Raw genomic sequence first — 56,278 nt, 5'->3', positions numbered from 1 at the left:
GAACGCTGTGGTTGCTTTGGCGGTTGCGACGGCTCCGCTTGCCGCGCAAGAAACCTGCACCCGCGATGCAATGGTGGTGTTTGACGGCTCTGGGTCGATGGCCGAGATGGGCTTTAACCTGATGGATGAGCCGCGCATCTTTGATGCCCGCCGCGCGGTGCGCACAGTCATGCCGCAGGTCGCGCCTTCGCGCCGGATCGGGTTGGTTACCTACGGGTTTGGCAGCTCGGAAAGCTGTGCCTCTGTGGTCGTGCGGTTTGCGCCTGTGCCGGATGCGGCGGACCGGATTATTTCCGAGATCGACCGCCTGACCCCGGCGGGAGAGACGCCATTGACCGACGCAATTGCCGAGGCTGCTAGGGTTTTGGACTATGAGAACTCCCCCGGCGAGATCGTTCTGGTCACCGATGGGAAAGAGACCTGTGGTGGTGCACCGTGCCAGTTGGCAGCCGATCTGGCAGCGGGGGCGGATATGGTGGTCCATGTGATCGGGTTCCGGGTGCGGGGCGACCATTTCGCATGGCCGGACCAGCCACAGGACGACATGGCATCGCCGGTGGCTCGGTGCCTCGCGGATCGGACGGGGGGCATGTATTTGCAGGCTGAAACGCTTGATGATCTCATCGGCGCGCTTCGGCAGACATTGGGGTGTCAGGTGATCGGGGACGCTACTTTCGGGCGTCCTGCCACGCGCGCGGTGCTTTGAGAAACGCCTCGACCGCGGTCAGGATCGCGTCGTCAAACGCGCCTTGTGCGCGGGCTTCGGCCAGAACATCCCACCACGTGCACAGGTGGTGCAACTGCACGCCGTGATCGCCCAGTGTCTTGGTCGTTTCGGGGAAGATGTCGTAGTAAAAGATCACCGCCGTGTGACCGCAGGTGGCCCCGGTTTCACGGATCGCGTCCACAAAGCTAAGCTTTGATCCGCCATCGGTTGTCAGGTCTTCGACCAAGAGAACGCGCTGGCCTTCGGTCATGGCGCCTTCAATGCGGGCATTGCGGCCATAGCCTTTGGGCTTTTTGCGCACATAGGTCATGGGCAGCGCCATGCGTTCGGCCACCAGCGCGGCAAAGGGGATGCCCGCGGTTTCACCGCCGGCTATGTTGTCGAACGCCTCGAACCCGGCGTTGCGCATCACCGTGATCGTCAAAAAGTCCATCAGGGTGGACCGGATGCGCGGGAACGAGATCAGCTTGCGACAGTCGATATAGGTGGCAGAAGGCAGGCCGGACGCGAGGATGAACGGGTCTTCGGGCCGAAAGTTCACCGCGCCGATTTCCAGCAGCATCCGCGCCGTGAGGCGGGCGATCTCTTCGGATGTCGGATACGAGGTGGGGATCATGGCGCGGCTCCTCTGCGAGCGGTTTGCGCCGCTCTAGCGGGTTTTTTCGCAGAGGAAAAGGGCGGGCAGGGTGTCTGCCAGCCCGTCAAAGCATTGGCGGAGCCTGTGTCGCGCCTAACGCCTTTTGATCGTGGGAAGGCCCAGCATCTTGGAAAACGACCATCCGTCGCCACCATCCTCTGCGCGGCGGATCACCAGTGGCAGGATCATGTTGGCCATTCTTGCATGGCGCGGAATGAGCGATGCGGTGGAGGGTGTGCGGCGGCTGATCAGCCCTATGGGAAAGCTGGCCATACGGGCATGTTTGGGAAAGATCGACGCGTCATAGGGTTTGCGACGGCTGAGCAACCCAATCGGGAAATTCGCCATGCGCGGCCCGCCGGGGATCAGCGCGTTGGTCCCGGTCTTGCCCGTGATCAGGTGTGGAAACGGCCAATTGGCCATGCGCATATGACGTGGGAAGGCGAACCCGTCCCACGGTTTGCGCCGACTGATCAGGGGGATTGGCCAGTTGGCCATCCGTGCATGCCGTGCAAAGGCAAAGCCGTCATAGGGTTTGCGGCGGCTGATCAGACCAATGGGGAAAGACGCCATGCGCGCGTGGCGTGGAAAGATCGAACCGGTGAAGGGCGTGCGCCGACTGATAAGCGGGATCGGCCAATTGGCCATGCGTCCATGACGTGGGATTGCCATGTCATCATAGGGCTTGCGGCGGCTGATCAGCGGGATTGGCCAGTCAGCCATGTGATGCGTGCTGTCCGATGGGTCTTTCTGGCGCATGAGCATATGCGGATGATCGGTCAGAACGCTCAGTCGGCGGGCGCGTTCGTCTTTGACAAACACGTCTTGGTTAAGGTCGCCCAGATCGACCGCGCCATTGGCGTGGGCCACCTGTCGTGTGATCTTGGTCACGCCCAGAGGCTTGTAAGTGCCGCGCACCATAAGCACCGCACCACCAGAGCCCATCCGCGCGGCATAGGCCGCTGCGGTGCCCGGCAGGACATCAGCCTTTTGCAGCGTGTCTGCCAGGCCTTTGGCGGTTTCAAAGATGCGGATGATCGACGGCGACACCTTGTGTGTATACATCAAGTCGCGTTTTGCCGCGTGCGCCTGTTTGGCGGTTTCGAAGTATCGGGTGGTAATCGTCGTCATGGTGCCTCCACCGTGTTGGATTGCGAGGATGCCGAAGCGGGCGCTGCGCGTGACAGGTCACCCCGGCCCGCGCGTGGGACAATCAAAAGGACGGCCAGCACAAGCAACGCCATCTCGAACGAGAATACCACATTATAGGGGGTTTCCACGGAAATTCCGTTTGCCCCGCTGGGAAGTGCGCCAATCAGGTCGCGCGCCCATCCGGCCAGCGCCATGCCGATCCCGGCCGCCGTGGCCTGAACGCTGCCCCATGCGCCAAGCGCCAGTCCGACCTTGTCCTTGGGGGCGGCACGCATTGTGGCGGTCAGGGTGGAATGGCCAAACAGGCCAGCGCCAAGGCCAATCATCAGCGTGCCCACCAAGAAGGCGGGTGTGCCGCCGCCATAGGCCGAAAAGATGATTGCGGCAAAACCGGGAATGCCGATCAGGGCACCGCCCAACGATGTGACCGAAGTCTGGCCCCCGGCACCCAGAACCCGCGAGGCGATGGCAAAGCCCGCAAGGGTGCCACCAGCCAGAAGCGCCGTCAGCTTGGTGGTGCTGGCTACAGAAAGGCCAAGCGCCTCGCCGCCATAGGGTTCCAGCAACACGTCTGCCATGCCAAAGCCAAAGGTGCCAAGGGCAATGATCACAAGCAGCCGGGGCATGCCTGCGGTCTGCATCAGCTCTGCCCATGCATCGCGGAACGCAATGTCGGGGGCAGTTTCCATGGCCTTTGCCCGCGAGCGGTTGCGGGCTTCTTGTTTCCACATCGCAAGGAAATTCAGGGCCACGGTCACAACCGCTGTGCCTTGGATCACCTGTATCAGCCGACCGGGTGTGTAGCTGTCGAGCAGCGCCCCGTAGATCAGCGCGCTGACGACCATTCCGACCAAAAGCATCACATACATCAGGCCCACGACCTTGGGTTGGTCGGGCTCATCGACAAGGTCGGTCGCCAGAGCAAGGCCAACGGTCTGCACCATGTGCACGCCCGCGCCGACCAGCAGGAAGGACAGTCCGGCGGAACTGTAGCCGATCCAGCGCGGGGCATCGAAAGCCTCGCCATAGCCGGACAGAACCAGCAGGGCGAAGGGCATAATGGCAAAGCCTCCGAACTGGTAGAGCGTGCCTTTCCAGATATAGGGCAGGCGCCGCAGACCCAGTGCGGATTTGTGGACGTCAGATTTAAAACCGATCAGCGCGCGAAACGGGGCAAAGATGATGGGCAAGGCCAGCATGGTGCCCACAAGGCTCGCGGGGACGGACAGTTCGACGATCATCACGCGGTTCAGAGTTCCGACCATCAGAACAAGCGCCATGCCAACGGTCACCTGAAACAGGGAAAGACGCAGCAGGCGCGACAGCGGCACTGTGTCCGACGCCACGTCTGCAAATGGCAGGTAGCGCGGGCCGATGGTTGCCAGCTTGGTCAGAACAACGCGACGGTAGTCGAACATTCCCGAGCACCTTTCCACACCCCGTGCGCCAAAGATGGAGGGGCGAACGGCTGAAATCCGGGGGGATGCGGGCCCGGACGTTCTGCGCCCGGGTCCACATGGCGGGATGCGGTTACAACTCGGGTTGTACCGAAGGCGGCTGGATCAGCGCTTTTGTGGCTGTGCCATCGGGCAGGATGATCGTCACTTCGAAACTGCCATCCGCTTGTGGCACCACATAGCTGGCCTTGGCGGTGTTTGCGTCGGGGGCGATCATTGTTGCCGCCGCCATGTCGCCCGATCCCAGTTCTTGACCGGACAGGAAATCAGACACCCATGATGTGTTACTGAGCACGGCAACATGGACGGCAAAAGACCCGACCGCGACCGCGCCGAGGAACAAGGGAACACCGACCGCAGGGGGGACGACAAGCCACATTTTTGCATTGTTCATTCTGTCTCTCCCTTACCCGAGCCACGGAGTGGATACGGCGACGAGAAAATGCGCGAGCAGGGCAATCGCTCCGAAAACGCGTGTTCCGTCGATCAGGTAGCTGTGAACTTCCTCAGCTTCCTTCAAGGTCAAACCGGTCGGCCAGACCCTATCTTCATCATCTGCTGACATTTTGAACTCCTCCTTCGTGTTGGTTCAAGTTGGGTTCGGAGCGCGCGGGCAACGGGCTTTGCACCCGGAGCAATCGGCCTGCACCCCATAGAAAGCCGATCTGAAACACCGTCAGGTATCTTTCGATAAGTCTGTAATAAAAATCTTACACAAGCAATTGTAAATTTAAGTTTACACACTCGACCTGTCAAAATCTGGATGTGGATTTGGAAATACGCAATGGATTTCAGGTTCTTGAACGGGGCTACATATATGGGTGTTTTGCCAAAATTCCGTGCAGGCCGTGGGCTGTTGCAAGGATTTTAGGCGGATATGACTGATTCTCAGTCGGGACTAAGGGGCAGGCGCGTGCGTCTGCGTTCACAGTCGATGGCTGTGTTGTTTGGGTCGTCCAGAATGGGGTGGCTTAGTCCGCGACGCGCCAGTGCAGGGGCATCATTGGGTCAAACACGGTGACCGGGCCATCGCCGGTGTCGATCTGGCCGGGATACGTGATGGGATCGCCTTTGGTGAGGGTGATCGTGCTGTCATTCGCGGGCAGGCGGTAGAATTTCGGACCTCTTAGGCTGGTGAATGCCTCAAGCCGGTGCAGCGCGCCTTCTTGTTCGAACACTTCGGCAAGGATCGACAGCGTGTTGGTTGCGGTAAAGCATCCCGCGCAGCCACAGGGCATGAACTTGTTGGCGTCCGTATGCGGTGCACTGTCAGTACCCAGAAAGAACGTGGGATCGCCGCTGGTGGCGGCGCGGCGCAGGGCAAGGCGGTGTTCCTCGCGCTTTGCGACGGGCAGGCAGTAGTAATGCGGCTTGATCCCACCTGCGAGGATATGGTTGCGGTTGATCACAAGGTGATGCGTGGTGATCGTTGCCCCCAGATCGGGGCCGCCTTCGGACGCGTATTCGACGCCCTGCATCGTGGTGATATGTTCCATCACCACTCGCAAGCCGGGGGTCGCGCGGCGGATTGGATCAAGGATCTTCTCGATGAACACGGCCTCGCGGTCGAAAATATCGACGTCGCTTTCGGTGACTTCGCCATGCACACAGAGCGGGCAGCCGATGTCTGCCATCTTTTCCAGAACCGGGCGCACCTTGTCGAAATTGCGCACGCCGCTGGCGGAATTCGTCGTCGCCCCTGCGGGGTACAGCTTGACCGCCGTGATCAGCCCATCGGCATGCGCGCTGGCCAGATCCTCGGGGTCAGTGTCTTCGGTCAGGTACAGCGTCATCAACGGGGTGAAGGACGATCCTTCTGGCAGGGCGGCCAAGATACGATCCCTGTAGGCTGCGGCATCCGTGCCTGTGACCACCGGAGGCACAAGGTTGGGCATGATGATCGCGCGGGCAAAATGGCGCGCAGTTTCAGGGGCCACGGCGCGGAGCATCTCGCCATCGCGCAGATGCAAATGCCAGTCGTCGGGTGTGCGAAGGGTGATCGTGTTTGTCATGCCATGGCGCGTAGCACGCGCCGGGCTTTGATGCTAGATCGCAACGTTTGGATTTTTGGCCAAACGGATTGAGGCTGGGAACTGGGTCAAGCAGATACCCGCTTGTTGTGGCGATCCAAAGGTGAAAAAGTATCGTTTGGATACAGCGTGATGCCAAAGAGATACCTCAAGTGGGTGTGCGTGAAAATCGTTCACATAAATAGAACGATAATTTCTAAACAATATATTTTTCTTCTATTTTGGAATGACGCAAACGGTCGCTACACACTTGCACCGGAGCCTCTCGACCATGGAATTTATCACTGACATCGCGATGACCATCGTGGCGCAACTTCAAAAACCGACACTTGCCTTTCTGATCGGTGGTATGGTGTTGGCCGCGCTAGGAAGCCGCCTTGAGGTGCCGGAGCCTGTCTACAAGCTGATCGTTCTGCTGTTGCTCATGAAGGTTGGGCTGAGCGCGGGGATGGCGGTGCGAGAGGCGGATCTGATCTCGCTTGCGGTGCCCGCGCTTGGGGCTGTGGCTGCGGGTATCGTGATTGTGCTTCTTGGGCGGTTCGTTCTGCTGCGGCAGCGCGGAGTGACTGAAATGGACGGCATGGCAACCGCCGGTTTGTTCGGTGCGGTCTCGGCCTCGACCTTGGCTGCCGGGATGGCCATGCTCGACGCTGAGGGCATCGCCTATGAGGGTTTTATCGGCGCGCTTTATCCGTTCATGGATGTTGCGGCGCTTTTGACGGCGATTGTGCTGGCCCGGATGAGCGCGGAACGCAAGATGGTGGCCAGCGGTGGCGCAGATGGTACGGCGACCGTCACAATGTCTGGATCGGGTGGGGGACTGAACGGGGATTTGGTGCGCGATATTCTTGTCGACACCCTCAAAAGCCCGGCGATTTCGGCGCTGTTGTTGGGGCTGGGTCTGGGGCTCTTGGCGCGGCCGGATGCGGTTTACGAAAGCTTTTATGAACCGCTGTTCCGGGGGCTTTTGTCGCTGCTGATGCTGGTGATGGGCATGGAGGCATGGTCGCGGCTGTCTGACATGCGCAAGGTTGCCCATGTCTATGTGGTCTACGGCCTCACTGCGCCGATCATTCACGGTCTGATCGGGTTCGGGTTTGGCCTTTTGGCGCATCACCTGACCGGGTTTTCGGCTGGTGGTGTTGTGCTGCTCGCGGTGATGGCGTCGTCAAGCTCAGACATCTCGGGCCCACCAACTTTGCGGGCGGCGCTGCCCGAGGCCAATCCATCGTCCTATGTGGGAACTTCCACAGGGCTTGGGACACCGGTGGCGATCTTGTCGATCCCGCTGTGGATCGCTATGGCGGAGCGGTTCATCGGGTCGTGATCCGGCGTGGCGCAAGGACGGTGATTTGACAGAGTGTCAGACGCGGCAGACGGTGTGATGCCTTGGCATCGCACCGTTTGCACCGGGTGCTGGGGTCAGTCTTCGCTCGTGCCCGCCTCGGGATCGGTGGATTGCTGCATCGCCTTGAGCTTGCGCCGGTAGCGCGGCCCGCCAAAGGTTTCCACGATGTGTGAACAAACGGCAGCGGCCATCAAAGGGCGTTCATGCGCCTCGACAGTGGCGAAGAGTTTCTTGCAGTAGGTCACGTAATCGCGGCGCTTGCGATAGAGCCGGGCAAACAGCGCGTCGTCCAATTGGCCTTTTGCGGCGCCGGTGACGAGAGGTTCCAGAATACCCATATGATTCATATGGGCCTGCATGCCACCGCCCAGAAGCCGGGCGCGGAGGCGTTTGTTGCCCGCGCGCTCGAACAGGGCGGCGTGCATCGCGCCAAGCTGATCTTGTGGGTCGTAGACGATAAAGGCCGCTTTGGCCGCTTCCAGCATATCGGGGGCAAAGCCATAGCGGTCGGTAAAATCTGTCTTGCGCATGTGGGTGAACCGATCATCCCATTCGGTCACGCGTGGGTCCAGCGTCGCTTGGGGTTCAAGCGCAATCACCGTCGCACCGGGAGAGGCGACGGAATAGGCACAGGCCGCGTAGCCGCAGGGGCCAGCGCCGAAAAAGATCACCTGTTCAAAGTCTTCAAAGAACCCGTCATCGGTCATTTGATCGAAAAAGCCGTATACCTCGCCGTCGCGGAACCAAGTGTCACGGTTGCTGATCACGGTCAGGCAGGACCAATCATTGTCGCGGGCCAGATCAAACCCCACGGGGCGCGCATCGTCGGACAGGGCTTGGATGGCAGGCAGGGATTCAAAGCTCACCAACAGGGTGTCGCCTTTTTCGACAAAGACGGCGTTGTGGTGTTTGCCCAATGGCTCAAAGAACCCGGACACATCGCCAAGGTCGTTCATCTTCTGAAGCCACTCCGCCGGGCGGAGGTCTGTCAGAGAAATCGTATATGGCTCTTGTCCGTCCTGCATCATCGAAATGTCCTCATCACATCGGGCCCTTTTGAGGGTCTTTGTTTGGGGCAAGGGGTATCTCTGGATTCGGGCAGAATTGAGCCAAAATGCAGGGAAGTCTATGAAGTTTCGGCGTCAGTGCGGGTTTGTGCCTGTGCTATCTTTGTCAACCGTGCGACCGTTTCTGTGGTCAGCAGTTGCGATGGGGGCGTCATGAGAAGACGCCCGTAGAGATCGCGGTAAAGATCGTCCTCAAGCAGCGTTTCGAGCCGCGCTTTGCGCCACGCGACCGCCTTTTGGTGCAGGTTGGACAAAACCGCGTCGGCACCAAGGGCGGCCCGGATCGGTTTCACGCGGTCCCACAGCGGCAAAGCCGTGCGGTCTTGGTTGGTGTTGAGGTTGCGTTCTACCCAATAATCCACCCCCAGCCGGTCCGCGCTGTGCACCGCCCGGCCCCGGTCGGACTTGAGCACATAGCTGTCAACAGCGCCCAGCGGGTAGTGGTTGAGCTGCACAAGCGCATGTTGCTGCAGGCGGTAGTCGGAAAAGATGCGCCCCGATGCCATATCGGGCGGCAACGCGCGGCCCGAACCATCATACCAGCGTGCCTCGGCCAGACGGTCTTCAACCGGGTTGCGGGGGCGATGTACCCCGAGATTTCGGTAAGTCTTGTCGTTCAGATATAGCGTCTTGAACATCGACGCGCGCCATGGCCACGGCATGGGATGTGGCGATGCGCGGGTGAACTGCACCGGCACGGGTTTGTCCTCGTAGGCGACAACACCCGCGTTGCCAAAATTGCGCCATGTCAGCGTGATGGCGGTTGCATCTGGCAGCGCGCCAATCAGCGCGGGCAGGGTGCGGTCGCCCACATGCACGTTGATAAATTCGTCGATATCCAGCGTGATCACCCACGCGGCGCGCTTGAGCGCGTCACAGCGGCTGGCCAGTTTCAGCCCGCTGAACTGGATGCCGCCTTTGCCATAGGGCGGGGCATTGCGGATGTGGGTCAGCCAGCCCAACACGTCTAGCCGATCAAGCATCGTGTCGGTGCCGTCGTCGCATTCGTTGGAGACGACGACAAAATCGGTCACACCCACACTTCGATGCCAGGCCAGCCAATCCAGCAGGAACGCCGCCTCGTTGCGGACACACATAACGGCGGTGACGGTCACGGGCAATCGGCCTTGCACATTGGGGTCATTACTGCGTGAACCTTGTCAGGTCGGACCTTTGGCGTCAATTCAAGGGGCATCCTTTGCGACCTTGGCGCTATTGACCTTAGGGGGGGCACGGGGCAGCAAGGCCTATGACAAAGGAGCATCTCATGCAGACACCGCAAAGTATCGACGCTGTTCAATCCACGCTGGCCGACACGGGCTATGTCTGTGGACGGGCGCTTGCCACCGTGGTGTTCCTATCGCTGAAACTGGGCAGGCCGCTGTTCCTTGAGGGCGAGGCGGGTGTCGGCAAGACCGAGATCGCCAAGGCGTTGGCTGCCAGTCTGGGGCGCAAGCTGATCCGGTTGCAGTGCTATGAAGGCTTGGATATTTCCAGTGCGGTTTACGAATGGAACTTTCCGGCGCAGATGATTGCCATCCGCACCGCAGAGGCGTCGGGCAATGCAGACCGCGAGATGTTGCAGCGCGAGCTTTTCAGCCCGGACTTTCTGGTGGAACGTCCCTTGCTCGAAGCGATGCGCCCGGATGAGCACGGCGCGCCGGTGCTGTTGATCGACGAGCTGGACCGCACGGATGAACCGTTTGAGGCGTTCCTCTTGGAGGCGCTGTCGGACTTCCAGGTGACCATCCCTGAGCTTGGCACGATCAAGGCGCCCGAGCCGCCCATCGTGATCCTCACCTCGAACCGCACCCGCGAAGTGCATGACGCGCTCAAACGCCGGTGCCTGTATCACTGGGTCGACTACCCCGATTTCGACCGCGAGCTTGAGATCCTACAGGCCCGCGCGCCCAAAGCCGCTGCAACCCTGAGCCGCGAGATCGTGGCTTTTGTCCAACGTTTGCGGACCGAAGACATCTTCAAGAAACCGGGCGTGGCTGAAACCATCGACTGGGCGAAATGCCTGCTGGCGCTTGATGTGGTCGATCTGTCGCCCGAGGTGATCTCCGACACGCTGGGCGCTATCCTGAAATATCAGGACGACATCCAGAAGCTTCAGGGCTCGGAGGCCAAGCGGTTGCTGGACGAGGCCAAGGCGTCGCTCGAACCGGCATGAGGCTTCTTTGGGCTGAAAATACCTCGGGGGACGGGGGGCAGAGCCCCCGGTCGGCCATGTAATGGCCGAATACATTCCCATTGAACTGCCAGACAACCCGCGTCTGGCGCAGAACATCATCCATTTCGCCCGCGCGCTGCGGCGGGCAGGTCTGCCCATCGGGCCGGGCCGGGTGATCGACGCCATCCGCGCGGTGGAGGCGGCGGGCTTTACCGAACGGATGGATTTCTTCTGGACGCTGCACGCCTGCTTTGTGAACCGCCCCGAACACCGTGTGATCTATGCGCAGGTGTTCCGGCTCTACTGGCGTGACCCGCGATATCTCGAACACATGATGTCCTTCATGTTGCCCGCGATCCGCGGTGTGCAGGAAGAAAAATCCGCAGCCTCGGGCGAAAAACGCGCGGCACAGGCCTTGCTGGATGATCTAATCCCCGAGGTGCCCGAGAACGAACAGTCCCAAGAGGGCACCGAGATCGAGATCAAATCGACGCTCACCATGTCTGCCGAAGAAAAGCTGCGAACCTTGGATTTCGAACAGATGTCCACGGCCGAAGTGGCCGAGGCCAAGCGGATGTTGGCGCGTCTCAGTCTGCCGGTCAAACCGATCCCGTCGCGTCGCGGCAAAGCCTCGGTGCTGGGCAAGCAAGCGGATTACCGGCGCACGCTGATGAAATCCATGCGGCAGGGCGGTGAAATCCGGTCGATTGCGCGCAAGACGCCGCGTCCGCGTTGGCCAAATCTGGTGGTGCTCTGCGATATCTCGGGGTCGATGAGCCAATATTCCCGCATGGTGCTGCATTTCCTGCATGCGGTCGCCAACGAGAAAGGTGCAGGCTGGGCCAAGGTTCATGCCTTCACCTTTGGCACGCGGCTGACCAACATCACCCGACATCTGGCAACCCGCGATGTGGATGCGGCGCTAAAATCCGCCGGGGCCGAGGCGCAGGATTGGGAAGGCGGCACGCGGATCGGATCGTCGCTGCACGCGTTCAACCGTGACTGGTCACGGCGTGTGATGGGGCAGGGTGCGGTTGTTTTGCTGATCACTGACGGTCTGGACCGTGATGACGCGGGCGCGCTGGAGAAAGAGATGGAGCGCTTGCACCTGTCATCGCGCCGCCTGATCTGGATCAATCCGCTTTTGCGCTGGGACGGGTTTGCGCCCAAGGCCACGGGTATCCGGGCGATGTTGCCCCATGTGGACAGCTTTCGCGCCGGACATTCGATCCAGTCGCTTGAGGAATTGGCGATTGCCATCTCGCGCCCCGATGATCCGGGAGAAAAGCTCCGGTTGATGGGGATGCTTTGAAAGCTGCCCTGCGCGTCTTCCTAAGATGTCGTGCCCGCGAACGAAAAAGGGCCGCCCCAAAAGGACGGCCCAAATAGCAGCGGTGATCGGGGGGGATCAGCCGTTTGATGCTGCCGGGGCAGGCGCCGCTGCCGCAATCGGCTTGGCCTTGCCACCATTCAGCGGATCGTCCTGACGTTGAACCGAGCCTTCAAAATGTGCGCCGGATTCAATCGCGATGGTCTTATGGATGATGTCACCCTCAACGCGGGCCGTCGCCGTCAGGCGCACCTTGAGACCGCGCACGCGGCCCACGACACGGCCGTTCACGACCACATCATCCGCAACAACTTCGCCCTTTATGGTTGCGGTTTCGCCAACGGTCAAAAGATGCGCACGGATGTCGCCTTCAACAGTGCCTTCGACGTTGATGTCGCCGGTTGTCTTGAGATTTCCGGTGATGTGCAGATCGCTAGACAGGATCGACGCGGCAGGTTTCGCCTTGGGGGCGGATGCCTTGAATTCGGTTGCCGAACCGGGGCGCGACGTTTCAGGCATAACCGGCTTCTGTGCGCTTGTGTCGTCGACCTTGGGGCCGGGCTCATTAATCTTGCTCTTAGAAAACATCGTTTGCAGCCTTGATGTAGATCATGGGGTTGACAGGTTTGCCGCCGACGCGAACTTCGTAGTGCAGGTGCGTGCCGGTGGAACGTCCAGTGTTCCCCATAGCAGAGATGCGATCCCCGCGCGAGACCCTTTGGCCCTTTGTCACGTAGAGTTTTGAGTTATGCGCGTAGCGGGTTTCAATGCCAAATTCATGCTGTATTTTGACGAGCCTACCATATCCTGACTGCCAGCCCGCAAAAGTCACAACACCGTCCGCCGTTGCGTAGATCGGAGTGCCATGGGCAGCTGCAAAATCGGTGCCTGCATGCAGGCGGCCCCAGCGATAGCCAAAGCCGGACGTGAACCGGAACGAATCTTTCAGCGGCATCGCAAACGGCGCTTTTTCAGCCGCGATACGGTACAGGTTCAGGCGGTCCATCTGGTTCAGGATGCGATTGGCGCGCAGCACATCCTCAGACGGGTCTTCGCCGCGTGTTGAAAAGCTAAGTGGCATCAGCGGACCACCCTGACCGGAATAACCGCGACGCACCTGGTTCAGGATCGTGTCGGGGTTCATGCCAGCGGCTTCGAACATCTTGTCGAGCGGTTTGACCGAGACGGTCATCGCTTCTTCCAACTGGCGGAAGATGGTGTCGTTCTTTTCTTCCATCAGGCGAATTTCAGTCGCCATTTCGTCGGCCCGGATCAGTGCGTCCTGAGCGTCAGCCACAACTTGATCGCGTTCCTCGGCGGTGCGGGTCAGGGCGGCAGACAGGAAATCAAGCGTGGTCGTGTCAGCCGCGCTTGATGCGGCAAGCCCGGTGCCGCCATCTTGGATATCTGTGCGCAAGGCTGCCAGTTCGGTACGGACATCTTCACGCTCGCGGATGGCATCACGCAGCTTGAGCTGAACCGCCTCAAGGCCCGATTCAAGTTCGACACGGCTTGTTTCGGCATCAAGAAGGCTGGACTGCATCACGGACACTTGCTCCAGCGCCGTGTTGAAACGCTCTTGCGCAGCAATCGCTTCCGCGGCGCGGGCGTTGCGTTCTTCCGACAGGATGTTGAGGCGCATCTGATACGTCTCAAGATCCCGTCGTGCCTGTTCCCGGAAATTGCCCGACCCGATCGAGTCCATGAGCAACACGGCGGTGGCGATGATACTCCATGCGAGAACCAACGATGCCCCGCCAAACACCATGGCCTGTGTGCTGGATTTCAGGCGGATGAACCGTGTGTCGGAATCGGAGCGCAGAAAAAGACGGCGTTCCGGAAAAAAGCGTTCGAGTATGCCATGCAGTTTGATCGCAAGACGTGTGCGCACCTGTCTGTTCCTTTTTCCGTCCCAAGGTCGCGCCTCTCAAGCCCCAACTCCGGGCGCGTGTATGTTACGGCTCTACCGAGACATTCAGAAATTGGCAACGTTTTTGGGCAGGTGATTCCCGTTCGCACGCTCTCAATCACTGAATTGGCGAAATTTCGCCGATCTTCCCGTGGCTTACTTCGGGTTGTTGAAATGCCACATCCACCAAAAAAGCGTTCAGATCGCCTCGGAAAGGGGCCAGTAGAAGTCTGGAGGCAGCCCGGCTTCGGCGCGTTTTTCTTCGTTGAAAGGGGGTTTCAAGGCTCCTTTGAAGTATTTTCTCACAAGTTTATGAAATGTGTCTTTCGGGTCATGGTCGTGCCGACCACAGAGAAAGTGAAACCATTTCGATCCGTAGGCGACATGCCCAACCTCTTCACCGTAGATGGTTTCCAACGCGACCACGGCGCGTGTGGCCTCTGCTTTGCGGAAAATCTCGATCATGCCGGGGGTCACATCCAGCCCGCGTGCTTCAAGCACCATGGGCACGACGGCCAGCCGTCCCATAAAGTCGTCAGCTGTGTCCTCTGCCGCGCGCCACATACCGGCATGGGCCGGCAGGGCACCATAAAAGCTGTCTTGTTCCTCAAGACAATCACACATCAGGTTGAAATGCTTGGATTCCTCGTCCGCCGCTTTGACCCAATCGTCGTAGAACCCGGTCGGCATGGGGATATGTGCGAAGCGCGCGATGATGTCCCAATGCAGGTCCACCGCGTTCAGCTCAATATGGGCAACCGCGTGCAACAGCGCGATGCGCCCTTGAGGGCTGCCCGGCTTGCGCTTTGGCACATCCCGCGGGCTTAATAGCTCGGGCGCATCGGGTCTTGACGGTTGCACGGGCGGTGTGGCGGTGCCAATCGCCAAAGGTGCACCCGTTGCGCGTGCGGCAAACCATTGCTCTGCATAGCTGCGGGACTTGCCAGTTTTGGTGCGCCCGTCTGCCGTGGTCAGAACGTCCACGGCCATGTCACAAAGTGTCATCATGCCCTGACCTCGCGCGCAAAGCGTCGGATTGCAAGCATCGGTTCTGTCTTTTCTGGTTCAAAAATATCCTGGGTCTGGGGCCGCGCGCCCAGACGCGCGCCGCAATGCGCGCGGGTCGGATCGGGCAAAGCCCGATCCGAAACTTGTCTCAAAGCGCCTTTGCTGCCTCAAGCACCTCTTCGGCATGGCCCGGAACCTTGACCTTGCGCCAGGCACGCGCGATCCGGCCCTCGGCGTCGATCAGAAAAGTGGATCGTTCGATTCCCATGAACGTTTTGCCATACATGGACTTTTCCTGCCAAACGCCGAAATCCTCGGACGCCGTGCCATGTTCGTCGGATATCAGCGGCACGGTCAGCTTTTTCTTGGCGATGAACTTTTCGTGGCTCTCGAGGCTGTCTTTGGAAATGCCGAACACCTTGACGCCGATTTGGGCAAAGGCGTCGGTCAGTTCGGTGAAGGCTTCACTTTCCTTGGTGCAGCCGGGCGTGTCGTCGCGTGGGTAAAAGAACAGGACAAACGGTGTGCCGCGCAGGCCAGACAGGGACACGTCGCCGTGATCGCCGCCCTGAACGGGAAGGGTGAAGTCGGGAGCCATTTCCAGTGTATCGCTCATGGCGCTATCCTTTGATTGATATCAGGCGGTAGGGTGATAACCCTGCGACGTGAAGAATAACGCAAAAGGACGCCGCTTCCAGTGATGGACTCCGAGCAGCCGCAAGAAACCTCTGGAACCCCGCGCCGCAGGCGGCGGGGGCGGTGGGCGTTGGGGGTTGGGCTGGCGCTGATGCTGGTGGTTCTGGCAGCGGGGTGGGCCACGGTTGGGCGGAGCCTGTCAGCCCCGAATTGGGTGCGCGACACTGTCGAGACACGGCTGGCGGCTGCTTTGCCGGGGTTCATTGTGCGGTTTGGCGATGTGCAAGTGCGGCTGGAGCGTGATGGGCGCACCCGGATCATCCTGCTGGACGTGGATGTGCAAACCGCAACGGGCGGTCCGGTGGCGGTGTTGTCGGATGTGCAGATCGGCCTGACCGCCTATGATCTGATCCGCCGCAATCTGGTGTTGCGCGACCTGAGCGTCAGCGGCGCGTTTGTGACCCTGACACGCAACCGCGCCGGACAGCTGGGGCTGGCGCTGGGGGATACGTTTGCCCTGGGGGGCGCGGCCCCCGATGTGCCGACGCTGGTGGCCCAAGTGGACCGGCTGCTGATGGATGACCGGTTGTCGCGGCTGCAAAGCGTTGAGGCAAACGCGCTGACCTTGCGGTTTGAGGACGCCCGCGCGCGGCGCGGCTGGACAGTGGATGGCGGGCGGCTGCTGCTTGAGCGTGACGCCGATTTGCTGCGCCTGTCGGGGGATTTCGCGCTGTTGGGCGGCGGGGCCACGGCAACGCGGCTGCAACTGGATGCGTCCTCGACCATTGGGGACACCGATGTCGCGTTTGGTGTCTCGCTCGCTGATATGCCGTCGCAAGACATTGCGACCCAAGGCCCGGCGCTGGCATGGCTGGGGGCGCTGCGCGCGCCGATTTCGGGGGCGTTGCGCGCCACGCTGCGCGAAGACGGATCGCTGGGCGTTTTGAACGCCAGCTTGCAGATCGCCCAAGGTGTGGTGCAGCCCACGCCGGACACACCGCCGGTGCCGTTCAATTCCGCGCGCAGCTATTTCACGTTTGATCCTGACCGCGCCCAGATCACCTTTTCGGAATTGTCGGTGGACAGCGATCTGGTGCGGGCTGTGGCGGACGGGCGCGCGACCCTTGAGGGGCTGCGCAACGGCATCCCGTCTCAGATGCTGGGGCAGGTGCGGTTCAGCCTGCTTAAAGCCGCGCCCGACGATTTGTTCGACGCCCCTTTGGCGATTGACCGTGCCGAGCTGGATTTCCGGCTGCGGCTTGATCCGTTCGAGCTTGATCTGGGGCGCGTCTGGATCGACGATCCGCAAGTACCGTTGCGCATGACGGGCAAGCTGGCAACGACGGAAGATGCCTGGAATTATGCGCTGGATGGCACCATCGGTGCGCTGACACCCGAGACGCTGTTGCGGGTCTGGCCCGGGGCGCTGGCACCGCGGACCCGCGATTGGGTGGTCAACAATATCGAAGGCGGGGTCATCACGGCGGGGCAGTTTGCCTTGCGCTCGCAACCACAAGCGCGGCCGGTGGTGTTTCTGAATGCGGCTTTCGACAATGCGCAGGTGCGCTACACTCGGACCCTGCCGGTGGTTGAACGGGGCAAAGGCACGCTGACGCTCAATGCGAACCGTTTTGCGGTGCGGGTCACACAAGGCGAGATCACCCCGCCGCAAGGGGGCGTGATTGACGTCGCCGGTAGCACCTTTGTGATTCCCGACACGCGGCAAAGACCGGCTGAGGGGCAGGTCACGCTGGCGGGCGGTGGCCCGATCGAAGCGCTGTTGTCCTATCTGGATTCGCCGGGGCTTGAGATCCTGCAAAAGGCGAACCGGCCTGTTGATCTGCTTTCGGGTCGCGTGCGCGTTGACGGGTCGCTGGTGTTGCCACTTCGGCGGGGGGTCAAGCTGGCGGATATGGTGCTGGACATAAACGGTCGTGCGACCGGGGTCGAAAGCGACCAGATCGTGCCCAACCGTCGCCTTGCCGCCCGGTTGCTGGACGTGTCTGTGACCAATGACCGATTGCGTGTCTCCGGGCAGGCGTCCTTGTCCGGTGTGCCGTTTGACGGCTTTTGGACGTTGCCGTTCCCCGAACCGGGCCAACCCGCCACGGGCAGTGTTGTCGAGGGCACAGTAACCCTGTCCCAGGACGCCGCCCGCGCCTTTGGCGTGGCCTTGCCAGACGGCACGATCAGCGGGTCGGGTCCGGCCAGCCTGCGGGTGGATCTGCGCCGAGGCGCACCGCCCGCGTTTGAGCTGACATCGCGGTTGAGCGGGATTGGCGTGTCACTGCCTCCCATCGGTTGGAGCCTGCCGCGCGGCGCGGCGGGCAGTTTGCGGGTGGCCGGTGTTCTGGACCGGCCTGCCCGGATCGAGGCGCTGGTTCTGGAAGGTCCGGGGCTTGAGGCGCGCGGGGCGGTTCGGCTGAACAGCGACGGGTCGCTGGCATCGGTTGATCTGGAGCGGGTTCGCGCGGGCGGGTGGCTGGATGCCCCCGTCACGTTGACCGGGCGGGGGGCTGGCGTTGCCCCGGCGGTACGGATCAGCGGCGGCACCGTCGACCTGCGCACCGCGCCGTTTGGGCGCGGGCCGGGCGGGGCTGGTGCAGGTGGGCGCGTACCGCTGACGCTGGCGTTGGACCAATTGCAAATCTCGAACACCATTCGCCTGACCGATTTTCGGGCAGACCTGCAATCTGGGGGCGGGTTGACTGGGAATTTCACAGCCAATGTCAACGGAGCGGCGCCCATCACTGGCGAGGCGCTGGCGCAAGGTGGGTCCACGGCGTTGCGTATCCGGTCCAGTGATGCAGGCCAGGTGATCCGCGAGGCAGGTATCCTCAAGACGGTTGCGGGTGGCGACATGACCTTGGCGCTGGCCCCGGTCTCGGGGCAACCGGGCAGCTATGATGGAGCGTTGGACGTGGCGAACGCGCGTCTGCGCGATGCGCCTGCGATCGCCTCGATGCTGGACGCGATCAGCATTGTGGGTCTTCTGGACCAACTTGAAGGGCCGGGCATCCTGTTCACCGAGGTTGAGGCACGGTTTCGCCTGACACCGGATCGGCTCTACCTGACACGGTCGAGCGCCACCGGCCCGTCAATGGGAATTTCCATGGATGGCACCTATGCGTTGGGCACTGGCACGCTGGATTTGCAGGGGGTGTTGTCGCCGATCTTTTTCCTGAACGGCATCGGCAGCATCTTCACCCGTAAGGGCGAGGGGCTGATCGGGTTCAACTTCAACCTGACCGGTCCGGCCAGCCAGCCGAATGTCAGCGTGAACCCGTTATCGGCACTGACACCGGGAATGTTCCGCGAGATTTTTCGACGGCCTGCGCCGGTGCCGGGAGAGTGACCCCCGGTCCCCGCTTTTGTTGTACGTCAGACTTAGGTATGGGCTGTGACGACGCAACAGACCCGGACCCCTCCCATGAAGCTCAGTGATTTCGATTTTGACCTGCCCGAAGAGTTGATCGCCACGCGCCCTGCATCGCCGCGATCATCCGCGCGGATGCTCTTGGCCGAGGCGGGGACCATTGCGGACCGGATCGTCAACCAGTTGCCCGATATCCTGCGCCCTACCGACCGGCTGGTGCTGAATGACACAAAGGTGATTCCGGCACGGCTTTTCGGGGTGCGGCGGCGCAGCGGTGAGGCGGCACCATCTGAAGCGCGGATCGAGGTGACGCTGCTTGAGCCGCAAGCGGACGGGACTTGGACTGCGCTGGTCAAGCCATTGAAAAAGCTGAAAGATGGCGAAAGCGTGGTGTTCTCGGCTGATCTGACGGCGACTTTGGAGGGACGCAGCGACGGGCAGGCGCGGCTGCGCTTTAACCTGATCGGAGATGATTTCGACGCGGCATTGGCAGAGGCCGGCGCGATGCCGCTTCCGCCCTACATCGCGGCCAAGCGGCCGGCCGATGAACAGGACAAGGAAGATTACCAAACCGTCTGGGCGCGCAACCTTGGGGCGGTCGCGGCCCCGACTGCGTCACTGCATTTCGACGAAGCACTGGTCGCCGCCCTAAAGGCGCGCGGTGTTGGCATGAGTTTTGTCACCCTGCATGTCGGTGCGGGCACGTTCCTGCCGGTGAAGGTAGAGGATGTGACCACTCACCGGATGCACGCCGAATGGGGCCGCGTGTCCGAGGCTGCGGCACAAGAGATCGCCGCGACCAAGGCCGCAGGCGGGCGCGTGATCCCGGTGGGCACAACCGCGTTGCGCCTGATCGAAAGCGCGGCGCGCGGCGGCACCATCCAGCCATGGGACGGCGACACGGATATCTTTATCTATCCGGGCTTCGAGTTTCAGGTGACGGATGGGTTGATGACCAATTTCCACCTGCCAAAATCAACGCTGATGATGCTGGTGTCTGCGCTGATGGGGCAGCAGCGGGTCAAGGATATTTACGCCCACGCGATCACCGAGCGTTACAGGTTCTTTTCTTACGGCGACAGTTCTTTGCTTATTCCCTGATCGCAGTCAGGTCTGCGCCGTTGTGGATGCGCGATACGTCGCCCATGTGATTGCGATTTAGGACGACCTGTTTTAGCCGGGGGGAGGGCCACAGGCTGTGGTCCTCCCCCCGGCAACCCAAGGGATGTGATATGTTAACTGTGTTCCGAACATCCTGGCCTTTGCTTCTGGGCATGCTTTTGCTGATGCTGGGCAATGGTCTGCAAGGCTCTTTGTTGGGTGTGCGCGGATCGACCCTGGGGTTTTCATCGGTTGAGATGTCGCTGGTGATGTCGGCGTATTTCGCAGGTTTCCTGGTTGCGTCACGGGTGACGCCGGACATGATCCGGCGCGTCGGGCATGTGCGGGTCTTTGCGGCGCTGGGGTCGTTCATCTCGGCGGCGCTCTTGCTGTTTCCCACGATCCAGGATCCGATTGCGTGGATTCTCGGGCGCGTGGTGATCGGCTTTTGCTTTTGCGGCGTCTATGTCACGGCGGAAAGCTGGCTGAACAATGCCACCACGAACGAGACACGAGGCCAGACGCTGTCGGCCTACATGATCGTTCAGATGATCGGGATCATCACTGCGCAGGGTTTGCTGGTTGTGCCGGACCCGTCTGGATATCTGTTGTTCGTGATTCCGTCCGTTCTGGTGTCGATTGCCTTTGCGCCAATCCTTTTGTCCATCTCGCCGACCCCGGCATTCGAGAGCACAAAGCGGATGACGCTGAAACAGCTTTATACGACGTCGCCACTGGGCTGTGTGGGCATGTTCCTGCTGGGCAGTGTGTTTGCCGCGCAATTCGGCATGGCGGCTGTCTATGCAACCGAAGCGGGCCTGTCGATCAACCAGATCCCGATTTTTACCGCGTCTTTCTATGTGGGGGCGCTGTTGTTCCAATACCCGCTGGGATGGATTTCGGACCGGATGGACCGCCGCGTTCTGATCGCGGTGACGGCGGCGGTTGCCGGGTTGGCGTCATTGACGGGGATGATCTTTGGCGCGTCATTCTACGTTCTTATCTGTGCGGCATTCCTGATCGGAGGCCTGTCCAATCCGCTATATTCCCTGTTGATTGCCTACACGAATGACTTTCTGGAGCACGAGGATATGGCGGCGGCCTCGGCTGGGTTGCTATTTGTAAATGGCGTCGGCGCGGTTATGGGCCCGGTGATCATCGGCTACGCGATGCAGGTGTTTGGGCCTCCCGGCTATTTCATCCTGCTGGCCATCGTTTTGCTGCTCCTGACCGTCTACGCGTTCTACCGAATGACTCAGCGTCCGGCGCCGTCGTCGGATGACACCATGTCCTATCAGGGCATGATGCCGACCGCATCGATGGTGACGGTCGAAATCGCCTCGGAACTGGCCATCGAGACTGCTGAGGCCGAAGCCGATGAACAGGCCGCGCAGGACGCCAAGACCGAGAATACCTCTGTCTAGGCCAAATCCTTGTTCCCAAACGGGATCATATGTCGGAGGTGACATGAAAAGTGACTGTTTTGTGACATTTTTCCTGTCTAGGGTTTGACAAGTTTGGGACGGCTGCGCGAAAGATCGGGAGAGAGACATGGTCACGCCTGACGATGTATTGAGTTTTTGGCTGGACGATGTCGGGCCGAGTGGGTGGTATAAGGCGGAAGATGCGCTGGATCAGGACATCCGCGACAGGTTCGAGGATGCTTGGACAGGCGCGATGGAGGGACGGCACGCAATGTGGCTTACCTATCCAAGCGGGGCGTTGGCATATATCATTCTGATGGATCAGTTGCCGCGCAATATGTTCCGCAATACCGGCAAAGCCTTTGCGTCAGACAGATTTGGACTTTCGGCAGCCAAACAGGCCATTGGCAAAAATTGGGACATGAAGATCGACGAACCCGCGCGACAGTTCTTTTACCTGCCATTGATGCATTCGGAAAACCTGTGTGATCAGGATCGCTGTGTCCGGCTGATGCTGGACCGGATGCCGCAGGAAGGGGCCAACAACCTGTTCCACGCCCGCGCGCACCGCGAAGTCATCCGAAAGTTTGGCCGCTTCCCGTATCGAAATGACGCGCTTGGACGCCGCTCGACCGAATCCGAGTTGCGCTATCTTAGCAGCGGGGGCTACGGCTCTACGGTTGAGGACCTGAAGCAGGCGGGTTGAGCGCGCTGTCTGGCGGGACCTTGCCGTCCGAAGTCGGTTCAATGTGGGGGGCGCAATGACGGATTCCTCACGCGCGCTTATGCCGGATTATTTGCGATTGATCTCCTTGTTTGGGATTGTCGTCGTGAATGTTCAGTTCATCGGCTTTTCGCTGTTGAGCGGTTTGGACACGATCACTTGGTACTCAACAGCAGAGCTGATCACGCTGTGGCTGGTTGACGGGTTGGCTTTGTATAAAAGCTATTCCCTGTTTTCCTTCATGTTTGGTGTCGGGCTTGGCTTTCTGATGGTGTCTGCCGCGCGCACCAATGTGTCCATTGGCAAGCTGTATCGCAATCGGATGATTGGGCTGTTTCTTTTCGGGGTTGTGCATGGGTGCCTGTTCTTTCCCGGCGACGTCCTGTTGGTGTATGCGGTTATGGGCGCGATCCTGTTCCGCCTGCGCAACTGGGAGGCCGCACGCCTTGTCAAAGTGGGGACTGCGCTGGTCGCTGTTCAAGCGCTGACTTTTGCAAGCTTTGCGGCATCCCCCAGTGAGATGCCGGAGACCATTGTGGCCCTCGAACGTGACGTGATGACCGGTGACAGTTTTGTCGCAGTCATCTGGTTCAGAGCGGTCGCTTTTGCCGTTTTGTCGCCGTTTCTCGTTTTGTTTCAGGGAATTGCCGCGTTGGGTTGGTTCTGTCTGGGGCTCGCGGCGGTCAAGTCGGGCATGATCGACCAAGCAGATCACCCGCTTTGGGCCCGCGCACGGTGGTGGTGCCTTGGCCCCGGCATTGCCCTGAGCTTACTTGGGTCGTGGATGTTGCACGCCCAAGGCGTATTGGGTGCGTCGGCGCTGATTTTGATGGCGGCCCCGATTTCAACATTGGGTTATCTGGGGGCAATCGCGGCAATATCCCGTCCGCCGGGGCCTGTCATGCAGCACATATTGGCCGCCGGAGGGTCGAGCCTGAGTATTTATCTTGGCCAGTCGATCATCCTGTCCACGCTGTTTTCGGGCTATGGCTTTGGCCTTTGGGACGCGGTGTCGCGCCCGGTCGTTGTCTTGATCGGCGTGGGCGTGACCGTTGTTCTGATCGCGGCTTTGTCCATCTGGCGCGGGGCGTTCCGGCTTGGGCCGTTCGAATGGCTGTTGCGGCGGATCACTTATGCGGGACAGGTCAAATCACCGCCCGCATAAGGCTGTGCCAGTGGCGCCTTACTTGGAAGCTGCGAAAATCTTGTCGATGTTCGCAGCAAGTGCGGCGTTGAAATCGGCTTCCGACATGCGATGCATCAGCCCTTCGGCCAATGCCCGCGAGAAGCTGGCGATCATCTTGGGGTTCCGAGCCAAACGGGCGCAGGCATCATCAGTACCGTACCCTCCCGACAGCGCCACCATGCGCAGCACGTTGGGATGATCTGCAAGATCGGTGTAAAGCCCGTCTTCGGTCGGGATTGTCAGTTTCAGCATCACGTTCGTGCCACTGTCCAGCGCATTGAGATGCGTCAGGATTTCTTCGTGCAAGATATCTTCGGCCTCGGCTTTGGTGGCACTGTTGATGTCGACCTCGGGTTCAATGATCGGCACCAGACCGGCGGCGCAGACTGTGCGGGCAACGTCGAATTGCTGAGCGACCACAGCCTTGATCCCGTGGGCGTCGGCTTCGTGGACGACGGACCGTTCCTTTGTGCCGAAAACGCCCAATGCCTTGGCATCGGCCAACAGCGCCTCAAGACCCGGCATCGGTTTCATCACCTGTGCGCCGTTGGCGATGTCCTCAAGACCCTTGTCAATTTTCAAGAACGGCACCACGCCGCGCTGGTCCCAAAGATAGCTGGGTACCGGCATGCCCTTGACCGTGTCGCGCATCGTGCGTTCGAACAGGATGGCCCCAAGCACTTTGTCTGATGTGAAGTCCGGTGCGGTCATGATCCGGCAGCGCATGTCGTGGATCAGCGCGAACATTTCGGCTTCGGAGTCATAGGCGTCTTCTTCGACGCCATACAGGCGCAGTGCCTTGGGAGTGGACCCGCCGCTTTGGTCAAGCGCGGCGATAAAGCCTGCGCCTGTTGCGATGCGATCTGCCATTGCGGTGTTGGTCATGTGATATCCCCGATCTGAAACGGTGTGGTTGCGGCTGTCGTAGATCAGCCTTTGTGAAAAAGAAAGTGGCCTGCCAACAGGTTAGCGCTAACCATCCGTGGAGCCCGCTGTGGCTGTGTCTGCGTGGCCCCTTGGGTGGGCGCTTAACCAGATCCCGTCCCGCGCGCGCACCGTCAGATGCGCGACAGGTTGCGGCACCTTGCCCGGCATTGGCGTCAGCGTAACGGCGCGCAGCAAGAGCGACAAAAGCAACGGCCCCTCGGCCATGGCAAAGCCGGCACCGGGACAGACGCGGGGGCCTGCGCTGAACGGCATATAGGCATCGCGCGCCGATTGGCGTGCTGCCTCGGTCTGCCAGCGGGCAGGATCAAACGCATCGGGCGCATCCCAGAGCCGTGTGTGGCGGTGCAGGTGCCATGGGCTAAGCACCAATTGCGCGGCCTTGGGCACGGCGCGGTTGCGGAAGGTTTCGGACTTCGTGCTTTGCCGGACCATCATTGGCACCGGCGGATATAGCCGCAGGGTTTCGCGGAATACATCGCGGCTGGTGGTCAGGCGCTTGACCTCGGTTGCCTGCATGACGCTGTCGGCTTCGGTGGCGATGCGGCTTTGCCATTCAGGGGCCGCGGCGCACAGATAAAGCGCCCAAGCCAAGGCACTTGCACTGGTTTCGTGCCCGGCCAGAAAGAAGATCGCAACCTGATCAACCATTTCCTCGGCGGAAAAGCAGCCGCCTGTTTCGGGGTCCGGGGTCGTCATGATACGGGTTGCCAGATCGTCAGGGGCAGTGCCCGTCGCAATGGCGCGTCCGCGGTCTTCGACCAGCCGTGTGATCAAACTTCGGATTTTGAGCGCCGCGCGCTTGGTCTCGGCCCTGTGAAACCGCGGCATCCAGCGTGGCAAAGGGACAAAGGCCGCCAGGTTGAGGATCGGCTGACTGCGTTGATAGGCGCGGAATTCGTGAAACACCTGCGCTGCGGTCTCGTCCTCGATGGGGATGGAAAACAAAATTCGAAAGATAACGTCGGCGGCAGCGTGGCTGGCGATTTCCTCGACTTCGATTTCAGTTCCGTCGCCGATCTGGTCCAACACGCGGGCCACCATGGCTTGTCCGGCCTCCCACATGGCGGGTAGGGCGTGGGCCAGCCGCCCGCGTTCAAAGGCGGGGTCAATGATACGGCGCTGACGTTCCCATGCGGGACCGTTTGTCAGAAATACAGATTGCCCCAAAAGCGGTCGCAACCCTTCGCCGATGCGGCTTGATTTGGGAAAGTCGCGGGGCCGGTCGCGCAGAATAGTGTGCACAAGTGCCGGATCATTGGCGAGGTAGGAACGGAAAAACGGCGTGCGGAACTCGGCCATCCACGCCTTGTATAGCCGTTCAGGCTGCGCCGAGAGGATGTCGCGCCGGAAAAGCTGAAGATACCGCCAGGGCGACACGCGGTCCGGACGGGACATGGGCTTGGGCGCAATCATGGTGCGACCGAGGTGTATTTCGACACGGCCACGTCAATCCGGCTGGGCGATGGGGCACGGTTGGCATAGCGCGTGCCAAGGGTCAGCGGGCCTGCGGTGATCTGGAAATAATCGTAATCCAAAGGGCGATCAAAAGCGCACAAATACTGGAAATGCAGGCGGAAATACTTGCGCCGCAGTTCTTTCCAGCGCGCGTCCGACAAAGTGCGCGAAAACTGCGCCGAAAACACCAGCGGCCATTGTTTGTCGCGTGTCGCCACGCCGGACACGCCCACCGGATCGCACAGGGCAAAGGCGCAGCCATCGCCTTGGGCGGTGACGTCGACCCACACGATATCGTCGCGTTCAGACAGGAATTGCAGGTCCGCGCGCAACTGCCAGGCATCCGGCAGGAACGAGACCATCGGCACCACATGACCAAGGGTCAGAAACGATAGCGCAGGGCGTGCGGGTCGGTCTGGCGTCTCGCGCAGAATGTCAGCGAGGATCGACACGGCCAGATGCGCGCCCGATGAATGGCCCACCACGAGGATTTCGTCATAGTCGGCCCGCAGCGATGCCGCGATCTGGGCGCGGAACGCATCCATGCGCGTTTGCAGGGCAGGTGGGCTGGCACCGTTATGGCCTGCCGAAAACGCGAAATCATGCATCAGGTAATAGGCATAGATACGACGGTCCTGCGATTTGAACCAGCGCAGGACAAGAACGGCGATCACGAAAAACGGTGCCCAATAAAGCACTGATGCACCCCATCGCAGGAGCGCCCCGTCACCAAATGCCCACAGAACCACACCCGTGAAAAGGGTGCCGAACACCCAGCCCACCAGATGTGCGATCAGCAGCGCAGCAAACAATTGCAGGATCAGCACGCCAATCGGGTAAAGCGCCGCCGCAAGTGGGCCTTTGGGCAACACAGCCAATCGGCGCAGCGTGCCCGAGGCGATGTAAATCCAACTGGTGCGGATCAATTGCCAATAGGTTGCGGGGATGCTGTTCGACATGCTGCCGCGCACGATATCGGACCACAGCAGCACTTCGAAATCCGCTGTTACGCGGGTGTCGTCGATCAGCCCCGACGCGTGCCAGCCATATGGCCCGTCGCCTGCCGCCGCTTCGACATGCAGGCCGTAGCCCGAGATCTCGGCCTGTTTTGCGCCTTCCGTGCGGTACAGCTCGCGGTACCGGCGGGCCGGGAAGGGGTCGTATCCGGGGATGTAGAACACCTTGCGGCGACGGACTTGCATGGGCGCGGCGGACATGAGGGGCTGCTCTGGGTTTTGATCAACTGTATCAGTGTCACGCAAATGCGCCAATTTTTTGATGCATGTGCGCGGGGCCGGGCTAATTGATCTGGCAATACGCAGGATTTGGAGACCGACCATGATCGACATCGTGAACAGCATTGCCGCAGTTTTGACCATCGCGCTGGGCGCGTTCGGATTTCTTGCGCCGCGCTATACCGCCGAGGTGCTGGACCTGCGCACCGGCGCCACAACGATGGGCTTGTCCGAGATGCGGGCGTCGGTGGGCGGTTTGTTTGTTGTGGCGGGGGCAGCGTGTCTGTGGCTGAACATGCCGGTGGCCTATGTGATGCTGGGCTTCGTTTATCTGGGGGCAAGCGCGGGGCGCGCGTTGTCTCTGGTGCTCGACGCGCCGCCCTTGCCCAAGGCGCTTGTCTATTTTCTGGTTGAAGCGGTGTTGGCGGCGTGGCTTTTGATCGCCAATCTCGGGGGTGTTCACGGGGTGTCCCAATAGCGCCGTCCTGACGGTACGGATCAAGTTCAAGGTGCGGGGCCTGTGCTGTTTGGCAAACGGCACTGCGCGGTTCGTCGCGTTTCATCAAAAGGGCTGATGGCTCCGTCAGCTTATGCACCAAATCCCAATGTTGGTGCTTGAAATCCCGGCCCCAAAGCCCGATATAGAAGCTGTCTTCGCAAGGGGACTATAGACATAAACGCGCGTTCAATAAGCGGCTCGGACCCGGGGGCGGTACCCGGCGACTCCACCAAACATCCTGTCATTTGCAGGAACATGGGGTCGAAATAGGATCGACGAACGTCTAAACACGTTAGCTTTGTCTCGGTTAGATACCACCGTTATCGGTTCACATAGTATAGTTGCAAATGACAACAATGCTCCGGTTGCACTCGCAGCGTAAGCTGTGCGGAATACCGAAACTTAAGCCCTGACGCTTAGCAGCATCAGGCGGGGTTCGCAGGCACCTGGCAACAGAAGCCTGCACTTTCTCCCCTGAGCGATGAATGTCGGATAGGCCTATTGCGTGAAATCCGTGATGACAGCGGTGCCCGGTGCTGTGGGTCCGCGCATGGCTGCCAGTTCGGCGCTGGCACCCGAGAGCGTCACCTCGCGCGCGACCATCGGGCGGATGTCGACCTGTCCCCGCGCGATCATGTCCAAGAGCGTTGGATATTTCCAAGCAGGCATGCCGCGCGTTCCAAAAAATGCGAGCTGTTTGCTGTAGATGCCGCGCATGTTGATCTGCATAGTGCCAGATGCGCCTGCGGGCATGCCGACCTGCACATGACGCCCCAACACGCGCAAACAGTCGATTGAGGCGTTGGTGGTCGCCGCGATCCCAAGCGCCTCGATCGACACATGCGCGCCGCCGCCTGTGATGTCATGAATTGCAGCGGCCACATCCGTGTCGCGCGCGTTGATAGCCGCATCTGCGCCCAAGCCTTTGGCATGGGTCAGCTTTTCATCGACCACATCGACCACCACCACTTGCGCGCCCAACGCTTTGGCCAGCAGTAGGGTGGCAAGGCCAATACCGCCTGTGCCATGCACCGCGACCCACTCTCCTGCACGCACGTTCGCCCGGTCGGTCAACGCGTGCCACGCCGTCGTCACCCGGCAGCCAAGCCCGGCTGCAAGCGCTGGTGTCATGGTGTCGGGCAGGGGGACAAGGTTGTGGTCAAACGGCACAGCGACGAATTCCGCATAGGCCCCTTGTGTGCCAAAGCCCGGAACGATCTGATGCGCACAGGTGTTGGATACGCCGGTATGACAGGCGGGGCAGCTGCCGCAGGACAGAATGAACGGCGCAATCAACCTGTCACCGATCTTGTGTTTGGCCTGGGGGCCAGCCGCGACGACTGTGCCGCAATATTCGTGACCCAGAATATCGCCGGGATTCACCTTGGGGTGTTCGCCGGTCCAGCCGTGAAAATCCGACCTGCACACACCGCAGGCCGCAACCTCCAGCACGACGCCATTGTCCGGGCAGGCCGGGTCAGCGACCGTCTCAAGGACAAGGTCTTGGTTGAAGTCACGGAGTACGGCAGCGCGCATGGCAGGTCCTTTGATGACAGGGGCATCGTCTAAACATCAGTCAAATCAAAAAGCTGCGCCATGACCAAGGCCAAAATGCATCGGTGCGCTTTGGCAGGGTCGCAGGTGGGCCTGACGTTTTACTTGACGGCACCCTGTGCTGACGCATCATTGGACCCAATGTTGCTGCGCGCGCTGATCATATGTCTTTGCCTTTCCCAGCCCGCGCAGGCGTGCCGCACGGCACTTATCCTTGCGATGGATGTGTCCCAATCGGTTGATCCAGGTGAATACCGAATTCAGATCGATGGGCTGGCTGCGGCTTTACGCGACCCCGAAATTGCCGAGATTCTGGTGCGTGATCAGGTGGCCCTCAGCGTGATCCAATGGTCTGGGGTCGACGCCCAAGAGGTGAGCCTTGATTGGACGCAGATGTTCAGCCCCAGCCATGTGCAGATCTTTGCCGCGGCCGTGGAACGGCTGCCGCGGGCGTTCGTGATGTCTAACACCGCCCCCGCAGAGGCACTGGGCATGGCGCTGCGCCATTTTGACACCAGTCCCGATTGCGACCGCCGCATCATTGATATGTCAGGCGACGGAACGCCCAACGCGGGGGCAGAGGTAAGCAGGGTGCGCCGCGCCGCAGAACGTGCCGGTGTGACCGTCAATGGCTTGGCCATTGAAGGGTTGGGCCGGGCCATCACCAATTTCTACCAACGCCATGTCATCACAGCGGATGGGTTTGTGGAAACCGCGCGGGGCCACCGGGATTATGCCCGTGCGATCCGCCGGAAAATCCTCCGTGAAATCAGCAGCGTCTTTGGATAGCGGAAATCCTCGGCTTGGTGCAGTTTGCATGACAGCTGGCCTTTTGTTTTCGATTTTTTGCAATATGATCGATGCAGACTCGGGGGATGACAGCCATGACGACGGGCATCAATTATGGAAGCTTGATGCATCAGGCGATGCGCGGATTGATCCGCAACGTTCTTGATGACGTAAAGCAGAACGGCCTTCCGGGCGATCATCACTTTTTTATCACGTTTGACACCGGACATCCGGATGTCGAAATCGCGGATTGGTTGTCCGACCGCTATCCGGGTGAAATGACCGTGGTGATGCAGAATTGGTTCGACAATCTTGAGGTGACCGACGACGGTTTTGCCGTCACGCTCAATTTCGGCGATGCGCCGGAGCGGCTGTATATTCCGTTCGATGCGATTCTGACCTTTGTCGATCCGTCGGTCGAATTCGGTCTGCGCTTTGAAAGCACTGACAGCGAAGACGCCGAAGAGGGGGATGTCGTGCCATCGCCGCTTGCATCGAAGGACCGTAAGAAAACCGCCAAGGTGCCAAAGGCGGTAACCTCGTCGCCAGAGCGCAAAAATGCCGACGTTGTCAGCTTGGACACTTTCCGCAAGTAACCCTGCGCCAGTTTGACAATTGCTCAAAGCGCTGGATGCGGCTAAACGGCATGCAACTGCATACCGAGGAGGCCCAGATGGCTCAGACCCGCACCGAATCCGACAGTTTTGGCCCGCTTGAGGTTCCGACCGATAAGTATTGGGGCGCGCAGACGCAGCGTTCGATCATGAACTTCCCCATCGGCTGGGAAAAACAGCCCGTTGCGATTGTTCGCGCGCTTGGCGTCATCAAAAAGGCCTGCGCGCAGGCGAACAAGGCGTCCGGTGATCTGGATGCACGTCTGGCCGACGCGATTGTTCAAGCGGCAGGCGAGGTGATCGACGGCACATTTGACGACAACTTCCCGCTTGTTGTCTGGCAGACAGGCTCGGGCACTCAGTCGAACATGAACGCCAACGAGGTGATCGCGAACCGTGCGATTGAAATTCTGGGTGGTGTGATCGGATCGAAAGACCCGGTGCACCCGAACGACCATTGCAATATGGGTCAGTCGTCGAATGACACCTTCCCGACCGCGATGCACATTGCCGCTGCGATGATGGTGCGCGATGTGCTTTTGCCGGGGCTGGAAAAGCTGGCCTCCGGACTTGAGCAAAAATCCGAAGAATTCAAAGACATTATCAAAATTGGCCGAACACACACGCAAGACGCCACGCCACTGACATTGGGGCAGGAGTTTTCCGGCTACGCGCACCAAATCCGCATGGGCATCGCGCGGATCAATACCTGCCTGCCGGGAATTTACGAACTGGCACAGGGCGGCACAGCCGTTGGCACGGGCCTCAACACCAAGCAGGGCTGGGGCGAAACCGTTGCCGCGAACATGGCCGAGATCACCGGCCTGCCGTTTGTGACCGCCCCCAACAAGTTTGAGGCGCTGGCCGCGCATGATGCCATGGTGTTCATGTCGGGTGCTTTGGCGACCGTGGCGGGGTCGTGCTACAAAATTGCCAACGACATCCGCTTTCTGGGCTCTGGCCCGCGCTCGGGTCTGGGGGAATTGATCTTACCGGAAAACGAGCCAGGATCGTCGATCATGCCGGGCAAGGTGAACCCGACCCAGGCCGAGGCGCTGACGCAGGTCGCCGCCCATGTCATGGGCAATGACGCCGCGATCAAGTTCGCAGGCAGTCAGGGGCATTTTGAGCTGAACGTCTACAACCCGATGATGTCCTATAACCTGTTGCAAAGCATGCAGCTTTTGGGTGACGCTGCCGACAGCTTTACCGAACGGATGCTGCTTGGGATCGAAGCGAACGAGCCGCGCATCGAAAAGCTGATGACAGAATCTCTGATGCTGGTGACGGCGTTGGCCCCAACTATCGGCTATGACAACGCCACCAAGGTTGCCAAGACCGCGCACAAGAACGGCACAACGCTCAAGGACGAGGCGATTGCGCTGGGCTTTGTGGATGCGGAAACCTTTGACCGCGTTGTGCGGCCCGAGGATATGATTGGGCCGAAGGGCTAAGCCGTTTCGAAATCGCGTTCGCAAGGCCCTCCCAAGGGCCTTGCGTGTCTTGCGTCGGTTGGTATCCTTTTGCCCATGACCAAAGTCACCAACCTCAACCATTTTCGCAAAGCAAAGGCGCGTTCAGAAAAGCGTGCTGGGGCCGACGCGAATGCCGTAAAATTCGGACGGACCAAGGCGCAGAAAAATCTTGAGTCAGCACGCGCCGAAAAGGCGATACGCGATCTGGACGGTAAATCCATTTCATGAGCGGACGTCCGGTCAAACGGTCGCTGACCCTGCAAGGGCATCGTACGAGTGTGTCGCTGGAGGATGCGTTCTGGCGTGCGTTTCGTGACATTGCGGCGGAAAAGGATATGCCGATCAATGCCTTGGCCGCAGAAATTGATGAGGCGCGCGAGGTTGATGTCGGCTTGGCATCAGCCATTCGGCTGTTTGTCTTGGACTGGTATCGTAAGGGTGGGGGCACATAGCGCGTCATCCTCGGGTCACGCCCGAGGATGATGGTTTGAAGCGGCCTTAGCCGATGATGTTGTGCTCTGGGCCGTAGGGAAAGCCGGTGATATTGTCCGCGCCGTCCTCGGTTACCACAAGGATGTCATGTTCGCGGTAGCCACCAGCTCCGGCGGTGCCTTCGGGAATCCAAAGCATCGGTTCGATGGACACGACCATTCCCGGCTCCAGCACCGTGTCGATGTCTTCGCGCAGCTCAAGCCCAGCTTCGCGGCCATAATAATGGCTCAGGATGCCAAAAGAATGACCATAGCCAAAGGATCGATGGTGCAGCAGGTTTTCCTGTACGAACAAACGGTTGATTTCGTCGCATATTTGCGCGCAGGACATCCCCGGTTTGATGAGGCTGAGCCCAAGCTCATGTGCGGCGACATTGGCGGTCCAGATCCGCAAGGAATCGGCATCCGGTTCTCCGAGGAACAATGTGCGTTCCAGCGCGGTGTAATAGGCCGAGATCATCGGAAAGGTGTTCAGGCTGAGGATATCGCCCATTTCCAGCGCACGGGTGGTGACGGGGTTGTGCGCGCCGTCGGTGTTCAGGCCCGACTGGAACCACACCCACGTGTCGCGGATTTCGCTGTCGGGAAAGCTGTGGGCGATCTCAAGCTCCATCGCGTCGCGGCCTGCCATGGCGATGTCGATCTCGCGGGCACCTGCCGCGATCGCGTCACGGATGGCATATCCGCCCACATCGGCGATGCGTGCGCCTTCGCGGATCAGGGCGATTTCGGCGGGCGATTTGATCATGCGCGCGCGCATCGTGTCGGGCGCGATGTCGATGATGTCCGGTGTGTTCATGAACACGTCAAGCGTGGCGCGGGCTGCCAGCGTCAGGTGGTCGCCTTCAACGCCAATCCGGTGGCCAGTGCCGACCAAACCCGCAATGGCGCGCCAGTAATTGTTCCGTTCCCAATCGGTGTAGATGACATTGTCGCAATGCGCCCGACGCCACGGTTGTCCACCATCGATATTGGCCGACACGGTGGTGCAGGCGTCATGGGTTACAACAAGGCCATATGGGCGGCCAAAGCTGCAATAGAGAAACCCGGAATAGTAGGCGATGGTCTGCATCGAGCTGAGCAGCACCGCGTCCAGATCATGCGTGGCCATGATGGTGCGCAGGTTGGCGATGCGGGCGTCGTATTCCGAGGCGGCAAAGGGCAGGGGGGCTTTGTCGCCGTTGTGGCTGGTGAAGGTCTGGGGGCGGTTGATCGTGTCGAACATGGGTTCAGTCTCCGTCAATAAGCCGGGACAAAACGCAAAGCGCCCGGCATCACATCCGGGCGTTCAGGACTGTTAGCTTTGCTGTGAAAGCCTGATGCGGGTCTTGCTCCGGCGACGCCATCGACGGCACATCCCCATTTCGATGCCAAAGCGCTGCGGTTCTGTCAATGGGGATGAGGGGCAGGACGCCACACCGCTTGTCTCAGGCGCGGCGGTTGATGGCGACGGTGCCCAAAAGCATATCGGTGAGGCCTTGGCCGCGTTCGGTCAGGACCATCATTGCGATCGAGATCAGTTGCAGCGGGAACACGGACATCGACACCGTATAGCCCAGAGTGTGCATGAACGCCTGACTGAAATCAAAATGTTCGCCGCGGCTGTCGCGGAATTCAATGGACATTATCCGCATGCCCCATGTGGCTGACCGGCCAGTGATGGTGGCGACGCGGTAGATAAAGCCCACCACGAAGAACAGCAGTGGCAGAAACCAAAGCGCGATAAACAGGGTCATCACCACGATCGGGATCACCAGCGCAAGGATCAACGCGGCATCGATCACCCAGGCAACACCACGTTTGACAGTGACACTGTCGTAGAATTCGGGCTGCACCACCGGGTCAGGCAGATTGGGATAGGTGTTCGTGGTTATCATCGTCTAGAACCGTTGCTTTCTATAGGGGATAGGCGTGGCCCCGATATGGGGCCACAGTCGTGGGATTCAAAGATCAGGCGTCTTCGGATTCGCGGGTTTCTTTCGCGGTCTTTGCGCGGTCGTCCATGAACTGATCGAACTCGGCCTTGTCTTTGGCGTCGCGCAGACGCTTCATGAATGCTTCAAAGTTTTCCTGCTCGTCTTCGAGACGGCGCAGGGTTTCGGTCTTGTAGGCGTCGAAGGCCGAATTGCCGGATGACCGCATTGCGGTGAATTTGTGCGAGTTGCGGCTGCGGTTGCAGGATGAATTGAACATGCGTTTGCTCCAGATCATATATCCAAGAAGGGCAAGGCCGATGGGCCAGAAGAAGATAAAGCCAAGGACCATTGCGGCGATCCAGGCAGCTTTGCCTTTTGAATCAAGCCACGCCTCGGCGCGGGAAAACCAACCCATGCGGGTCGAAAGGGAAGCGGGGGCGGCGATCGTGCTCATTGTCAACTCCGTTGTTTGTGTGATGTGAATGTCTTTCACATTAGACAGATCGGGAGTGTTGGATCGGTTTGCAAGGGATAATGTGAATGTTTTTTACATTTACTTAATTTATAATTTAAATTCATATGCTTGGCATGGTGTGGTTTCAGTCAGGCAGGCCGGATCAAACGGCAAAACATGCCGTCGCGTGCCTGTTGTGGCCGAAATTAAGTCAAAATGCAGCAATCCTGGATCACGCAATGCTCGGCTGAGCCAAGGTGCTCATGGTGCGGATTTTGATGTGCTCGCGGGCGGCACGGAATGGGGCGCGAGCCCGCTTCAAGCCTTCGCCTTTTGAAGCGTTCAGCATACAATTTGATTGATTTTCCAATGGCAAGACATGTGTCACATGCAGAAAAGGTAAGATTGCCCATTGTGCATGTGACCTCTCTCGCCTTATTGTGATGATCAGCCCGGTCCGTTTGACGGAATGCGGGCGCAAGAGTTTCGCTGTTCTGAATATCGGCAGAGTGTCCTGAGTTCAGAGCAGGCTGATATGGCCCGCAAGGCCGTCTACACACACCTGAGGTTTTTATAGAACGTCAGGGTCGCAACGGATGCAGTCACTGTCGTGACAAGCATCGGAGAAGAAACGCGATGAAACGCGCGCAGGACATGAGGCTAGAGCAACGGGGCATTTCACCCCGGCCAGCCGCTGCGCCCGCCCTCGCCATGACAAGACACACCCGATCCCGCCCTCTTTTCGAAAGACGGGGGCTGCGACGGTTGTGCACACGGAATTTATGCCCAAGAAAATGCTTATCGATGCCACCCACGCCGAGGAAACTCGGGTTGTGGTGGTCGACGGACACAAGGTTGAGGAATTTGACTTTGAATCCGAAAACAAACGCCAGCTAGCTGGCAACATCTACCTCGCAAAAGTAACCCGGGTCGAACCGTCGCTTCAGGCTGCGTTCGTGGATTACGGCGGCAACCGCCACGGGTTCCTCGCGTTCTCGGAAATCCATCCCGATTACTACCAAATCCCGGTCGCAGACCGCGAAGCGCTCATGGAAGAAGAGCGCGCTTATGCGGAATCGCAGGCCAAGCGCGAAGACGAGGACGAAAAGCCGAAATCCCGCCGGGGCCGCGGGCGCAACCGCTCGCGCGCTGCCAAGGCTGACAATGACGACGCCGTCGCCGTCAAAGACCTGTCTGATGACATATCAGGCATGGAGACCATCGACCTGTCGGAAGACGACGAGGACGACGAGGGCCTGTCTCCGATGGAGACGGTTGCCGACACGCCGGTTGAAGAACCCGACGAGATAGACGCACCCGAGGATATCGGGGCCGACCACCATGACGACGAAGACGATCATGATGAAAAGTCCGAGCCCGCAGATCGTGATGAAAACATCGAATCTGTCGCCGATGACGACACTCATGACGACATCCGCCCGCGCCGCAAGCCGCGCGCAAAGCGGTACAAGATCCAAGAAGTCATCAAGGTGCGCCAGATCCTTTTGGTGCAGGTCGTCAAGGAAGAACGCGGCAACAAGGGCGCTGCCCTGACAACGTATCTGTCGCTGGCGGGTCGCTATTGTGTGCTTATGCCCAACACCGCGCGCGGTGGTGGCATCAGCCGCAAGATCACCAATGCTCCCGACCGCAAGAAGCTCAAGGAAATTGCCAACGAGATCGACGTGCCGCAGGGCGCGGGTCTGATCATTCGGACAGCGGGTGCCAAGCGCACCAAGACCGAGATCAAGCGTGACTATGAATACTTGCAGCGCTTGTGGGAACAGATCCGCGAATTGACGCTGAAATCCATCGCACCGGCCAAGATCTACGAAGAGGGCGACCTGATCAAACGGTCGATCCGCGATCTGTATAACCGCGACATCGACGAAGTTCTGGTGGAAGGCGAACGCGGCTATCGCATCGCCAAGGACTTCATGAAGATGATCATGCCGTCCCACGCCAAGAACGTGCAGCATTACGTCGAACCCATGCCGCTTTTTGCGCGCCATCAGGTGGAATCCTACCTGTCGGGCATGTTCAACCCCACTGTGCAGCTCAAGTCCGGGGGCTATATCGTAATTGGCGTGACCGAAGCGCTTGTGGCCATCGACGTCAACTCGGGTCGGGCGACCAAGGAAGGCTCGATCGAGGAAACCGCGCTCAAGACCAACATTGAGGCGGCCGAAGAAGTGGCGCGTCAGTTGCGCCTGCGCGATCTTGCCGGTCTGATCGTGATCGACTTCATCGACATGGACGAGCGCAAGAACAACGCTGCCGTCGAAAAGCGCATCAAAGACAAACTGAAAAATGATCGTGCGCGCATTCAGGTCGGTCGGATTTCCGGCTTTGGTCTGATGGAAATGTCGCGCCAGCGTCTGCGCCCCGGCATGATCGAGGCGACAACCCAACCCTGCCCAAGCTGTCATGGCACCGGTCTGATCCGGTCGGATGACAACATGGCGCTGCAAGTGCTTCGCCAGATCGAAGAAGAGGGCGTGCGCCGCCGGTCGCGTGAAGTGCTGGTCAAATGCCCGGTCTCTATCGCCAATTTCCTGATGAACCAGAAACGCGAACATGTGGCCCAGATCGAAGCGCGCTACGGCCTGTCCGTGCGGATCGAAGGCGATGTGCATCTGGTCAGCCCGGATTTCACGATGGAGAAGTTCAAGACCGCAACCCGTGTCGTGCCCGAAGCGGTGACCCACGTGGTCTCTGTTGATACGTCGCTGATGGATCAGGTCGACGAAGACGCGGCGGAAGAGGACGATGAAGACGAAGATCAGACGGATGTGTCTGACGACGCCGTCTCTGAAAACACCGATGACGAGGACGGCAAGCCCAAGAAGCGGCGTCGCCGGTCCCGTCGTGGTGGGCGTGGCCGCAACCGGAACCGGGATCGTCAGGAAGACGGCGAAAACGGATCGGATGCAGAAGACGACACGGACACGCCTGAAACTGACACGTCCGCAGACGTTGACGCTCCGGTTGCCGCAAAGGCAGTGTCAGCTGGCGCGTCTACAGATGCCGTGACCGAAGACGCCGCCGAAAAACCCAAGCGGACGCGGAGCCGGTCGCGCAAGAAGCCCGAGTCGGCTGAGGCTGATGCGGCAGATGTGGTAGTGTCAAAGCCCGCGCCGAAATCGACAAGCACGCGGACACCCAAGCCTAAGGTAGAGGATGCTCCCGTCGCTGACGCGGGTGCAGAGGACGCGGCAATTGCCGAAGACGCGCCCAAGAAAAAGCCACGCACCCGGACCCGCAAAAAGCCCGAGGCGGTTGAGGCGGCAGAGGCCGAAGCGACGGACACCCCAAAACCGGCTAAGAAAGCGCCTGCAAAACGGACCCGTGCAAAGAAGCCTGCCAAGGCGGATGAGCCAGTTGTTGCAGACGAAAAGCCCGCTGTTGTTGCCGTGGCTGAAGCCGCACCTGCGGTTGTTGCGCCGACACCTGCACCGGTTGCCACGCCTGAACCTGTTTCGGCCCCTGAGCCTGTGGCAGTGGTCAAGCCTGAGCCTGTTGCGGCAGAGCCTGAGACGGCACCGGAGGATACCGCCAAATCCAAGCGCAAGGGCTGGTGGTCCTTGGGCCGCTGATCCGATCCAAGTTGCGTGAAACATCAAACGCCCTCGTGTTCTGCACGGGGGCGTTTTGCGTCAGGCCTTGCGGATTACCCAGAGCATGCCATCCCCGTCCTCGGCACTGCTGACGAGCGTGTGTCCAGCCTCCGCACAGAAATGGGGAATGTCGATGATGGCGGCGGGGTCATCTGTCAGAACCCGCAATTCATCACCAGTGGTCAGCCCGATCAGACGCTTGCGCGCCTTGAGGACGGGAAGGGGGCATAGCAGCCCTTTTGCATCTAGGTCTTGGCTCATGGACAGGGATGTAGGCGGGGCGGTGCGCGCTGTCCACTGGCTTGGCACGATCATGTGACCCCGCGTCGCGTGACAGCGCCCGCGCCTTGGCCTATGTCGGGGATATGTTGGAATTTCAGATCATTGACGCAGCCTTGTTTCCGGCGATGAGCATTGCTCTTCTGGCGGGGGCATTGTCGTTCCTAAGCCCGTGTGTGCTGCCCATTGTGCCGCCTTACCTTGCCTATATGTCCGGGGTCAGCGTGACCGAGATGGAACAGGGCGGCAGCGGGCGCAGGCGTGCGGTGGTGGCGGCGCTGTTCTTTGTGTTGGGCTTGTCGACGATCTTTATCCTTTTGGGGTTTACGGCATCGGTTTTCGGGGCCTTTTTCCTGAACTACCAAACCCAGCTTGCCCAAGCGTCGGGCGTCGTGGTGATCATTTTTGGCCTGCATTTTCTGGGCGTGTTCCGCATTCCGTTTCTGGATCAGGAAAAGCGGCTTGAGGCTGGGGAACAGGGTGGATCGGCGTTTGGGGCCTATATTCTGGGCTTGGCCTTTGCCTTTGGCTGGACGCCCTGCATCGGTCCGCAACTGGGCGCGATCCTGTCCCTGGCCGCATCCGAAGCATCCGTGGCGCGGGGCACCGTGCTTTTGGCAGTATACGCGGCAGGCCTGGGCATTCCGTTCCTGCTGGCAGCGATGTTCATGACGCGGGCGATGGGGCTGATGAACCGGATCAAAAAGCACATGCGCAAGATCGAATTGGCGATGGGCGGATTGCTGGTTGTTGTCGGTATCGCGCTTGTCACCGGCGCGTTCACATCCTTTGCCTTCTGGCTGCTTGAGACCTTCCCGGGGCTGGCATTGTTGGGTTAAACCGGGGCGATCCTGAGCAGAGGTCAGCGGGTGGCGCGGGCTTTCAGAACCGATTGACCAAGCGTGATCGTATAGGCCTCAAGCGTGGCCAAGGCGCGGTCGACGGTGGCCACATCGCGTCGTTTCAACCCGTCCACAATGACCCTGTGCAGGTCGATGATCTCGGCCCGGCTGCGCGCGGTGAATGTGATCATGTTCATCAACGGCTGCATCGCCTCAACGCTGCCGGCCAGATGATAGCTCAGAACCTCGTTGCCCGCACAATCGACCAGCGCCCGGTGAAAGGCCACGTCCGAAGCGCAGAACGTCTCATCGCTCAGGGCAGGGTCGGATTGGGTGGCGATTTCGTGATCCATCCGCCCCACAAGCGCTTCGGTCCAGCGTTCGGCAGCAAGCGCTGTGCAACTGCGCTCCAGCGCATAGCGCGCCTCGCAGGCCACCTGAAAGCTGACGGCATTCATGCCCAGCAACAGCGTTGAGGTGGTCACCTGCTGCGCGCGGGCCTCTTCATAAGACAGGTGGTTCACAAACGCCCCGCCAAACGCGCCGCGTTCGGTGCGGATCAACGACTGCGCCGCCAACCGTTTGAGGGCCTCGCGCACGGTGGCCCGCGACACGCCGTGTTGGTCCGCCAGTTCCGCCTCGGAGGGCAATCGGTCGCCGACCAACAGATGCCCGTCGACAATCGCGTCGCGGATCGCATCGGCGATGGTGGCGGACAGGCTGGGGGCAGGCGTGTGATTTTTCATTTGTCAGACATTTAATTGTCTGACATTCAGGACGTCAAGCTGAGTCTGGGAGGTCATGGCATGCAGGGGACAGTGCGCACGGTTGGATGGCTGGCGTTTTTCGCCGCCATTCTGGTGTCGTGGACGTTTCTGTACATGATGGCCGTGGGCATGGACCTTGATCTTTTGGGCCGTCCCGGCCCGATGGGCGAGACCATGCGCAACATGGACCCGCGGATGGATATGGTCATGCCGATGGCCGAGTTTGGGCCGCTATTCGCAATGTGGGCCATCATGATGGCGGCGATGATGCTGCCAACCATGGTTCCGACGCTGCGCGCCTACGAAGACCTGATGCTCAGCGCCAATGGCACCCGCATCGGCTGGTGGGGCGTTCTGACAGGGTATTCGGTGGTCTGGAGCGCCTTCGCCGCCCTCATCACTGCGGTGCAGTTGGGGCTGCTGTTTGGCGGCATGGTCGACATGCTTGGCATTGCGCGCAGCACGGTTGTGCAGGGCGGGCTGTTGATCGTCGTGGGCGCGTTTCAGTTCTCCCGTGTCAAAGAGGTATGCCACGGTGTCTGTCACAGCCCGATGAGCTATTTCCTGACGCGCTGGAAGACTGGCTTTGACGGCGGTTTGCGCATGGGGCTCGGCCTTGGTGCGTTCTGTGTGGGCTGTTGCTGGGGTTTTATGGCGCTGGGATTTGTCGGCGGTGTGATGAACCTTGCGTGGATGGGTCTGGCGACATTGTTCATGGTAATCGAAAAACTGCCCCAGATTGGGCATTATACAACAAAACCGATGGGGGTTCTTTTGATCGCGGCAGGTGTAGCCGTGATTGGCTGGCCCCTGATGATGGGAGGATAAAATGGCCGTAAAGACACGCCCCGATGCAGACCGGTTGCCGGTCAGCCAACGGATCGACCAGCGGATGGACAATCCCAAGCGGCGGCGCATGACGCCCACCGACTGGGCCATCAAGGGCGAGCTGTTTCTGAATTGCTCCTGCGCTTTGTTTTGCCCCTGCGTGGTCAGCCTTGGCGCACATCCCCCAACCGAGGGGCATTGCTATGCGTGGATGGCGATTGCGATTGATGAGGGCCATTACGAGGGCGAAGACCTGTCGGGCCTGAATGTCGGTCTGATGGTCGAAATCCCCGGTCGCATGGCCGAAGGCGGTTGGAAAGTCGCTGCCTATGTGGACGAGCGCGCCAGCGGCAAGGCTTACAACGGCATTCTGCAAATTTTCAGCGGAGCAGCCGGTGGCACCACGGGCCTGTTCACCATGCTGGTGAGCGACATCGTGGGCGCCGAGCGCGAAAAGGTCGAGATCGTGCGCGACGGCAAAAAGCGGGGGCTTTATATCGGGCGCAAGATCCAGGGCGAGATCGAGATGATCGACGGCGGCGATCCCGATCATCCGGTGATGATCACCAATTCCAAGTATTGGATGGGGCCGGACATCATCGCGGCCCGCGGCGTGAAATCCAAGGTGCGCGATTACGGGCGCATCTGGGATTTCGGGGGTAAATCCGCCGAGATTTGCCCGATCGACTGGTCGGGGCCCAAGTAAGATGCGGGTCTTCCCGGAATATTGCGTGACGATGGCGCGGTACAATGCCTGGCAGAACAAGCAAGTGCGCGCAGCGTTTGAAAGCTTGCCGGAGGCCGAACTGCGCAAAAACCGTAAGGCGTTTTTCGGCTCGCTCATGAAGACCGCGAACCACCTGTTGTGGGGCGACACCCTTTGGATGTCGCGCTTTGACGGGGGGGCGGGTCCGGATGTGGACGCGTCGCAGCATGCAGAGTTTACCCCGACACCGGCTGTCTGGTCGGGAGAGCGGTTCAAGATGGACGCCCGTATCCTCAGGTGGACGGACGGGTTGCACGCGGTCGACATGAAGGGAAACTTGACGTGGTATTCGAACGCGTTGGGCCAAGAGGTGACCAAGCCGCTTGATCTGTGCATCACGCATTTCTTCAACCACCAGACCCACCATCGCGGACAAATCCACGCGATGCTGACGGCAGCAGGCGCGAAAGCCCCTGTCACTGACCTTTTCATCATGCCCGAAGAGGGCCCCTGGTTCTAACTCCGTCGGCTGTCGTTTGGCGCTCGCGCAGGTGCGTCGCCCCGCCCGCCATCCCATTTGTTGTGCATAAGGTAACACGCATGGCTCTGATCTCTCCGTCCCGCCGGTTGCGGCGAACCCCATTTTCTGATGGCGTCGAAGCCGCCGGGGTGAAGGCCTTTACGGTCTACAATCATATGCTTTTGCCGACGGTGTTCCGGTCGGTCGAAGAGGATTACCGGCATCTTAAGGATGCGGTGCAAGTCTGGGATGTGGCCTGCGAGCGTCAGGTCGAACTGCGTGGCCCCGATGCCAGCAGATTGATGCAGATGCTCACGCCGCGCGATTTGCGGTCGATGCTGCCGGGGCAGTGTTACTATGTCCCCATCGTCGATGAGACGGGCGGCATGCTGAATGATCCGGTGGCGGTCAAGCTGGCCGAGGACCGGTGGTGGATTTCCATTGCCGACAGCGATCTGCTGTATTGGGTCAAAGGGCTGGCCTATGGGTTCCGGCTTGATGTGTTGGTGGATGAACCTGACGTGTCGCCGCTGGCGGTGCAGGGCCCCAAGGCCGACGATCTGATGGCGCGCGTGTTCGGTGACGCGGTGCGCGACATTCGGTTCTTCCGTTACAAGATGCTCGATTTTCAGGGCCGGTCACTGGCCGTGGCGCGGTCAGGCTATTCGCGGCAAGGCGGGTTTGAGATTTACGTGGACGGCAGTGATCTTGGTATGCCGCTTTGGAATGCGTTGATGGAAGCCGGGAAGGATCTGGATGTGCACGCGGGCTGTCCCAACCTGATCGAGCGGATCGAGGGTGGATTGCTGAGCTTTGGCAATGACATGACCGACGACAACACGCCGCATGAATGTGGCTTGGGCAAGTTCTGCAACACCCAGACGGCGATTGGTTGTGTGGGTCGGGACGCGCTGCTGCGTGTGGCCCAGGAAGGGCCGATCCGGCAAATCCGGGCGATCGAAATCCACGGGGACCGTGTGCCGTCTTGTGACCGGCCTTGGCCGCTGATGTCAGGCGACACGCAAGTGGGGCAGGTGACAAGTGCAGCCTATTCGCCAGATTTCGGCACCAACGTCGCCATTGGCATGGTGCGCATGACTCATTGGGAAGAAGGCACCGACCTGGACGTCGTTTTGCCCGGGGAAGTGCGCGCTGCGCAGGTCTGGCAGACGTTCTGGGTGTGAGCGGTTTGAGAGTTCGGGAGCGAGGGGCCAGCCCCTCGTACTCCCCGAGATATTTTTGAACCAGAGAAGTTGTAAACCGACAGGAAAAGGAGACGATCGATGGGATTTCACGCATTGGTGGTCCGCAAGGACGAAGAGACCGGCAAGACATCCGCGGCCGTAGAAACGCTGGAACTGGCGGATCTGCCCGCAGGTGAAGTGACGGTTGCGGTTGAATATTCGACCGTAAATTACAAAGACGGTCTGTGCATCGGGCCGGGTGGCGGTTTGGTGCGAAACTATCCGCATGTGCCGGGCATCGATTTTGCCGGAACGGTCGAGGCATCCGACGATGCGCGCTACAAACCTGGCGACAAAGTGGTGCTGACCGGTTGGCGCGTTGGCGAGGCGCATTGGGGCGGGTACGGCCAGAAAGCGCGCGTCAAGGCGGATTGGCTTGTGCCGCTGCCCGCGGGTCTGGACACGCGTCAGGCGATGGCTGTGGGCACGGCGGGCTTTACCGCGATGCTTGCTGTGATGGCGCTTGAAGATCACGGAATCAAGGATGGTCCTGTTCTGGTGACCGGGGCTGCGGGCGGTGTTGGATCGGTTGCAACCGCGATCCTTGGCAATCTTGGCCATCAGGTGGCTGCTGTCACGGGGCGCCCCGAGCAGGCAGAGTATCTGACATCGCTGGGTGCGACCCAGATCGTGGCACGCGACGAGATCAACGAGACCGTCAAGCGCCCGTTGGAAGGCGAAACATGGGGCGGCTGTGTCGATGCGGTGGGCGGCGCGATGCTGGCCCGGCTTTTGGGGCAGATGCAATATGGCGCATCCGTTGCGGCGGTAGGTCTGGCCGGTGGAGCAAACCTGCCCGCGACGGTGATCCCGTTCCTGTTGCGCGGTGTGAACCTGCTCGGGATCGACAGCGTGATGCAACCTTATGACAACCGTGTCCGGGCCTGGCAGCGCATTGCCAAGGATCTGCCAATGGACAAGCTCGATGCGATGGTGACACCCGCAACCTTGGCGGATTTGCCGAGATTGGGGGCGGATATCCTCAAGGGTCAGGTCAAGGGACGCGTTGTCGTGGACGTGTCCGCGGGCTGATCACACGGTTTTTCCATACCAAAGGCTGAGGCGGATTGGCTGCCTCAGCCCTTTAATTTATTGATAAATAACTGAAAATAAAGGTAATTATTCTTTTCTTCGGTGCGACCTCGTGACCTTTATGACCAATTCGTGTTACGGTGCCTGTCTTGATAGTCAATAAATTGAGAGGGACACATAATGGCATTGAAACCACCCCTGATGGATTTGCCGATAAAAACGGCGGATGAAGGATTTTATAAAGGGTTTGCAAAACTCGTCACGATCACAGGCAAAATGCTGGTTGGCGCGTTGATCCTCTGGGCGGTTGCGTTCCCGTCGCAGGCCGGATCGGTTCTGTCGAACATCAACAGCGTGATCCTTGCGACCTTCAATTACTGGTACGTCTATGTGATGGCGTTTTTCGTGGGGGTGTGCCTGATCTTGGCGGTCCTTCCGGCATCCGGGCGGTTGAAGCTTGGGCATCATGACGATGTGCCGGAATTTTCAAATTTCTCTTGGTTTTCGATGATGTTCGGGGCTGGGATCGGCATTGGCATGTTGACCTTTGCCACGGCTGAACCGCTTTATCACTGGGCCACAAACCCGAGCACGATCCAGGGATTGACCGAAGGCAGCAGCGCGGACAACGTGCGGCAAGCCTATGTCTGGTCGTTTACCCATTGGGGCCTTGCCGCATGGGCGGCCTATGCGATTGTCGGGCTGTCGCTTGCGTATTTCTCGTATCGACGGGACCTTCCATTGACCATTCGGTCGGCATTGGTTCCGATCTTTGGCAAATCTCTGTCCGGCACAACCGGTCATGTCGTTGATGTGGTGGCGGTTGTGGCGACCGTTCTGGGGGTTGCGCAAACCCTCGGCTTTGGGGTTGAGCAGTTTGTCTCGGGCCTGTCACGGATTGGCTTTGGTGATTGGCTTTACGTGGCAACCGAGGACGGCGGACAGAAAATGTCCGGCATGGCGATCATCGTTGCCCTTGCCATCATCATGGGGGCGTCCACGCTGTCGGCGCTTTCGGGTGTCGGGAAGGGCATCAAATGGTTGTCCAACATCAATATGGGACTCAGCTTTTTCATACTCGCCTTCTTCCTGATCTTTGGCTCGACCTTCTTTGGTTTGCAGGCTTTGGTTCTGGGCATTTGGGATTACCTGCTCTCGATCCCCGGCAACATCCTGACGGTCTGGAACAGTGACGGTGTTGAAGGTTCTGTCGCGTCAAGCCTGTCTGGCTGGCAGGGCGGCTGGACCATTTTCTACTGGGCGTGGTGGATTGCGTTTGCGCCGTTCGTCGGCGTGTTTCTGGCGCGGATTTCCAAGGGCCGGACGGTCCGGGAATACGTGTTGGGGGCCATCGTCATCCCGGCGTTCATGTGCTTTGTCTGGTTTGCCATCGTGGGCGGTACAGCGATTGACCTTGAACTGAACGGCGGCGCAAACGGCGCAATCGTCGGCGCGGGCCAGTCGGATCAGCTTTTTGCGATGCTAGCGTTCATGCTGTCGGAAAACCTTGCCTGGATCATGTCGGTGATCGTCGTGATCTTGCTGCTCACCTATCTGGTGACCTCGGCGGATTCGGCTGTTTTGATCATCAACACGATCAATGCTGCTGGGGATGAAGGCCCGAAAGCGCGGCCTCACATCCTCTTTTGGGGTGCGGCGCTGGCGCTGGTTGTTGGGGGTCTGATCATGGCCGGTGGCCTGAGTGCGATTCAAACGGCAATGGTCATTGGCGCGCTGCCGTTTTCGGTGGTTATGGCGTTGATGGGTGTTTCCGTGCTCAAGGCGATCTGGCGCGACAGTCGCCGGGAAAAGCAGGGCATCGTGGCGACATCGGCGCAGGCCGAGGCACACGCGGCGAGCAACCCGGCAGAGTGATCTGAGGCACATAAGGCAAGACGCGCTCCGGCCAAGTGATTGGTCGGGGCGCTGTCGTTTTGGACATCCGCTTGACCGCCCTCATCCTGCGCGGTCATGTGGTGTTATACAGTCAGAGGATCACCATGCTTGATATCGATTTCGTTCGTGCGCAGTTTCCTGCGTTTTCGCAGCCGTCTTTGCAGGGGCAGGCGTTTTTCGAAAATGCGGGCGGGTCGTATACCTGCACCCAAGTGATCGACCGGCTGACGCGGTTTTACACCGAACGCAAGGTTCAGCCCTATGCGCCCTATGAGGCGTCCCGGTTGGGTGGTGCAGAGATGGACGAGGCGCGCACGCGGTTGGCGGCGCTGCTTGGGGTCGAGACGGATGAGCTGAGCTTTGGGCCATCGACGACACAGAACACATATGTGTTGGCGCAGGCATTTCGGCAATTCATGACGCCCGGTGACGCGATCATCGTTACCAATCAGGACCACGAGGCCAATACCGGCCCGTGGCGGCGGCTGGCGGATGCGGGGATCGAGGTGCGCGAATGGTGCGTTGACCCAGAGACCGGCCATCTTGATACCGACGATCTGGAAAACCTGCTGGACGAACATGTCCGGCTGGTCTGTTTTCCGCATTGTTCCAACGTGGTGGGCGACATCAACCCGGTTCTTGAGATCACTGCGCTGTGCCATGCCGCCGGTGCTTTTGTTTGCGTGGACGGGGTCAGCTATGCGCCGCACGGTTTTGCCAATGTGGGCGACATGGGGCCGGATATCTACTTGTTTTCCAGCTATAAAACCTATGGTCCGCATCAAGGCATCATGGTGATGCGCCGGACCTTGGGAAATCTGTTGCCGAACCAAGGGCATTATTTCAACGCGGGCACGCTTTACAAGCGGTTCACCCCGGCGGGGCCGGACCATGCGCAGGTTGCGGCCTGTGCGGGTATGGCCGATTACATGGACGCGCTCGGGGCGCAGCACGGGGTCGGGGCGCAGGGCGTGCACGACCTGATGCGTGATCACGAGGTGCGGCTGTTGCAGCCCTTGCTGGATGCGGTGAAGGACCGCAATTCGGTGCGCCTTATTGGGCCGTCAGATGCGACGGTGCGCGCGCCCACTGTGGCGCTTGCCCTGAACCGGTCCGGTGAGGCGGTCGCGGCAGAGCTGGCAGCGCGGGGTGTGATGTGCGGCGGTGGCGACTTTTACGCGGTGCGTGCGCTTGAGGCGATGGGGGTGGATATGGACAAGGGCGTGCTGCGCCTGAGTTTTGTACATTACACCTCAGAGGCCGAAGTGACCAAGGTGATCGAAGCGTTGGACGCGGTGCTTTAGGGCGGATTGGGGGCCAGCCCCCAAACCCCCGGGATATTTTGGAACCAGAGAAGACAGACCCGCTGTTTGACCTTTGACGCTTTGCGCTTAGGTCGCGGGTCAACACGCATGTAAAGGGGTGAGGGCATGGCAGATCCAACATTGGTCTGGATACGCAGGGATTTACGGCTCAGCGATCACGCTGCATTGGATGCGGCGGTGAAACGCGGTGGTCCTGTGATCCCGGTCTTTGTGCGGGACGGTTTGGTTGATGGTCTGGGCGCTGCGCCGAAATGGCGGTACGGTCTGGGGCTTGAGCAGTATGCGGATGCGCTGGCTGACAAGGGCAGCCGTTTGATCCTGCGCGCTGGTGATGCGCGCGAGGTGATCCCGGCGCTGGTGCGCGAAACGGGAGCTGGTGCTGTTTTCTGGCAGCGCGCCTATGACCCGGAGTCTGTCGCGCGGGACAAGGATGTGAAGGCCGCGTTGAAAGACGCGGGCGTGGTCGCGGACAGCTTTGCCGGCCATCTGATGTTTGAGCCGTGGAGTGTTGAAACCAAGCAAGGTGAGTTTTACAAGGTCTACACGCCGTTCTGGAAATCGGTGCGCGAACGCTTGGTCCAAGCGCCTTTGTCTGCGCCGTCGTCTCTGCCGGCACCGGACGTTTGGCCAAAGAGTGAAGCCCTGTCCGACTGGAAACTGGGGGCGGCGATGAACCGGGGTGCCGCTGTGGTGCGCCCGTTTGTGCAGTTGGGTGAACAGGCGGCTCAGTCGCGGCTGGGGGTCTTTCTGGCGTCCAAGGTGGCCGAGTATGACCGCACACGCGATCTGCCGGGTACGGATGGCACGTCGAACTTGTCAGAGAACCTTGCTCTGGGTGAGATCAGCCCGGCCCAATGCTGGCACGCGGGGCAACGCGCACTGCAAGACGGCAAGGCGGGGGCGGAGACGTTTCTCAAGGAATTGGTCTGGCGCGAATTTGCCTACCACCTCATGTGGCATACGCCCCGCATTCTGACTGACAATTGGCGCGAAGGCTGGTCGGCCTTTCCGTGGAACGAGGATGACCGCAGCACCGAGGTGATGGCATGGATGCAGGGACGCACGGGCATACGTTTTGTCGACGCGGCCATGCGCGAGATGTATGTCACAGGGCGCATGCACAATCGTGGGCGGATGATCGTGGCCAGCTATCTGACCAAGCATTTGATGTGCCACTGGAGGATTGGGCAAAAGTGGTTTGAGGACTGCTTGATCGACTGGGATCCGGCCTCGAACGCGATGGGGTGGCAATGGTCGGCGGGCTCTGGCCCGGATGCGACGCCCTATTTCCGCGTGTTCAACCCGGTGTCGCAGCTGGATAAGTTCGACAAGGGCCGCGGCTATGTCAGCCGTTGGCTCGCAGAGGAATATGGCAGCCCGCACAAAGACGCGCTTGCCTATTTCGATGCGATCCCGCGCAGCTGGTCGATGGACGCGAAAGACAGCTATCCTGACCCAATTGTGCAGCCCGATGAGGGCCGCAAACGCGCCTTGGACGCCTATCAGAACAGGACGTTCTAACGCGTTGGCCGTGTCCATTGTGGCACGGCGGCAAAATGAACGAATTCCGCACCTTAACGTCAATCTTGCCTTGCCTTTGGCGGGGTGGGACTACCTTGGGGTAACACTTGCCTGCCTGACACGGGTCTGGGTAGTGTCACCAAACTTAGACAGCGGAAAACCTGCATGATCCTGACATCGACCGAAAACCAACCTGATCTTCCGCGTTACTTTGCGCAGGTCTTTACGATGGCAGATAAGTTACGGAAAGGACGGGTTGATTTTGTTCTCCCTGACGGACGTCATTTCCGGGCTGAAGGAACAGAGCCGGGGGCGGTGGCCGAGGTGCATGTGCACAACACAGACCTATTTGCGCGGTTGATCCGCGACGGCGATCTTGGGTTCAGCGATGCCTATCTCGAAGGTTGGTGGAGCACGCCGGACCTTCAGGCGTTCATGGATTTCGTGCACGGCGAAAATAACGATGTCTACGACAGCTTTCCCGGCATGAAATTGGTGCGCTGGTACGAACAAATGCGGTTCTGGATGCAATCCAATTCCAAGCGTCAGGCGAAGAAGAACATCAGCTATCACTACGATCTCGGGAACGAGTTTTACGCGCTTTGGCTTGACGACACGATGACCTATTCCTCGGCCTTGTTCGAGTCAGGACAGGAAAGCACCGAAAACGCGCAGATTGCGAAATACAAAAGCATGGTGGACCAGATGGGCGCAGTTCCGGGTGACCATGTGCTTGAAATCGGCTGTGGCTGGGGTGGTTTTGCAGAATACGCTGCAAAGGAACGCGGGCTTCGGGTCACGGGGCTGACCATCAGCGAAGAGCAGTACAAATACGCCGTGGACCGGATTGCCAAGGCCGGATTGTCGGATCGTGTGACTTTCAAGTTGCAGGATTACCGCGACGAGACGGGCCAATATGACGGCATCGCGTCGATCGAGATGTTCGAAGCCGTGGGTCAAAAATACTGGCCAACCTATTTCAAATCAGTGAAAAACTGCCTCAAGCCGGGCAAACATGCGACTTTGCAGATCATCACCGTCGAAGAATCCCGCTGGGAGATTTACAACCGTGGTGTTGATTTTATTCAGAAATACATCTTTCCGGGTGGCATGCTGCCCAGTCCCGGCGTGTTGCGTCAAGAAATCGAAGCTGCTGGTCTCAAGGTCGCGCAATCCATCGAATTTGGCGAAAGCTACAGCCAGACGCTCCGGCGCTGGCACGAGACGTTCAATGACAAATGGGACAGCGTGGCTGGCCTTGGGTTTGATGACCGTTTCCGCAGAATGTGGAATTTCTATCTCACCTCTTGCGCGGCGACCTTCCATAGCGGAAACTGCGATGTGACCCAGATCACAATAACGAGACCAAGCTAGCATGCCCACCGCCGCCAAAGCTGTTGCTGCCCTGTGTTTGGCCGCTCTCGGATATTTGGCGTCGGAGCTTGTCAAAACGCTTTTGCCGGAGATCACGAATTTCGGGCGGTTCTCTGAATTCAACGCGATCGTTGGCGGGTTCGTGGGATGGATCATTGTTGGCACGCGGGCCGGACGTGGCACGCGGGACGCGATTGCAAATGGGTTGACCGGCGTGGCAGCATTGATCTTTTGGTCCGTGTTCTTGCATGCCTGCCTTGAGATGTTTCAACAGGCGATGAAGCGTCGCTTCGACGGTCCGGTCGAAGCATTTTCTGCGATCTTTGAAATCGGGATTCAGTATGGTGGAATTCTGATGAACCCGATGATGATCGCCACTTTCCTGATCGGTGCGCTGCTCACCGGGTATTTTTCGGAATACGCCGCGCGCCAATGGAAATAAGCCGGTTTGTCCGCGCTTTTCTTCTATGGAACGCTGTGTCACGCGCCGCTGTTGGAGGCGGTGCTTGGTTTGTCCTCAGGTGATTTGCACGCACGCCTGAAAATCGCATCCTTGCCGGATCACCGGGTGTCTTGGGTCAAGGATCAATCCTTCCCAATGATCGAGAAATCCAGCGGCTTTGACGCACAGGGCGTTTTGTTGCTGGATGTCACAGAGGACGAGGAGTCACGCCTAACCTATTACGAAGGCGCATTTTCCTATCACCTGAGCGAAGTGACCGTCAAGGCAGGCGGGCAGGCGACAAAAGCGGTGTGTTTCTATCCAATGTCTGCCGATCAGACGCGCGGGGCGGATTGGGTGCTGGCCGATTGGGTGCGGGTCTGGGGCGAAATGGCTGTGGGTGCAGCGCGCGATGTGATGGCCCGCCGCGCCCGCTATGACGCCGAGACGGCCGCGTCCTTGCGCCCATTTCTGATGGCGCGCCATTGGTCGCGCATAACAGCGCGCGGAACAGAAGGCCCTGCACAAAGGCGGCGGTCTCCGAACGAAGGGGACGTGACAGTCCACGCGCGCGGTGAGGGGTATCGCGGGTTTTTTGAGCTGGCGGATTTCCGGTTTGACCACCAGCGGTTTGATGGCACCCGCAGCCCAACTGTCCAGCGCGAAGCGTTTCTGGCTTTTGATGCGGCGCTGGTGCTGCCGTATGATCCAAGTACGGATCACGTCTTGCTGATCGAACAACTGCGCTTTGGGCCGTTGTGGCGGGATGATCCGAACCCGTGGGTGTTTGAACCCATTGCCGGGCTCGTCGATGCGGGTGAAGACCCTGCCGACACCGCGCGCCGCGAAGCCGAAGAGGAAGCAGGGATCACCCTTGGGCCGTTGGAGCCAATGGTGCAGGTCTACGCGTCTCCGGGGTATTCGACCGAATTCTTTCATTGTTTTCTTGGTGTTGCGGACCTTTCTGAATTCACCATGTCAACAAGCGGGCTTGCGTCTGAGCACGAAGATATTCGCAGTCATGTGATGCCGTTTGAGGACGCAATGGCGTTGGTGCAAAGCGGCGAAATCAATGCGGGTCCATTGATCATGATGCTCTATTGGCTGGCTGCAGAGCGCGGGCGATTGCGCAGCACCTCTGCTTGAGTTCCGGTGCCTGCGGGCCTACACCCAAGGGGAACATTTCTGACGGGGGCACCATGCGTTTTGCAGGCGAATTGGCCGATGCGGTCGGCAACACACCTTTGATCAAGCTGCGCAAAGCCAGCGAGCTGACGGGGTGCACCATTTTGGGCAAGGCGGAGTTCATGAACCCCGGCCAATCGGTCAAGGACCGGGCAGCGCTTTTCATCATCAAGGATGCGATGGCCAAGGGGTTGCTCAAGCCCGGCGGCACGATTGTCGAAGGCACGGCTGGCAACACCGGCATCGGTCTTGCGCTGGTTGGGGCGTCGATGGGATTCAAGACGGTGATCGTGATCCCCGAAACCCAAAGTCAGGAAAAGAAAGACATGCTGCGCCTTGCCGGGGCTGAACTGGTTGAGGTGCCCGCGGCGCCCTACAAGAACCCGAACAATTATGTGCGCTATTCCGGGCGTTTGGCCGAAGACATGGCGCGGCGCAGCAACGAGGGTGTGATCTGGGCCAACCAGTTCGACAACATCGCCAACCGTCAGGCGCATATCGAAACCACCGGGCCTGAGGTTTGGGAACAGACCGATGGCAAGGTTGATGGCTTTATCTGTGCTGTCGGCTCAGGCGGCACATTGGCCGGCGTGGCCGAAGTGTTGCAGCCCAAGGGCGTGAAGATCGGTCTGGCTGATCCAATGGGTGCTGCGCTGTATTCCTATTACACCAGCGGCGAATTCAAGTCCGAAGGCGGGTCGATCACCGAAGGCATCGGGCAGGGGCGGATAACGGCGAATCTTGAGGGGTTCACGCCTGATCACGCCTACCAGATCCCCGATGAAGAAGCGCTGCCCATCGTGTTTGATCTTTTGGCGGATGAAGGCCTGTGCCTGGGCGGATCGTCGGGCATCAACATCGCCGGTGCCATGCGCATGGCCAAGGATCTTGGGCCGGGCCACACCATCGTAACGATCCTGTGTGACTACGGCACGCGCTATCAGTCCAAATTGTTCAATCCGACCTTCCTGCGCGAAAAGGGGTTGCCCGTGCCGGATTGGATGGACAAGGCACCGCTGGATATTCCGACGGTTTTTGAGGGCGCATGAGACGGATTTTAACAGCGCTGCGCGTCGCGTGTGTGTTTCTGTTCCTGACCGCTGGATCGGTTTGGGCACAGACAGGAAGCGTTGACTATGACGTTTGGAACAGTGTTGCACAATCCGCCGAACGGGTTGTCGCGTCCGAGATCACGACAACCGAACGGCTTGAAGATCTGCGCTCCGAGATCGCGGGCTTCCGCGACCGGCTGCTGTTGCAGCAAAACGCAGCTGATCCCCGGCTTGCCACGCTTCAAGCGCAATTGGATGCATTGGGTGCCCCTCCTGAAGATGGGTCAGAACCCGCCGAGATTGCTCAGCGCAGAGTGGAAATACAAGAACAGATCACCCGCTTGCAGGCCCCCCTGTTTCGGGCTGAAGAGGCGTATAGCCGTGCGGATGCGTTGATCACAACCATCGACGAAACCATCCGGTCGCGCGAAACTGAACGGCTGCTTCAGCGGAATGCCAACCCTCTGGACCCCCGGCTTTGGGGGCCGGCCATCGCGCAAATGCTTGTTCCGTTTCGGGAAATTGGTGACGAGTTCCGCGCAGGTTGGACCGACCCAGATGTGCGCGAGACGTTTTGGGAAGATCTACCGGTATCCTTGTTTCTCGTCGCGCTGGCTTTGGGTCTTGTCTTTCGGGCACCCGGATTGATTGATCGGCTTGGCATTTGGTTGCGCGCGAAGACTCGTCGCGGCACCGGTGTCTGGAGCGTCCTTCTTGGCTTGCTGCGGGTGGCGGTTCCCGTTTTTGGCGCTTTCATCCTGTTTGCAGCCATCAACGTGGGCGATGCTCTGAGTGATCGCAGCCAATCCATTCTCGTGGCTCTGCCAATGATGGTGTTGGTTGTCCTGTTCTCGCGCTGGTTGGCGACCGAGACGTTTTCATCCGACGATGATGTGGCGACGGTTTCCTTACCGCAAAAACATCGCACCGAGGCGCGCTATTACGTAAATGTGCTGTCCTGGTTCCTCGCGCTCAATGCGTTTCTGACCGTGCTTGTTGAAATGGACGCATGGGACTCTTCCGTCGAAGCGGTGGTGGGCTTTGTCATTCACGTTTTGTGCGGACTCATTCTCTTTCGTCTGGGGCAAATCCTGCGCCAAGCTGGCCCGCAAAACGCTGGGTTGGCTCACGAGGACGAACCAGCGAACCTTGCCTTTGCGTCACGTCTGGCGCGGGTGATCGGTCAGGCTGCGATGGCTGTGGGCGTGGTCGGGCCGCTCTTGTCAGCCGTTGGGTACTTCAATCTGGCCGAGGCCATGATCTTCCCGACGATCACGACGTTCGGCCTGTTCGCGCTACTTCTGATCGTGCAACGCCTGATCCGCGACACCTACCACCTTGTGACGGGAACCGAGCTTGACGAGAGTCAGAGCTTGCTGCCGGTGGTGTCGGGAAGTCTCTTGATGATTGGGGCCTTGCCGTTGCTTGCCCTGATCTGGGGCGCGCGGGTGGCCGACCTGACAGAGCTTTGGGCGCGCTTTCAGGCGGGGCTTTCCTTTGGAGACACCCGGATATCGCCCACCGATTTCCTGACCTTCGCAGCGGTCTTCATGATCGGCTACGTGATCACGCGGCTTTTGCAGGGCGGGCTGCGCGGGTCGGTTCTTCCCAAGACGCGGCTCGACAAGGGGGGGCAGACGGCCATCGTGTCGGGCATCGGCTATCTTGGGATTTTCCTGTCGGTCATCATTGCTATCACCGCAGCTGGGATCGACCTGACAGCATTGGCCTTTGTTGCCGGTGCGTTGTCGGTTGGTATCGGTTTCGGTCTTCAGAACATCGTGCAGAACTTTGTGTCCGGGATCATCTTGCTGATCGAACGTCCCATCTCCGAAGGGGACTGGATCGAGGTCAATGGCCAGCAAGGCACCGTGCGCGATATCTCCGTGCGCTCCACCCGGATCGAGACCTTTGACCGGACCGACGTGATCGTGCCGAACGCGGACCTCGTGTCCAACTCGGTGACCAACTACACCCGGGGCAATGTGCTGGGCCGTTTGATTGTGGATGTTGGCGTGGCCTATGGCACCGACACCCGCAAGGTCGAAGAGGTGCTCTATAAAATCGCCCGCAATCACGATATGGTCCTGATGAACCCCGAACCCTTTGTTCTTTTCAGAGGGTTTGGTGCGGATTCCCTTGATTTCGATGTGCGGATGGTTCTGCGGGACGTGACCAAAATTTTGATGGTACGAAACGAGGTGAACCATCAGATCGCCGAAGCCTTCGCACGCGAAGGGATCGAGATTCCGTTTGCACAGCGTGACATCTGGCTGCGCAATCCCGAAGCGTTGCACCGCGCGCCCGCAACGCCGGTGCCCGTGTCAGAGCCAGAGGAGCCAACATCGTGACCGCATTGTCTGATCCCGTCTACCGCACCGATCCATATGCCCGCGAATTGTCGGCGCGTGTGGTGGACCACACAGACGAGGGCGGCGTGATTCTCGGCACGACGCTGTTCTACCCGACAGGCGGCGGTCAGCCCGGAGACAGCGGCTGGATTGATTGGGATGGCACATCGCTTGCTATTGCCACCACGGTCAAGGGGGCCTCGGGGGACAGCGTGCTGGTCCCGGCAGAGCCTACTCGCTTGCCGCCCATCGGCGCGCATGTTGTGCAGCGCCTCGATTGGGAACGCCGTCACAAGCACATGCGCGTCCACACGGCGCTGCATCTGTTGTCCGTGGTCATCCCGCTGCCCGTGACCGGCGGGGCTATTGGGGCAGGGCGCGGACGGCTCGATTTTCAGATGCCCGAACCGCCCGAGGACCGCGATGCGCTCGAAGCAGAGCTGAACCGGTTGATCGACTGCGATCTGGTGGTCAGCGAAAGCTGGATCACCGATGCCGAGCTTGAGGCGAACCCCTCTCTGGTCAAAACGATGTCCGTGCAGCCCCCGCGCGGCGGTGGGCACATCCGGCTTGTGCGGA

The 56,278-nt window shown here is 59.8% G+C and carries 53 protein-coding genes and 1 other RNA gene (2 of these 54 running past the window's edge); 33 read left to right on the top strand and 21 right to left on the bottom strand.

Features of this window, described 5'->3' with window-relative positions; genetic code table 11:
• Positions 1-706, top strand: the 3' portion of a protein-coding gene (locus ACSHXH_RS12475; RefSeq protein ID WP_435672124.1) for a vWA domain-containing protein. 14 nt of this gene lie to the left of the window's left edge; the window shows 706 of its 720 coding nt (coding positions 15-720); its start codon lies off the left edge, out of view; its stop codon occupies positions 704-706.
• On the opposite strand, the gene ACSHXH_RS12470 is transcribed toward ACSHXH_RS12475, so the two are convergent.
• From ACSHXH_RS12470 to pyrC, 6 genes are all read right to left on the bottom strand, one after another.
• Positions 669-1,343, bottom strand: coding sequence for an orotate phosphoribosyltransferase (locus ACSHXH_RS12470; RefSeq protein WP_435672123.1), 675 nt, complete (start codon positions 1,341-1,343; stop codon positions 669-671). The two genes, ACSHXH_RS12475 and ACSHXH_RS12470, sit on opposite strands and share 38 nt — an antisense overlap.
• Before the next feature lie 114 nt (positions 1,344-1,457).
• Positions 1,458-2,495, bottom strand: a complete 1,038-nt coding sequence (locus ACSHXH_RS12465) for a PucR family transcriptional regulator (protein WP_435672122.1) — start codon at positions 2,493-2,495, stop codon at positions 1,458-1,460.
• Positions 2,492-3,934, bottom strand: a complete 1,443-nt coding sequence (locus tag ACSHXH_RS12460; RefSeq protein ID WP_435672121.1) for a PucC family protein — start codon at positions 3,932-3,934, stop codon at positions 2,492-2,494. The genes ACSHXH_RS12465 and ACSHXH_RS12460 overlap by 4 nt, the downstream gene beginning before the upstream one ends.
• A 112-nt stretch (positions 3,935-4,046) precedes the next feature.
• Positions 4,047-4,367: a light-harvesting protein gene (locus ACSHXH_RS12455; RefSeq protein WP_435672120.1), complete on the bottom strand. Its 321-nt coding sequence runs from the start codon at positions 4,365-4,367 to the stop codon at positions 4,047-4,049.
• Positions 4,368-4,379: 12 nt separating this feature from the next.
• The gene (gene pufB / locus ACSHXH_RS12450; protein ID WP_435672119.1) at positions 4,380-4,538 is read right to left on the bottom strand and encodes a light-harvesting antenna LH1, beta subunit; all 159 of its coding nucleotides are present in this window, start codon (positions 4,536-4,538) and stop codon (positions 4,380-4,382) included.
• Between the two features lie 406 nt (positions 4,539-4,944).
• A complete protein-coding gene (pyrC, locus tag ACSHXH_RS12445; protein ID WP_435672118.1) occupies positions 4,945-5,985 on the bottom strand; it encodes a dihydroorotase in 1,041 nt (346 codons plus the stop codon).
• A 289-nt stretch (positions 5,986-6,274) separates the two neighbouring features.
• Between pyrC and ACSHXH_RS12440 the strand changes: the two genes are divergently transcribed.
• Positions 6,275-7,330: a sodium-dependent bicarbonate transport family permease gene (locus ACSHXH_RS12440; RefSeq protein ID WP_435672117.1), complete on the top strand. Its 1,056-nt coding sequence runs from the start codon at positions 6,275-6,277 to the stop codon at positions 7,328-7,330.
• Positions 7,331-7,425: 95 nt separating this feature from the next.
• Here ACSHXH_RS12440 and ACSHXH_RS12435 read toward each other — a convergent pair whose 3' ends face one another.
• Complete coding sequence (locus ACSHXH_RS12435; protein WP_435672116.1) at positions 7,426-8,379, bottom strand: phosphoadenosine phosphosulfate reductase; 954 nt, start codon at positions 8,377-8,379, stop codon at positions 7,426-7,428.
• Between the two features lie 98 nt (positions 8,380-8,477).
• Positions 8,478-9,533: a glycosyltransferase family 2 protein gene (locus ACSHXH_RS12430; protein ID WP_435672115.1), complete on the bottom strand. Its 1,056-nt coding sequence runs from the start codon at positions 9,531-9,533 to the stop codon at positions 8,478-8,480.
• Positions 9,534-9,685: 152 nt separating this feature from the next.
• Here ACSHXH_RS12430 and ACSHXH_RS12425 point away from each other — a divergent pair, with 152 nt between their 5' ends.
• Together ACSHXH_RS12425 and ACSHXH_RS12420 are read left to right on the top strand one after the other, a co-directional pair.
• Positions 9,686-10,594, top strand: coding sequence for an AAA family ATPase (locus ACSHXH_RS12425; protein ID WP_435672114.1), 909 nt, complete (start codon positions 9,686-9,688; stop codon positions 10,592-10,594).
• A 61-nt stretch (positions 10,595-10,655) separates the two neighbouring features.
• The gene (locus tag ACSHXH_RS12420) at positions 10,656-11,906 is read left to right on the top strand and encodes a vWA domain-containing protein (protein ID WP_435672113.1); all 1,251 of its coding nucleotides are present in this window, start codon (positions 10,656-10,658) and stop codon (positions 11,904-11,906) included.
• Positions 11,907-12,002: 96 nt separating this feature from the next.
• Here the strand turns inward: ACSHXH_RS12420 and ACSHXH_RS12415 are convergent, their stop codons facing one another.
• The 4 genes from ACSHXH_RS12415 to ACSHXH_RS12400 form a co-directional block, all read right to left on the bottom strand.
• Entirely contained in the window at positions 12,003-12,512 is a 510-nt protein-coding gene (locus ACSHXH_RS12415) for a bactofilin family protein (RefSeq protein WP_435672112.1), read from the bottom strand.
• On the bottom strand, positions 12,502-13,815 hold the full coding sequence (locus ACSHXH_RS12410; RefSeq protein ID WP_435672111.1) for a DUF5930 domain-containing protein: 1,314 nt from the start codon (positions 13,813-13,815) through the stop codon (positions 12,502-12,504). Before ACSHXH_RS12410 ends, ACSHXH_RS12415 begins: the two co-directional genes overlap by 11 nt.
• A 216-nt stretch (positions 13,816-14,031) precedes the next feature.
• Positions 14,032-14,841: a ferritin-like domain-containing protein gene (locus ACSHXH_RS12405; protein WP_435672110.1), complete on the bottom strand. Its 810-nt coding sequence runs from the start codon at positions 14,839-14,841 to the stop codon at positions 14,032-14,034.
• Between the two features lie 148 nt (positions 14,842-14,989).
• Complete coding sequence (locus ACSHXH_RS12400; RefSeq protein ID WP_435672109.1) at positions 14,990-15,457, bottom strand: peroxiredoxin; 468 nt, start codon at positions 15,455-15,457, stop codon at positions 14,990-14,992.
• A gap of 84 nt (positions 15,458-15,541) precedes the next feature.
• Between ACSHXH_RS12400 and ACSHXH_RS12395 the strand changes: the two genes are divergently transcribed.
• The 5 genes from ACSHXH_RS12395 to ACSHXH_RS12375 all read left to right on the top strand — a co-directional run bounded on the left by ACSHXH_RS12395 (position 15,542) and on the right by ACSHXH_RS12375 (position 23,267).
• The gene (locus tag ACSHXH_RS12395; RefSeq protein ID WP_435672108.1) at positions 15,542-18,832 is read left to right on the top strand and encodes a hypothetical protein; all 3,291 of its coding nucleotides are present in this window, start codon (positions 15,542-15,544) and stop codon (positions 18,830-18,832) included.
• Between the two features lie 75 nt (positions 18,833-18,907).
• Entirely contained in the window at positions 18,908-19,954 is a 1,047-nt protein-coding gene (gene queA, locus ACSHXH_RS12390) for a tRNA preQ1(34) S-adenosylmethionine ribosyltransferase-isomerase QueA (RefSeq protein WP_435672107.1), read from the top strand.
• A gap of 131 nt (positions 19,955-20,085) precedes the next feature.
• Entirely contained in the window at positions 20,086-21,378 is a 1,293-nt protein-coding gene (locus ACSHXH_RS12385; RefSeq protein ID WP_435672106.1) for an MFS transporter, read from the top strand.
• A gap of 127 nt (positions 21,379-21,505) precedes the next feature.
• Positions 21,506-22,084 (top strand): DUF924 family protein, encoded by a 579-nt coding sequence (locus ACSHXH_RS12380; RefSeq protein WP_435672105.1) that lies wholly within the window; start codon positions 21,506-21,508, stop codon positions 22,082-22,084.
• 55 nt (positions 22,085-22,139) lie between these two features.
• On the top strand, positions 22,140-23,267 hold the full coding sequence (locus ACSHXH_RS12375) for a DUF418 domain-containing protein (RefSeq protein ID WP_435672104.1): 1,128 nt from the start codon (positions 22,140-22,142) through the stop codon (positions 23,265-23,267).
• Between the two features lie 18 nt (positions 23,268-23,285).
• Here ACSHXH_RS12375 and ACSHXH_RS12370 read toward each other — a convergent pair whose 3' ends face one another.
• The 3 genes from ACSHXH_RS12370 to ACSHXH_RS12360 form a co-directional block, all read right to left on the bottom strand.
• Positions 23,286-24,173 (bottom strand): fructose bisphosphate aldolase, encoded by an 888-nt coding sequence (locus ACSHXH_RS12370; RefSeq protein ID WP_435672103.1) that lies wholly within the window; start codon positions 24,171-24,173, stop codon positions 23,286-23,288.
• Between the two features lie 87 nt (positions 24,174-24,260).
• Positions 24,261-25,649 (bottom strand): cytochrome P450, encoded by a 1,389-nt coding sequence (locus ACSHXH_RS12365; protein ID WP_435672102.1) that lies wholly within the window; start codon positions 25,647-25,649, stop codon positions 24,261-24,263.
• Positions 25,646-26,908, bottom strand: a complete 1,263-nt coding sequence (locus tag ACSHXH_RS12360; protein WP_435672101.1) for a hypothetical protein — start codon at positions 26,906-26,908, stop codon at positions 25,646-25,648. Before ACSHXH_RS12360 ends, ACSHXH_RS12365 begins: the two co-directional genes overlap by 4 nt.
• 121 nt (positions 26,909-27,029) lie before the next feature.
• Here ACSHXH_RS12360 and ACSHXH_RS12355 point away from each other — a divergent pair, with 121 nt between their 5' ends.
• Complete coding sequence (locus ACSHXH_RS12355) at positions 27,030-27,404, top strand: DUF4345 family protein (protein WP_435672100.1); 375 nt, start codon at positions 27,030-27,032, stop codon at positions 27,402-27,404.
• Positions 27,405-27,537: 133 nt separating this feature from the next.
• Positions 27,538-27,892: a transfer-messenger RNA gene (gene ssrA, locus ACSHXH_RS12350) on the top strand.
• A gap of 31 nt (positions 27,893-27,923) precedes the next feature.
• Here ssrA and ACSHXH_RS12345 read toward each other — a convergent pair.
• Entirely contained in the window at positions 27,924-28,961 is a 1,038-nt protein-coding gene (locus ACSHXH_RS12345) for a zinc-binding dehydrogenase (RefSeq protein WP_435672099.1), read from the bottom strand.
• Between the two features lie 159 nt (positions 28,962-29,120).
• Here ACSHXH_RS12345 and ACSHXH_RS12340 point away from each other — a divergent pair, with 159 nt between their 5' ends.
• The 5 genes from ACSHXH_RS12340 to ACSHXH_RS12320 all read left to right on the top strand — a co-directional run bounded on the left by ACSHXH_RS12340 (position 29,121) and on the right by ACSHXH_RS12320 (position 32,309).
• Positions 29,121-29,768, top strand: coding sequence for a DUF1194 domain-containing protein (locus tag ACSHXH_RS12340; RefSeq protein WP_435672174.1), 648 nt, complete (start codon positions 29,121-29,123; stop codon positions 29,766-29,768).
• A gap of 95 nt (positions 29,769-29,863) precedes the next feature.
• Positions 29,864-30,364 carry an SspB family protein gene (locus ACSHXH_RS12335; protein WP_435672173.1) on the top strand — a complete coding sequence of 167 codons (501 nt, stop codon included), beginning with the start codon at positions 29,864-29,866 and terminating at the stop codon, positions 30,362-30,364.
• Positions 30,365-30,441: 77 nt separating this feature from the next.
• Complete coding sequence (gene fumC, locus ACSHXH_RS12330; protein WP_435672098.1) at positions 30,442-31,836, top strand: class II fumarate hydratase; 1,395 nt, start codon at positions 30,442-30,444, stop codon at positions 31,834-31,836.
• Positions 31,837-31,911: 75 nt separating this feature from the next.
• Positions 31,912-32,085 carry a DUF4169 family protein gene (locus tag ACSHXH_RS12325; RefSeq protein WP_435672097.1) on the top strand — a complete coding sequence of 58 codons (174 nt, stop codon included), beginning with the start codon at positions 31,912-31,914 and terminating at the stop codon, positions 32,083-32,085.
• Entirely contained in the window at positions 32,082-32,309 is a 228-nt protein-coding gene (locus ACSHXH_RS12320) for a ribbon-helix-helix domain-containing protein (RefSeq protein ID WP_435672096.1), read from the top strand. The genes ACSHXH_RS12325 and ACSHXH_RS12320 overlap by 4 nt, the downstream gene beginning before the upstream one ends.
• 46 nt (positions 32,310-32,355) lie before the next feature.
• On the opposite strand, the gene ACSHXH_RS12315 is transcribed toward ACSHXH_RS12320, so the two are convergent.
• From ACSHXH_RS12315 to ACSHXH_RS12305, 3 genes are all read right to left on the bottom strand, one after another.
• Positions 32,356-33,573 (bottom strand): aminopeptidase P family protein, encoded by a 1,218-nt coding sequence (locus ACSHXH_RS12315; RefSeq protein ID WP_435672095.1) that lies wholly within the window; start codon positions 33,571-33,573, stop codon positions 32,356-32,358.
• A gap of 202 nt (positions 33,574-33,775) precedes the next feature.
• Positions 33,776-34,225: an RDD family protein gene (locus ACSHXH_RS12310; protein WP_435672094.1), complete on the bottom strand. Its 450-nt coding sequence runs from the start codon at positions 34,223-34,225 to the stop codon at positions 33,776-33,778.
• A 73-nt stretch (positions 34,226-34,298) separates the two neighbouring features.
• Positions 34,299-34,718 (bottom strand): DUF2852 domain-containing protein, encoded by a 420-nt coding sequence (locus tag ACSHXH_RS12305; protein ID WP_435672093.1) that lies wholly within the window; start codon positions 34,716-34,718, stop codon positions 34,299-34,301.
• Positions 34,719-34,746: 28 nt separating this feature from the next.
• Here ACSHXH_RS12305 and ACSHXH_RS12300 point away from each other — a divergent pair, with 28 nt between their 5' ends.
• Together ACSHXH_RS12300 and ACSHXH_RS12295 are read left to right on the top strand one after the other, a co-directional pair.
• On the top strand, positions 34,747-35,055 hold the full coding sequence (locus tag ACSHXH_RS12300; protein WP_435672092.1) for a hypothetical protein: 309 nt from the start codon (positions 34,747-34,749) through the stop codon (positions 35,053-35,055).
• A 445-nt stretch (positions 35,056-35,500) separates the two neighbouring features.
• Entirely contained in the window at positions 35,501-38,314 is a 2,814-nt protein-coding gene (locus ACSHXH_RS12295; protein ID WP_435672091.1) for an Rne/Rng family ribonuclease, read from the top strand.
• A gap of 60 nt (positions 38,315-38,374) precedes the next feature.
• On the opposite strand, the gene ACSHXH_RS12290 is transcribed toward ACSHXH_RS12295, so the two are convergent.
• Positions 38,375-38,596, bottom strand: coding sequence for a sulfurtransferase TusA family protein (locus ACSHXH_RS12290; RefSeq protein WP_435672090.1), 222 nt, complete (start codon positions 38,594-38,596; stop codon positions 38,375-38,377).
• A 104-nt stretch (positions 38,597-38,700) separates the two neighbouring features.
• On the opposite strand from ACSHXH_RS12290, the gene ACSHXH_RS12285 reads away from it, so the two are divergent.
• Positions 38,701-39,453: a cytochrome c biogenesis CcdA family protein gene (locus tag ACSHXH_RS12285; RefSeq protein WP_435672172.1), complete on the top strand. Its 753-nt coding sequence runs from the start codon at positions 38,701-38,703 to the stop codon at positions 39,451-39,453.
• 23 nt (positions 39,454-39,476) lie between these two features.
• Here the strand turns inward: ACSHXH_RS12285 and ACSHXH_RS12280 are convergent, their stop codons facing one another.
• Complete coding sequence (locus ACSHXH_RS12280; RefSeq protein WP_435672089.1) at positions 39,477-40,202, bottom strand: FadR/GntR family transcriptional regulator; 726 nt, start codon at positions 40,200-40,202, stop codon at positions 39,477-39,479.
• A 60-nt stretch (positions 40,203-40,262) separates the two neighbouring features.
• Between ACSHXH_RS12280 and ACSHXH_RS12275 the strand changes: the two genes are divergently transcribed.
• The 14 genes from ACSHXH_RS12275 to ACSHXH_RS12210 form a co-directional block, all read left to right on the top strand.
• Positions 40,263-41,051: a DUF2182 domain-containing protein gene (locus ACSHXH_RS12275; protein WP_435672171.1), complete on the top strand. Its 789-nt coding sequence runs from the start codon at positions 40,263-40,265 to the stop codon at positions 41,049-41,051.
• Between the two features lies 1 nt (position 41,052).
• Positions 41,053-41,757 (top strand): DUF1326 domain-containing protein, encoded by a 705-nt coding sequence (locus tag ACSHXH_RS12270; RefSeq protein WP_435672088.1) that lies wholly within the window; start codon positions 41,053-41,055, stop codon positions 41,755-41,757.
• A gap of 1 nt (position 41,758) precedes the next feature.
• Positions 41,759-42,277 (top strand): DinB family protein, encoded by a 519-nt coding sequence (locus tag ACSHXH_RS12265; RefSeq protein WP_435672087.1) that lies wholly within the window; start codon positions 41,759-41,761, stop codon positions 42,275-42,277.
• Positions 42,278-42,357: 80 nt separating this feature from the next.
• Entirely contained in the window at positions 42,358-43,461 is a 1,104-nt protein-coding gene (locus tag ACSHXH_RS12260) for a dimethylsulfoniopropionate demethylase (protein WP_435672086.1), read from the top strand.
• 99 nt (positions 43,462-43,560) lie between these two features.
• Positions 43,561-44,553, top strand: coding sequence for an acryloyl-CoA reductase (acuI, locus tag ACSHXH_RS12255; RefSeq protein ID WP_435672085.1), 993 nt, complete (start codon positions 43,561-43,563; stop codon positions 44,551-44,553).
• A 180-nt stretch (positions 44,554-44,733) separates the two neighbouring features.
• A complete protein-coding gene (locus ACSHXH_RS12250; RefSeq protein WP_435672084.1) occupies positions 44,734-46,428 on the top strand; it encodes a BCCT family transporter in 1,695 nt (564 codons plus the stop codon).
• A gap of 125 nt (positions 46,429-46,553) precedes the next feature.
• Positions 46,554-47,753 (top strand): aminotransferase class V-fold PLP-dependent enzyme, encoded by a 1,200-nt coding sequence (locus ACSHXH_RS12245; RefSeq protein ID WP_435672083.1) that lies wholly within the window; start codon positions 46,554-46,556, stop codon positions 47,751-47,753.
• 126 nt (positions 47,754-47,879) lie between these two features.
• Positions 47,880-49,295 carry a cryptochrome/photolyase family protein gene (locus ACSHXH_RS12240; RefSeq protein ID WP_435672082.1) on the top strand — a complete coding sequence of 472 codons (1,416 nt, stop codon included), beginning with the start codon at positions 47,880-47,882 and terminating at the stop codon, positions 49,293-49,295.
• 165 nt (positions 49,296-49,460) lie between these two features.
• Positions 49,461-50,669: a class I SAM-dependent methyltransferase gene (locus tag ACSHXH_RS12235; protein ID WP_435672081.1), complete on the top strand. Its 1,209-nt coding sequence runs from the start codon at positions 49,461-49,463 to the stop codon at positions 50,667-50,669.
• 1 nt (position 50,670) lies between these two features.
• Entirely contained in the window at positions 50,671-51,111 is a 441-nt protein-coding gene (locus ACSHXH_RS12230) for a TrgA family protein (protein WP_435672080.1), read from the top strand.
• A 6-nt stretch (positions 51,112-51,117) separates the two neighbouring features.
• Positions 51,118-52,257 (top strand): NUDIX domain-containing protein, encoded by a 1,140-nt coding sequence (locus tag ACSHXH_RS12225; RefSeq protein ID WP_435672079.1) that lies wholly within the window; start codon positions 51,118-51,120, stop codon positions 52,255-52,257.
• A gap of 53 nt (positions 52,258-52,310) precedes the next feature.
• On the top strand, positions 52,311-53,345 hold the full coding sequence (locus ACSHXH_RS12220; RefSeq protein WP_435672078.1) for a cysteine synthase A: 1,035 nt from the start codon (positions 52,311-52,313) through the stop codon (positions 53,343-53,345).
• Positions 53,342-55,699, top strand: coding sequence for a DUF3772 domain-containing protein (locus ACSHXH_RS12215; protein WP_435672077.1), 2,358 nt, complete (start codon positions 53,342-53,344; stop codon positions 55,697-55,699). The genes ACSHXH_RS12220 and ACSHXH_RS12215 overlap by 4 nt, the downstream gene beginning before the upstream one ends.
• 5 nt (positions 55,700-55,704) lie before the next feature.
• A protein-coding gene (locus ACSHXH_RS12210) for an alanyl-tRNA editing protein (protein ID WP_435672170.1) crosses the window boundary here: on the top strand, positions 55,705-56,278 show its 5' portion. 146 nt of this gene lie beyond the right edge of the window; the window shows 574 of its 720 coding nt (coding positions 1-574); it begins with the start codon at positions 55,705-55,707; the stop codon falls past the right edge of the window.

Origin of the sequence: Marivita sp. (assembly GCF_051251565.1) — a bacterium.
Taxonomy (GTDB): Bacteria; Pseudomonadota; Alphaproteobacteria; order Rhodobacterales; family Rhodobacteraceae; genus Marivita.
This window is presented reverse-complemented; position numbering and strand designations above follow the sequence as displayed.

What these genes read in the sequence shown, in the direction of transcription:
- ACSHXH_RS12220 (WP_435672078.1), top strand. Translation starts at nt 52,311, where the DNA reads ATGCGTTTTGCAGGCGAATTGGCCGATGCGGTCGGCAACACACCTTTG.
- ACSHXH_RS12230 (WP_435672080.1), top strand. Translation starts at nt 50,671, where the DNA reads ATGCCCACCGCCGCCAAAGCTGTTGCTGCCCTGTGTTTGGCCGCTCTC.
- ACSHXH_RS12460 (WP_435672121.1), bottom strand. Translation starts at nt 3,934, where the DNA reads ATGTTCGACTACCGTCGCGTTGTTCTGACCAAGCTGGCAACCATCGGC.
- ACSHXH_RS12380 (WP_435672105.1), top strand. Translation starts at nt 21,506, where the DNA reads ATGGTCACGCCTGACGATGTATTGAGTTTTTGGCTGGACGATGTCGGG.
- ACSHXH_RS12275 (WP_435672171.1), top strand. Translation starts at nt 40,263, where the DNA reads ATGCAGGGGACAGTGCGCACGGTTGGATGGCTGGCGTTTTTCGCCGCC.
- ACSHXH_RS12320 (WP_435672096.1), top strand. Translation starts at nt 32,082, where the DNA reads ATGAGCGGACGTCCGGTCAAACGGTCGCTGACCCTGCAAGGGCATCGT.
- ACSHXH_RS12340 (WP_435672174.1), top strand. Translation starts at nt 29,121, where the DNA reads ATGTTGCTGCGCGCGCTGATCATATGTCTTTGCCTTTCCCAGCCCGCG.
- ACSHXH_RS12245 (WP_435672083.1), top strand. Translation starts at nt 46,554, where the DNA reads ATGCTTGATATCGATTTCGTTCGTGCGCAGTTTCCTGCGTTTTCGCAG.
- ACSHXH_RS12325 (WP_435672097.1), top strand. Translation starts at nt 31,912, where the DNA reads ATGACCAAAGTCACCAACCTCAACCATTTTCGCAAAGCAAAGGCGCGT.
- ACSHXH_RS12310 (WP_435672094.1), bottom strand. Translation starts at nt 34,225, where the DNA reads ATGATAACCACGAACACCTATCCCAATCTGCCTGACCCGGTGGTGCAG.
- ACSHXH_RS12270 (WP_435672088.1), top strand. Translation starts at nt 41,053, where the DNA reads ATGGCCGTAAAGACACGCCCCGATGCAGACCGGTTGCCGGTCAGCCAA.
- ACSHXH_RS12400 (WP_435672109.1), bottom strand. Translation starts at nt 15,457, where the DNA reads ATGAGCGATACACTGGAAATGGCTCCCGACTTCACCCTTCCCGTTCAG.
- ACSHXH_RS12415 (WP_435672112.1), bottom strand. Translation starts at nt 12,512, where the DNA reads ATGTTTTCTAAGAGCAAGATTAATGAGCCCGGCCCCAAGGTCGACGAC.
- ACSHXH_RS12285 (WP_435672172.1), top strand. Translation starts at nt 38,701, where the DNA reads ATGTTGGAATTTCAGATCATTGACGCAGCCTTGTTTCCGGCGATGAGC.
- ACSHXH_RS12305 (WP_435672093.1), bottom strand. Translation starts at nt 34,718, where the DNA reads ATGAGCACGATCGCCGCCCCCGCTTCCCTTTCGACCCGCATGGGTTGG.
- fumC (WP_435672098.1), top strand. Translation starts at nt 30,442, where the DNA reads ATGGCTCAGACCCGCACCGAATCCGACAGTTTTGGCCCGCTTGAGGTT.
- ACSHXH_RS12405 (WP_435672110.1), bottom strand. Translation starts at nt 14,841, where the DNA reads ATGATGACACTTTGTGACATGGCCGTGGACGTTCTGACCACGGCAGAC.
- ACSHXH_RS12265 (WP_435672087.1), top strand. Translation starts at nt 41,759, where the DNA reads ATGCGGGTCTTCCCGGAATATTGCGTGACGATGGCGCGGTACAATGCC.
- ACSHXH_RS12235 (WP_435672081.1), top strand. Translation starts at nt 49,461, where the DNA reads ATGATCCTGACATCGACCGAAAACCAACCTGATCTTCCGCGTTACTTT.
- ACSHXH_RS12470 (WP_435672123.1), bottom strand. Translation starts at nt 1,343, where the DNA reads ATGATCCCCACCTCGTATCCGACATCCGAAGAGATCGCCCGCCTCACG.
- ACSHXH_RS12250 (WP_435672084.1), top strand. Translation starts at nt 44,734, where the DNA reads ATGGCATTGAAACCACCCCTGATGGATTTGCCGATAAAAACGGCGGAT.
- ACSHXH_RS12355 (WP_435672100.1), top strand. Translation starts at nt 27,030, where the DNA reads ATGATCGACATCGTGAACAGCATTGCCGCAGTTTTGACCATCGCGCTG.
- ACSHXH_RS12280 (WP_435672089.1), bottom strand. Translation starts at nt 40,202, where the DNA reads ATGAAAAATCACACGCCTGCCCCCAGCCTGTCCGCCACCATCGCCGAT.
- acuI (WP_435672085.1), top strand. Translation starts at nt 43,561, where the DNA reads ATGGGATTTCACGCATTGGTGGTCCGCAAGGACGAAGAGACCGGCAAG.
- ACSHXH_RS12375 (WP_435672104.1), top strand. Translation starts at nt 22,140, where the DNA reads ATGACGGATTCCTCACGCGCGCTTATGCCGGATTATTTGCGATTGATC.
- ACSHXH_RS12215 (WP_435672077.1), top strand. Translation starts at nt 53,342, where the DNA reads ATGAGACGGATTTTAACAGCGCTGCGCGTCGCGTGTGTGTTTCTGTTC.
- ACSHXH_RS12425 (WP_435672114.1), top strand. Translation starts at nt 9,686, where the DNA reads ATGCAGACACCGCAAAGTATCGACGCTGTTCAATCCACGCTGGCCGAC.
- ACSHXH_RS12455 (WP_435672120.1), bottom strand. Translation starts at nt 4,367, where the DNA reads ATGAACAATGCAAAAATGTGGCTTGTCGTCCCCCCTGCGGTCGGTGTT.
- ACSHXH_RS12440 (WP_435672117.1), top strand. Translation starts at nt 6,275, where the DNA reads ATGGAATTTATCACTGACATCGCGATGACCATCGTGGCGCAACTTCAA.
- ACSHXH_RS12290 (WP_435672090.1), bottom strand. Translation starts at nt 38,596, where the DNA reads ATGAGCCAAGACCTAGATGCAAAAGGGCTGCTATGCCCCCTTCCCGTC.
- ACSHXH_RS12385 (WP_435672106.1), top strand. Translation starts at nt 20,086, where the DNA reads ATGTTAACTGTGTTCCGAACATCCTGGCCTTTGCTTCTGGGCATGCTT.
- ACSHXH_RS12365 (WP_435672102.1), bottom strand. Translation starts at nt 25,649, where the DNA reads ATGATTGCGCCCAAGCCCATGTCCCGTCCGGACCGCGTGTCGCCCTGG.
- ACSHXH_RS12260 (WP_435672086.1), top strand. Translation starts at nt 42,358, where the DNA reads ATGGCTCTGATCTCTCCGTCCCGCCGGTTGCGGCGAACCCCATTTTCT.
- ACSHXH_RS12465 (WP_435672122.1), bottom strand. Translation starts at nt 2,495, where the DNA reads ATGACGACGATTACCACCCGATACTTCGAAACCGCCAAACAGGCGCAC.
- ACSHXH_RS12335 (WP_435672173.1), top strand. Translation starts at nt 29,864, where the DNA reads ATGACGACGGGCATCAATTATGGAAGCTTGATGCATCAGGCGATGCGC.
- ACSHXH_RS12240 (WP_435672082.1), top strand. Translation starts at nt 47,880, where the DNA reads ATGGCAGATCCAACATTGGTCTGGATACGCAGGGATTTACGGCTCAGC.
- ACSHXH_RS12315 (WP_435672095.1), bottom strand. Translation starts at nt 33,573, where the DNA reads ATGTTCGACACGATCAACCGCCCCCAGACCTTCACCAGCCACAACGGC.
- ACSHXH_RS12295 (WP_435672091.1), top strand. Translation starts at nt 35,501, where the DNA reads ATGCCCAAGAAAATGCTTATCGATGCCACCCACGCCGAGGAAACTCGG.
- ACSHXH_RS12370 (WP_435672103.1), bottom strand. Translation starts at nt 24,173, where the DNA reads ATGACCAACACCGCAATGGCAGATCGCATCGCAACAGGCGCAGGCTTT.
- ACSHXH_RS12360 (WP_435672101.1), bottom strand. Translation starts at nt 26,908, where the DNA reads ATGTCCGCCGCGCCCATGCAAGTCCGTCGCCGCAAGGTGTTCTACATC.
- ACSHXH_RS12300 (WP_435672092.1), top strand. Translation starts at nt 34,747, where the DNA reads ATGTCTTTCACATTAGACAGATCGGGAGTGTTGGATCGGTTTGCAAGG.
- ACSHXH_RS12345 (WP_435672099.1), bottom strand. Translation starts at nt 28,961, where the DNA reads ATGCGCGCTGCCGTACTCCGTGACTTCAACCAAGACCTTGTCCTTGAG.
- ACSHXH_RS12435 (WP_435672116.1), bottom strand. Translation starts at nt 8,379, where the DNA reads ATGATGCAGGACGGACAAGAGCCATATACGATTTCTCTGACAGACCTC.
- ACSHXH_RS12420 (WP_435672113.1), top strand. Translation starts at nt 10,656, where the DNA reads ATGGCCGAATACATTCCCATTGAACTGCCAGACAACCCGCGTCTGGCG.
- ACSHXH_RS12395 (WP_435672108.1), top strand. Translation starts at nt 15,542, where the DNA reads ATGGACTCCGAGCAGCCGCAAGAAACCTCTGGAACCCCGCGCCGCAGG.
- queA (WP_435672107.1), top strand. Translation starts at nt 18,908, where the DNA reads ATGAAGCTCAGTGATTTCGATTTTGACCTGCCCGAAGAGTTGATCGCC.
- pufB (WP_435672119.1), bottom strand. Translation starts at nt 4,538, where the DNA reads ATGTCAGCAGATGATGAAGATAGGGTCTGGCCGACCGGTTTGACCTTG.
- pyrC (WP_435672118.1), bottom strand. Translation starts at nt 5,985, where the DNA reads ATGACAAACACGATCACCCTTCGCACACCCGACGACTGGCATTTGCAT.